Genomic DNA, 57,104 nt, shown 5'->3' on the forward strand with positions numbered 1-57,104 from the left:
TTGCGTGCCGTTCTCGGTCAGACCGTTTCGGCGTACGCGACTGATGTCGATCCGGGCGACTCGCCGGTCCCTGACGGTGATGTCGATGACGGCGAGCAGGTGGCCGCCGGGGGCGATGACATGGACCGGGCGCCCGCCGATGAGCATCGGCGAGCTGGCTCGGATTCGGTCGGCGAACAGCGTCGTCTCCTCGGCGACGGCGCGGGCGCCGGTGACGACGGCCGGCGTGCCGGGAGGGAGGAGGGCTGGGTCGGCGACACGTACGCAGTCGTCGGTCATGAGGGCGACCATCCGGTTGATGTCGCCGCCGGCGGCAGCGGCGAGGAACGCGTCCACGACGGCACTGTCGATAGTGGTCGCCCTCGGCGCCGGTTCGGTCGCTTCGATTCGGCTGCGGGCCCGGCTGGCGTGCTTCTTCGCGTTATCCGGGCTGGTGCCGAGAGCGTCCGCCACCTCGCGGAATGGGATATCGAACAGGTCGTGCAGAACGTACGCGACGCGTTGGGCGGGCGTCAGCAGGTCGAGGACCACCATCAATGCGCGGGAGACGTTCTCCCGCTGCAGATAGTGCTCGTCCGCTGCCGGCGCCTCGGTGGGGAGCGCGTCGGCGAGCAAGGGCTCCTCCCGACGGCGGTTCCGCATTCGTAGCTGGTCGAGGCACACGCGGGTCAGGACGGTCGTCAACCACGCGGCCGGGTTGCGGAGGGCGCCGGCGTCCGTGGTCGATGCCTTGATCCAGGTGCTCTGCACGGCGTCCTCCGCGTCCTGGAGGGATCCGAGGAATCGGAACGCCATTGCCGTCAGCTGCGGCCGGGCCGCTTCGAACTCCACGATTGGTACCACCGGATGTCACCTTTCCGAGGCGGGAAACGTCGGGACGGATGAGACCACCAACCACGTCCGACGGTCCACCCCCGAGGAGACACTTGCCGATGAGCGTACAGACGGTCCGATTCCGCACCGATCCCGCACCGATCCCCGCAGTGACCCTGCAGATCGCAGCGCTGTTCGCACGGGCCGACGACCCAGCGCTGCGCTCCCGCACAGTCATGGGCGGGTGCAGCGCATGATTACGACCCTGTTCGCCGCCACGATCGTGTGCATCGTCGCGAACGCTCTCATCGCTGTCGCCGACTACGCCAAGGCGCCGTTCGTGTTGAAGAACTCTGCCGAGGTGCACGTTCCCGCCGGCGTTCTGCCCTACCTCGCGACGTTGAAACTGGCCGGGACCCTCGGGCTCGTCCTCGGTCCGACGGTGGCGCCCTGGCTCGGCGTCGCCGCCGGCATCGGGCTGATCCTGTTCTACCTGGGCGCCGTCGTTGCCCACGTCCGAGCCCGCGTCTTCTACAACATCGCCTTCCCGGGCCTGTACCTGCTTCTCGCGATAGCGTCGGCCGTCTACATGGTCCACCTGGCGGCCGGGTCGTAGCCGGTGCTCCCGCAAGCCCGCTCAGCTCGGCCACCACGGCACCTCGCTGCTCCATCCTGCTGCGAGCTCGGTGCCGGGGTGAGTCCGATTGGGGGCGTGAGAGTTTGGTTGCCGCCCGGATCAATCCTGCGTGGCCCGGAGGATATGCCGCTCCAGTAGATCGTTGAACGGCGCGCCCAGCGACTGCACCGCGTGCTGGGCGCCGGGGAGCACCGCGTGCTCGCCGCCGATGTGCTCCGCCACGGTGGCGGCGACGGCGGTCAGGACGGGGGAGTGGTCGCCGGAGCACACCAGGGACGGGATGGATTGCTGGGCAATGGTTTCCAGGGGGAGGCGGGTGTCCCAGGGCGGGCGGCAGGTGCGGAGGCGGGCGATGGCGCGCCATTGTTCGGTGGTGAACTCGGTGTCGGCGGGCAGGCCCGCGAGGCGGCCGTAGACGCCGGCGAACTCGAGTAGGTCCACGGGGCGGTCCCAGCGCCAGCGTTGGCGCATGCTCACGACGGCGGGATGGGACAGCACGCCCAGGCAGGTCGGCTCGATCAGGGTCAGGGAGGCGACGCGGTCGGGCATCGCGGCCGCGGCCACGAGGCAGCCGACGGCGCCGTAGCCGTGCCCGACCAGATGGGCCGGTTCGGATTCGAGGAGGGAGAGCAGATCGCCGGCGTCGTGCAGGTAGTCCCCACCGGGGAACAGTGCGCCGTCCCGGACGCCGCGGTGCAGGATGTCCAGGCGCATCCGTTGCGCGAGCGGTAGCTGGGCTGCCCAGCTGGCCCGCGCGGCCCGCATGCCGTGGACCAGGATCACCCGTGGCCCGGCCGTGCCCCTGCGCTCCACCACCAGCCAGCCCGCGTCGGTCGGTTGTGGCCAGGATGCCGAGCGGCTGTGGCACACCGATCGAATCGGATTCGGCGTCACCCGTCCCCGGAAGCGGTACGGGCAGTCTCGATCCATCTCACATACTCCTATGGATTGCTCAGGACATCTGTCCCGCAACGAGATCGGACATGGTGGCCGGGTGCACAAAGGTCTCGGCGAAGGCCGCGGCGACTGCGGGATTCTGCCCGGCGGTGAGCAGCAGCTCCTGCATCCGCGGCGACGGATCGAGCATGGATATGGTCCACTCGGCCGCCGGATGGGCGATCTCGGTCAGCCACGGCTGGGCCGTGGCCCGCATCCATTCGCGGTCGAACGGTCCCTCGGGCGTGGCCAGGATCGCCTCGGCGTAGCGGAAGCCGCAGTACACCGCGTTGTTGGCGCCCTGTGCGCCGCCGGGATCCATCCGGCACACGACATCGGCGCCACCCAGGACCGCGGCGCCCGATGGCAGAACGCCGACCGGCTCCCGGACGGCCGGTGTCACGCCGCCGGCGAGCGTGGCGCCGGCATCGGTCAGTTCCACGTCGCGGAAGCGGTCGGCCAGCTCCGGCGGCAGGTACTTCACGATCAGCGCCCGGATCAGGTCCAGTCGAGCGGCCGGGGTGCGCGCCTCGTCGAACACATCCAGCTCGCCGCCCGGGAGCGCGGCGAACATGATGTTGTCGGCGCGGCGCTCTTGTCCGGGCGCGCCGACGAGACAGGGGGTGGTGACGGCCTCGCCCAGACCCGGCAGCGCCACATAGGCGCCCATGCCGTCCGGGTCGGGCGCGACGCCGTCGAGGTATACCGCCAGCATCCGCCGCATCGGCCGGTCGGGCATCGGGTGCGCGGCATCGGCCGGGAAGCAGGCGGCCAGATCTTTCGACGCCCGGGTGACCACGGTCAGGTCGTAGTCGCCGGCGTGCCGGTCGGCCTCGGCCGCCGACAGCTCGGTGATCCGCAGATCCCCTCCGGCGGAAACGAATTCGGTCATCCGATGGCTCAGCGCGGTGCGCTGGTCGACGCTCTGCGCGGGCCGGCTGAACGGCGCGGTCCACGTCGTCACCAGTGCGGCGTCGACGGCCAGATGGAATCGGATGCCCAGGATCTGCGGCGCGGTCTCGCGCCAGGTCCCCATGCCCGCCGCGGTCTCCAGATCGAGCGTGCGGGGGAATTTGACCTGCGTGCTGGTGACCGAGCCGTTCAGCACCTGCTCGGCGGTGCGGTCGGCCACCAGGGTGACGGGCACTCCACCGTCCAGCAGCCGCCGCGCCAGCGGCAGACCGCATTCACCCGCACCGAACACCCGCACCCGAGCCATGCTCCGCCCTTCCGGTTACCGCGCCCGACCCGTCCAGGCCCTGTCTCCAAGTCTGGGCAGATAGGTAGTCCCGGCACATCCGCACATCGCATCGGTGACCTGCCGATGTCGTACCGAGCTGCGGGTTTGCCGGTCGGGCGGACGCCGTGCGAACCAGCCGTTATGCTTTCCACTCATGTCAGCGGGACATGCGGCGCTGGGGGTCGGTATACCTACGGACAGCGACGGTTTCGTCGGCCGGGACCGCGAGCTGGACCGCATCGCCTCGCTACTGTCCGACTCCGCGCGCCTGATCACGCTGGTCGGCTCGGGCGGAATCGGCAAGACCAGGCTCGCGATGGCCGTCGCGCGCAGAATGCGCAGGGCGCAACTACTTCCGGTGCACTGGGTGTATCTGGCCCGCCTGCCCAAGGGGGCGAGCGTCGGCGCGATCGAGGACGAGATCGTCGGCGCCGTGGTCGACGGCGACTACTCCGCGCGGCCGGGCAGGCAGACCCTGATCGACACCCTCGGCCGGACCGACGCGGTCGGCCGGGTCCTGCCGACCGTGCTGGTGCTGGACAACTGCGAACACGTGCTCGACGAGGTCGGCGAGGTCGTCGCGGAGCTGCTCGACGCGGTCCCGGGCCTGACGGTGCTGGCGACCAGCCGCACCGCGATCGGCTGGGTGGACGAGCACGTCGTGCCGATCCCGCCCCTGACGCGCGCGCAGGCCGTGGCCCTGTTCCGGCAGCGCGCGGACCTGGCCGGCCGGCCCGTCGCCGATGCCGATCTGCCCGTGGTGGAGTCGATCTGCCGTCATCTGCACTGCTATCCGTTGCACATCCGCCTGGCCGCGGCGCGACTGCGGTATCAATCCCTGCCGATGATCCTGCGCGATTTGGATGGCGCCGGGACCGACCGCCGGTTGCGCTGGTCACCGGGGTTCCGGGTGGGTGCGGACGAGCGCCATCGCGATCTGAGCGCGGTGATCGGCTGGTCCTTCGAGCTGTGCGACCCGGCCGAGCAGCTGCTGTTCCAGCGGATGTCGGTCTTCGCCATCGGCCACGACAACAACCCCGACGACATCGACCTCGACGCCGAGGGCGGCTACTGCCCGGACGTCGGCGCCGATCTGGCCGCGATCGAGGCGGTCTGCGCCGACACCGACCACGGCGGGCTGGCCCGGGACCGGATCGAGGGCCTGCTGGAACGACTGGTCGATCGATCCATGGTGTCGATTCATGTCGGCGCGGACACCGTTCGATACTCCCTGCTCGAGAGCTTCCGAGTGTTCGCCCAGCAGCGCCTGCGGGAGGGCGGCGACGGCGAATGGCTCCGGCTGGCCGCGCGGCACCGCCGCTACTACCGCGACCGCATCGCCGAGTACTGCATTCAGTGGCTCAGTCCGCGGGAGCAGGAACTGCTGGCCCGGGCCCGCGCCGATTCGGACAACCAGCAGTGCGCCGTCGACGGCAGCCTGTCCGATCCCGACGAAGCCGTGGTCGGCCTGGAGATCGCGACCGGCCTGATCGCGCTGCGAATCCCGTTCCTGCGCGGCCATCTACGGGAATCGCGGGCCCTGGCCGAGCGCAGCCTTGCGGCCGCCCGGGCGCTGGGACAGTGCCCGGCCGAGCTCGAGGTCTCGGCGCTCGCGCTGATCGGCTGGCTCAGCCTGTGCCAAGGGGTGCGCGACGACGCCCTGCGCATGCTGGACGATGCGGTCGCGATCTGCCTGGAACCGCAGGGCCTTTCGCAATGGCCCGCCGATCCGGCGACCGACCTGGGATTGCCCGCGTCGGTCGAATATCTGTGGGGCAGTACGCTGATGCTCGTCGACTGCGATGCGCGGGCAACGATGGTGCTGGCGCGCGCGCGATCCAAGTTCGCCGCGGCGGGCGATCTCGGTGGCGTCGCGATGGCCGAGCTGTTCGAGGCACTGGCGGCGGCCCTGCTCGGCTCCGCGGAGCAGGCGATGGAAGTCACCGGCCGCCACCTGGTTACCTTCGTATCCTCCGGTGCCGCATGGGCGACCTCGTGGGCCCGGCTGGCGCGCGCGATCGCCGAGGCGGCGCACGGGGACCCGAATGCGGCTATGGCGCTGTGCGATACGGCGCTGGCCTGGCAGATTCCGATGCGGGACCGCTGGGGCGGGGTCTGGGCGGTGCATATCCGGGCGTGGATCCTCGCGGCCATGATCGATGCCACGGCGGCGGAGCCGGACGGATCGCGGGATCGAATTCGGCAGTGGGCCAGGGAGATCGCCTGGATATCCGGCGGAACATCAACCCTGCGACGGCAACTGGGCATCGACCTGAACAACCTGCGACCCTTCGGGAGGAAGACCGTCGAAGCGGACGCACTGGCTCGTAAAGTGTTGGGCGACAGGGAATTCGAGATAGCTGCCCGGCGTGGTCTGGGGCAGCCGGAGGCCGTCCTGGCGGCCGGAGATCCGGGCCCGGGGGTGCCGCCCTCGGATGGTTCGGCCGATTCGGGCGCGCATCCGACGCGGTGGGACGAGCTGACCGGTGCCGAGCAGGAGGTGGCCGTGCTGGCCGCAGCGGGCATGACCAATACCGCGATCGCCGCGCGGCGCGGCACGTCCCGCCGGACGGTGGACGCGCAGATCGCGGCCATTCTGCCCAAGCTGATGATCAGCACCCGCAAGGACATCCGTACCCTGCTGCCCCCCGAACATCGCGCGGCGGCCGATCGCGAATCTGAACGCCGTGCCGCGCGCCCGCGGTGACGCCGCTGCCCGTATCGCCCGTTTTCGTTCGGAAGATGCCCAGCTCGAACCCGTATACCGATGACCGCGACCTACCTGCGCCGAGCCGCGGAACGTGGCCCGCTGCGGGCGCCCGGGTAGGGAACCGGTCGGTCGGATGAATTCGAAGGTCTCGACAGTCCGAAAAGCGCCAGCTAACATAGGGTTTCGACGATAACGCGTTGTCGCCCTAGGCGTCGGGGCATGTAATTTCCGCGCTCTGTGATTCGTGACGTTCGCCCGCATCAGGGATATACATCCGCGAGGTAATTGAAACAGTGTGATGTCGAAAAGGGGCCGTCGATGCAGCCGTTCACTCTGCCCGATTTCTATCTTCCCCATCCGGCTCGGCTCAATCCGCATCTGGAATACGCCCGAGAGCATTCGATGGCATGGGCGCGGCGCATGGGAATTCTCGACGAGCCCGGTCCGGACGGGAGTCTGGTGTGGGATGCCGACCGGCTCACGCGCATGCAGATGCCGCTGCTGTGTGCCTATACCCATCCCGATTGTGATGCCGACGCGCTGGCGCTCATCACCGAGTGGTACATCTGGGTCTTCTTTTTCGACGACGATTTCCTCGCCAAATTCAAGAACACCCGCGACCGTGCCGCCGCCGTGCGATATTTGAATCGGCTCGAGCTGTTCATGGCCGAGTCCGGCGCCGCCGCAGCCGAACCCGGCAATCCCGCCGAGGCCGGCCTGTCGGATTGCTGGGCACGCACCGTCGGGTCCATGTCGCCGGACTGGCGGCGGCGCATGGCCCTGAGCACGCACAACCTGATGGTCGAATCGCTCTGGGAGCTGGACAATATCGCGAGCGACCGGGTGGCCAACCCAATCGAGTACGTCGAGATGCGCCGGCGCGTGGGCGGCGCACCCTGGTCGGCCAATCTCGTCGAATACGCCACCGCCGAGGTGCCCGGCCGCTTCGCGGGTGAGCGTGCGCTGCGCACCCTGTGCGACACCTTCTCCGATGCGGTGCACCTGCGCAACGACCTGTTCTCCTACGAGCGGGAGGTGCGGGTCGAGGGCGAGAACGCCAATGCCGTTCTGGTGCTGGAACAATTCCTGGGGCTACCGACCCAGGCCGCGGCGAATCTGGTCAACGATCTGATCACCAGCCGGCTCACGCAGTTCGAGGACACCGCGCAAGTCGATGTGCCGCAGCTGTTCCTGGACCGGGCCGCCGCGCCCGCCGAACAGCATGCCGTCGCCCGCTACACGCTGGGGCTGCAGGACTGGCAGGCCGGCGGGCACGAATGGCACCTGCGGTCGAGCCGCTACATGAACTCCGGAATCGATCCCAAGCCAACGGGTCTGGGTACGGCGGCGGCCCGGCTGCTGCCGGGGCTCCGCGTCCGGGTGAACCAGCACACCCCGCCGGCCCGGACCTCCGGGCCGCTGCCGGTCACCGGTCTGTCGATGCCGTACGGCGCGGACACGAACCCGCATCTGGGCGCGGTCCGCGCCGGGCTCGCGGACTGGGTGGCGGAGATGGGGATGCTGGATCCTCTCCTCGGGTGGACCCCGCAGTCGCTGGCGGACGCCGACTTCGCCCGCCTGGCCGCCCTGGTCTACCCGGAGGCCGATGCCGCCGCGCTGGCCGTCCGGGCGCGCTGGTGCGCGTGGGGATTTCACGTCGGCGACCTGACGACCCGGGTGTGGCGCGCGGATCCGGCGGCCGGGCGGGCGCAGTTGCGCCGCCTGGCCGCGATCGCCGTCGCCATCATTCCGGCGCCGGCGACACCGGTCGAACGTGCCCTGTGCGACCTGTGGCGGACCACGGCGCGGGCGCGCACCCGCACGCACCTGCGGGTCGCGGTGCTCCGGTTGCTCGAGGCGTGGCAGTGGCGGCTGGACAACGAAACCCGTGGGCGCATCCCGGATCCCATCGATTACCTGGAGATGCGCCGCAGCGCGTTCGGCGGGCCGCTGGTCGCCGTGCTCGCCGGGGCCGGACCGCTCGGCGGCGCCCTCGACGACGCGAGTGTGCTTCGGCAGCTGGAGAATTCGGCATTCGATCACGCCGCACTCGTCAACGATCTGTACTCCTACGGTAAGGAGATCCAGGCCGACGGTGAGCGGCACAATCTCGTCTATCTCACCGAGTCGTTCCTGAACTGCCCGCGCGAGGCCGCTCGCGACATCGTCATCGATCTCGCGCAGCAGCGTTTACGCCAGTTCGAGCAGCTCGAGCGGGAGCAACTGCCCGCATTCTGCGCCGGTGGCGACCTGTCCGGCGAGCAGCGACGCGCGCTGCTGACCCGGGCGCGCCGGTTGCGCGACTACATCGCGGGAAATCTGGCCTGGCACCAGATCGGCGGCCGGTACGTCGACGCCGCGGTGCGACGGCACCGGCCGCGGCCCCGGATCGCGGGTCCGACCGGGCCGTTCGCGGGTACGTACGCCCGCATCACGACTCCGACCAGTTCTGCGGCAATCGAAGGGAGTCCGTGATGGGTACGGCCACAGCAGGTTTCGGTGGTCTCGAGCGAAGTAGCGCGGGAGGGGCGACCGCGGTCGCCCGGATCCTGGCCCGGGCCAAACTGGCCACGGATCCGCTGCTACGAGCGGCGGTGGAGACCTTACCCGGCGAGCTACGGATGATGGGCGGCTATCACTTCGGCTGGTGGGACGAGCGCGGCACGCCGACACGGGCCGAATCCGGGAAGGGCCTGCGGCCCGCGCTGGTGCTGGCCGCGGCGAGGGCCGCCGGCGCCTCCGCCGAGGCCGCGCTACCGGCCGCGGTCGCGGTCGAACTCGTGCACAACTTCACGCTGATCCACGACGATGTGATGGACCACGACGAGATGCGCCACGGCCGCCCCACCATCTGGAAGCTGTGGGGCGCCACCGACGCCATCCTCGCCGGTGATGCCCTGCAGGGCTTGGCCATTCGCCTGCTGGCCTCCGAGCCGGGCGTGGGGGTGGGTGCGATCGCCCGTCTGGAGCAGGCCGTCATCGAGCTGTGCCTGGGGCAGTTCCACGACTGTGCCTTCGAGACGCGTCAGGACGTCACCCTCGACGAATGCCTGGAGGTCGTGCGGCACAAGTGCGGTTCGCTGCTCGGCTGCGCGTGCGTGCTGGGCGCCCTGGCCGCCGAGGCCCCGCCCGGGGTGATCGACACGATGGACACCTTCGGCCGCGAGCTGGGCATCGCCTTCCAGCTGGTCGATGATCTGCTCGGCATCTGGGGCGATCCGGCCCGCACCGGAAAGCCGGTCGGTGCGGATCTCGTGCGGCGCAAGCATTCGCTGCCGGTGGTCGCGGCGTTGTCGTCGGGTACGCCCGCCGGTCGCGAGCTGGCCGAGCTGTATCGCGACGGGCGCCCCATGGATCCCGTGACGATCGCGCGCGCGACGGACCTGGTCACCCTGGCGGGCGGAAAGCGGTGGGTGCAGGCGGAGTCCCGGCGCTATCTGGACAGTGCGGTGTCCCAGCTGGCCAACTTTCCCGCCTCGGGGGATCTGCATCACCTGGCGCACGCCGTCGTCCACCGCGACCGGTAGGCCCACCTCGAGCCGTCCCGGGCGCGGGATGCCGCCCGCGTCCGGGGACGGCGCGCGAGTGCACCGGTATCCCGGTCGAAAGTACCTAAGCGTGACGGATTCCAGGCCGCGCGATTCTCAATACCTTTGTGTACAGCGACAACGAGCACAAAGGAGCATGAAATGTTCTTCACCACCCCCACCGACGGCACCACCCTGGCGTACGAGGAGTACGGGACCGGCGAGCCGATCGTCTTCCTGGCCGGGGCGATGCTGAACGCGGACATGTGGGAGTGCCAGATTCCCTTCTTCGTCGAGCGCGGATACCGGTGCATCGCGCTGGACCGCCGCGGACACGGCCGCTCGGACCGGCCGGTGTCCGGATACGACATCGCGACCACCTCCGCCGATATGGAGGCGCTGCTGGATCACCTGGATCTGCGCGACGCCACCCTGGTCGGGCATTCGACGGGCGGCGCGGAGATCGCCCACTACCTGGCCCGCCGGGGCACCGAGCGGGTGGCGCGGGTGGCCTATGTCGCGGCGATCCTGCCGTATCTGCTGCAGGCGCAGGACAATCCGATCGGGGTGCCCGAGGCGGCGCTGGAGGCCATGCTGCACGACATTCGCACGGACCGCTCGAACTGGCTTGCGCGGCAGGCCCAGGCGTACTTCGCCACCCAGCTGGCCACCGGGGTCTCCCCGAGCCAGGTTGAGCTGACCTACCAGCAGTGCCTGTCCTGCTCGCCGTGGGCGATGCTGAAGATCCAGGAGGCCATCGCCCGCTGCGACAGCCGGGAGGCGTTGCGCTCCTTCGATATCGACACTCTGATCGTGCACGGTGCGGCGGACTTCTCCGCGCCGGTCGAGGTGACGGGGCGGCAGCTGGCCGCCGCGCTGCCCGAGGCCGTCTACAAGGAGTACCCGACCGGCGGACACGGCCTCTACGCGAGCCACGCGGATCAGCTGAACGCCGATCTGCTCGAGTTCATCAAGGCATGAGCGGCGCGGATTCCCGATATGAGGAAGATCCGGGAGCGGGCAGCCCGCTCCCGGATCGCCGGTGGTTCAGTCCGCGACCAGATCCGCCACGGCGGCGTCGGCGGCGATGACCTCATCCGACGCGGCGACCTCCGTGAGCGGGGTGCTCGCCCGATTGGGCAGCAGGATTGCCGCGACGATGACCAGCACGGACAGCGCCGCCGAGACGCCGAACGCCAGCTGCATGCCGCTCAGGGCGGCGTGAATCGGGTTGGCGCCGTGCGAGACCAGCGAGGTGCTGCGGGCCGAGAGCACCGTGATGACCAGCGCGGTACCGAATGCCGCGGCCACCTGCTGCAGGGTGGCCAGCATCGAGCTGCCGTGCGAGTACAGATGCTGTGGCAGCGCGCCGAGGCTGAGGGTGAACACCGGCGTGAACGCCGCGGCCAGCGACAGCATCAGCAGGATGTGCAGGCCAACCAGCAGCCAGTACGGCGTGGTCAGGGAGATCTGCGTAAATCCGGCCAGGGCGGCGGTGATGCCGATCGAGGCCGGAATGACCAGCACGCGGCCGCCGAACCGGTCGAACACGCGCCCGACCGTCGGGCCGAGCAGGCCCATCGCCAGACCGCCGGGCATGACCAGCAGACCCGTCTGCAGCGGGCTCAGTTGCCGCAGGTTCTGCAGATACAGCGGCAGCAGGATCATCGAGCCCATCATCGCCAGGAACGCGATCGACATCAGGACCAGGCCCTTGGCGTACGCGCCCGACAGCAGGGTGCGCAGGTCCAGCAGCGGAGTTCCGTTGCGCTGCAACATCACCTGACGACCCGCGAACGCGCCGATCAGGATGAGCCCGGCGGTGACGATCAGGGCGGGGGTCAGCACGCTGCCCTCGCCGAACCGGCTCAGGCCGAACACCAGCCCACCGAAGCCCAGGGCCGCGAGCACGACGCTGAGCCAGTCGATCGTGCCGGCCTCCGGCTCGCCGATGTTCTCCAGCTGACGCAGGCCCAGCCAGGTGACCGCGGCCGCGATGGGCAGCACGAACAGGAACAGGTAGCGCCACGAGCCGAGCTGCAGGACCAGGCCGGAGATGACCGGACCCATGGCGGGGGCCACCGAGATGGCCAGGGTGACGTTGCCCATGACCCGGCCGCGGTCGTGCTCGGGCACCACCGTCATCAGCGTGGTCATCAGCAGCGGCATCATGACCGCGGTGCCGCCGGCCTGCACGACGCGCCCGAGGAGCAGCACCCCGAAGTCGGGGGCGATGGCCGCGATCGTGGTGCCGGTCAGGAACACGCCCATCGCGAGCCCGTAGGCGCGCCGGGTGGTGACCCGCTGCAGGAACCATCCGGTGATCGGGATGAGTGCGGCCATCGCGAGCATGAACGCGGTGGAAACCCATTGCGCCGTACGGTCGCTGACCTTCATGTCCACCATGAGGCGCGGGATCGCATTGATCATGATGGTCTCGTTCAGGATCACGACGAAGGTCGCGAGCACCAGGAGCCGGATGACGGTCGGCGTCCGACGCCCTGTTGGACGAGCGTCTAGGTCGGCGGACATGGGGTACCTCCGGGAGCGTTGAACGGGGTCGGGATGAGCGCCACCCGTTGTTGGGTTCGGCGCCATACGAGTGAGGACGGAATCTATCGGGTCAACTCATCGCATCCGCGAGAGTATTCCAGCGGCTGTCGGCAATCGCACCTGATTTTCCGGGTCGCCGCTCCTTGCGGAGGCCGGAAAATTCCTGCTCACGGACCGGAGGTGGCCGAAAGTGAGCTGCACCACGTCGGCGAGATCGCCGCTGAGAAGGAATCGGTTCACCGATTTCGTACCGGCCGTGTGTCGGTCGGCGCCGTACGGCCGGTGCCTGCGCGCGGTCGATGCGTCAGCGTCCTGTCGCCCGGCCCGGGAGCTCGAACTCGCCGAGGGTCGCACACCGCTTCCCAGGGGTGGACGGATCGCCGAGCACCCCACCGGATTTGGAAGGCTTCTCGCCCGGTGCGGCGGCGGGCTCGGCCAGCGTTGCGGCGCGCATATTGCCAGCTAATACCTACTGGATGGTCGCTCGAGAAGGGTTCGAAACCGACCGATTTCGCCGCAAATTACTACCGCAAAATCGACGAAGGGTTCGACGACCGGGCGTTCGGGGCGATACCATGGCTTCTGGCGAGGTGATGTACGGGGCGAATACCATTGCATCCCCGCCGCTGCCAGCCTTTCGACTATCGGAGCTGACCTCATGACCGCAGAGTTCTACCGGATCTCGGGCGTCGACTCGATCGTCCCCGAACGAGGTCCGACGGCGCTGCGGATGCTGGTGGGCGGGCAGCTGCGCAAACTTCGCAACCAAGCAGGTATCACGCCGGAGCAGGCCGCCGATCATATTCGCGGCTCGACCGCCAAGATCAGCCGACTCGAGTTGGGCCGCACGGGTTTCAAGGAGCGCGACGTCCGCGATCTGCTGGAGCTCTACCACGTCGACCCCGACGATATAGGCGAGTTCCTGGAGCTGGTGCGCAGGGCGAACGAGCCCGGCTGGTGGCACCGCTACAACGATCTGATGCCCTCCTGGTTCGAGACCTATATCGGGCTCGAGCAGGCGGCGTATTCGATCAGAACCTTCGAGGCGCAACTGGTTCCGGGGCTGCTACAGACCGAGGACTATGCCCGCGCGGTGGTCGCGCTCGGCCACGGAAACTCCGACGCCGCGCGCCGGGTGCAGCTGCGCAAGCGTCGTCAGGAGATGCTGGACTGGCCCTCCGGGCCGACGCTGTGGGCGGTGCTGGACGAGGCGGTGCTGCATCGTCCGCTCGGCGGCGTCGCCGTGCTGCGCGGGCAGCTCGAGCATCTGGCGCAGATGAGCGAGCATCTGCGGGTGACCATCCAGGTGCTGTCGTACGCCGCGGGCGGCCATGCGGCACTGGGTAGTTCGTTCACGATGCTGCGCTTCGCCGAGAAGGACCTGCCCGACGTGGTCTACACCGAGCAGCTGAGCAGCTCGACCTACATGGACAAGCAGGCTGATCTGGAAAACTACCGCCGCGTCATGGACCGCATCAGCGTGCAGGCCGAGACCCCCGACCGTTCGCGCCGGATGATTCTCGACGCGGCCGCCGCGCTGTGAGTTTCCCGATCGAATCATTGATGCCGGATTCTGTTGAGAGCGTGGGTGGCCCGGAGAGGGACCTGCGCGGCCGGGAGACCGAGATCGCCGTTCTCGCCGCACTGGTGAACACCGCGCGCGAGGGCGGTAGTGCGGCAGTGGTATTGCGTGGCGAGCCGGGAATCGGCAAGTCCGCGTTGCTCGATCATGCCGCCGCGCGGGCGGGTGGGCTGCGGGTGCTGCGGGGGGCGGGCATCGAGGTGGAGGCCGAATTACCGTTCGCCGGTCTGCAATTGCTGCTGCGCCCGGTGCTCGGCGGGGTGCGCCGGCAGGCGTCACGGCCGGCGGCGGATACTCTCGCCGGCCTGCCCGAATCCCAGCGCAGTGCACTGGAATCGGCGCTGGGAATCGGTGCGGGCGCGGGCGCGGATCCGATGCTCGTCGGACTCGCCGTGCTATCGCTGCTGGCCGATCACGGGGGTGAGTCCGGCGCGCTAGTGCTGGTCGACGACGCGCAGTGGCTCGACCGTGCCTCGCGCGACGCGCTGCTGTTCGCCGCCCGCCGGCTCTACGCCGAGGGCGTGGCGATGGTCTTCGCGTCCCGAGACGGCGAGGGCGCGTTCCCCGCCGACGGACTGCCCGAACATCGCGTGACCGGCCTGTCGCCGGATGCGGCCGCCGCGCTGCTCGACGGGCTCGAGCTCGCACCGGCCGTGCGCTACCGGCTGCTGGCCGAGGCGCAGGGCAATCCACTTGCCTTGCGGGAGTTGCCGATCGCACTGGCCGCTGAGCCCTCCTCGGATCTGCGCGCGGGCGCGCTGCCGCTCACCGACCGGCTGCGGCTGGCCTTCCACGGTCAGGTCAGCCGCCTGCCCGCCGCCACCCAGGGCCTGCTGCTCGTCGTCGCCGCGCACGAGTCCGGGGATCCGGCCGTGGTGCTGCGGGCAGCGGCAACGCTGGGCGCCGACATCGACGACCTGGCCCCCGCCGAGGAGGCGGGCCTGCTGCGGTGGACCGGCGGACGTCCCGGTGCGGACGGCTGGGGCCGCGGCGGTGCCGAGGGCGATACCGCCGGTGCGGCAATCGTTTTCAGGCATCCGCTGATTCGTGCGGCGGTCTACGAGCGCGCACCGCTCGGGCAGCGGATCGCGGTGCATCGAGCCCTGGCCGACGCGCTCACGGACACCGAGGACGCGGACCATCGCGCCTGGCACCTGGCCGCGGCGGCCGCGGGACCCGATGCCGAGGTGGCGGACGCGCTGGAACGCACCGCGGTGCGGGCCCGGGAGCGGGGCGGTCAGCAGGCCGCCGCAGCGGCCTACGAGCGTTCGGCCCGGCTCAGCACCGAGCCCGGTCCGCGGGCGCGGCGCGAGGCGCTGGCCGCCCAATCCGCCCTGGAGGCAGGGGATCTGGACCACGCACGCAGGCTCGCGCGGCGCGCGATCGGGCGCACGGACGACAATGCCCTGCGCGCCGGCCTGTTTCAGGTGCAGGCCCTCGCGACCTTCTGGCAGCGGGACTATCCCGCCGGGCACCGGCTGCTGCTGGACGGCGCGGCGCTGATTGCCGAGACGGATCCCGGGCAGTCCGCGGCGCAGCTGCTGCAGGCCATCCACACCGGCTGGTACCTGGGTGAGGGCGCGCTGGCCGAGGTGCTGGAACGCCTCGGCGCGCTGGAACTGCCACGGGCGCACCCGATCACGCCCGCGGCGGCGTTCGTCGCGCGGCTGCTGGACTCCGGGCCCGGTGCGCCGCCGCCGTCGCTGACCGACACCCTGGCGGAAATCCGCGCCCGGGGCGAGGTTTCGGACCAGGTGCTGATCATGCTGTGCGGGGTGGCGATGGCGCGCGGTCAGGACCGCGCGGCATACGACCTCGCGACCGGCCTGGCCGCGCGATACCGGACCACCGGCGCGGCCGGAAGGCTGCCCACGGTGCTGTTCTTCGTCGCCGAGGTGGACGGCTTCACCGGTCGTCCCGGCGCCGCGCTCGCCACCGCCACCGAGGGCCTGGAGCTGGCCCGCGTCACCGGCCAGCAGCAGTGGATCAGCCAGCTCAGCAGCGTGCTCGCCTTCGTGCACGCGGTGAGCGGGCGCGAGGAGGAATGCCGGGCCGCCGCGTCGGCGGGCCTGGGCGGGGACAGTGCGGGATCCCTTGCCCCGGGGGCGGGTTGGGCGCAGTGGTCCCTGGGCCTGCTCGAACTCGGGCTCGGCCGCGCCGAGGCCGCGCTGTCGCGGTTCGAGCGCCTGACCCGGGAACCGTGGAGCCACCACATCTGTGCCACCCGGTCGATTCCCGATCTGGTCGAATCGGCCGTCCGGGTGGGCGAGCCCGAGCGGGCCGCAGCCCCGTTCGCGCGATTCGAGGGCTGGGCCGCGTCGGTGCGGCAGCCCTGGGCCGACGCCCTGGTCCTGCGCTGTCGCGCACTGCTCGACGACGCAGCCGCCGAAGACCTGTACACCCGGGCCCTGGCGGCCCACGATGCCGACGGCCGCCCTGTCGAATATGCCCGTACCGCACTGCTTTTCGGCGAATGGCTGCGCCGGGAGCGGCGCAAGGCCCCGGCGCGAACCCATCTCACCGAGGCGCTGACGATCTTCTCTCGGCTCGGCATGGAACCGTGGGCACGGCGGGCACGCAACGAACTTGCCGCTGCCGGCGCTCCGGAGGCCGGTGAGCGCCCCCGCGACCGCGCGGTGGCCGGGCTGACCCCACAGGAACTGCAGATCGTCCGCCTGGCCGCCCAGGGCCTGTCCAACCGGGACATTGCCGCCCAGCTGTTCCTGAGCCACCGCACCGTCGGCTACCACCTCTACAAGGCGTACCCGAAACTCGGCGTGACCTCGCGCGGAGAACTCAAAGATATTGCCGCACAGCTCGACTGACCGGAGTCAGGCCTCGCGATACTCCGTTATCCACAGGGAAGCATCGGAGCGACGAACTCGCAGCCCGGCAGCCGGCGTCAGGCTGAGACGGCACGGGCCGGTTGACGTCAAGGGTGCACCCACCCATCGTGCCGAGCTCAGCCCTTGCGGGCGACGGCGCCCCAGCAGTTGACCTGCTCGTCGGGGGTTCTCGGGGTGTGCAGCGTCGGCCGCCACCGGTTGACGACGACGACCCCCGGATCCAGCAGCTCCAGGCCGTCGAAGAAGCGGGCGAATTCCTCCCGGCTGCGTTCCTGGGCGTACACCCCGCCCTGCCGGTACATGTCCAGGGCCTTGGTCATGCCGACCGGATCGAGGTCGGCGGTGATGTGCGATGCCACCAGGACCGAGCCGGGTACCAGGGCGTCCAGCAGCGTGTCGACGATGCCGTAGGGGTCCTGCTCGTCGGAGAGGAAATGCAGGACCGCGACCAGGCTCAACGCGACCGGGCGGTCCAGATCCAGGGTCTCGTGCAGCTCGCGGGAGTTCAGGATCGCCGCCGGGTCGTTCAGGTCCGCATCGAGGTAGACGGTGCGCCCCTCGGGTTTGCCGTGCAGCAGCGCACGGGCGTGGGCCAGCACGATCGGATCGTTGTCGACGTAGACCACCCGGGCCTCGGGGACCACCTCCTGGGCGAGCTGATGCAGGTTCGGCACGGTGGGAATGCCGGTGCCGATGTCGAGGAACTGCACGATCCCCATGTCGGTGAGCGCAGTGACCGCTCGGTTCATGAAGTGCCGATTGTGGCTTGCGGCCTCACGAACCGTCGGAAACGCCGCGATGACCTTCTCGGCCGCGTCCCGATCCGCCTGGTAGTTGTCCTTCCCACCGAGAACGTAGTCGTAGATCCGGGCGCTGCTCGGCGTGTTCAGGTCCGCTTTCGGCTTCGCGGCGTCCTCGAACTCGGTCATCATCCTCCGTCGGTCCCGGCCGCCTGCGTGGCGATGCCTCGGCAACGTATCAACCGGATTGTGCGGCAACAAGAGTGAACGATACGCCGGACCCCGTCCGAGCTGCACCGGAACCGGTACCGCGGCGGCCTCCTCAGGCCTTGGAGCGCAACGGGCGCAGCGAATTCGGCAGCAGCGGTTCGGCGTTCGCCGGGCGCGGCGTGCTGATCACGTACAGGATCACCAGCAGCACGCTCAACCACACGTAGGTGTCGCCGACGATGTGCTGCCAAGGGGTCCAGGACAATTCGCGGTTGTTGTCGCCGGGCAGGCGGTTCTGCGGGCCGTCCACGAAGATCCAGGCCGTGGCCAGCAGGAACAGGTACCAGATCAGCGCGCGGCGCCGCGGCAGCCGGGTGGCCGCGCCGACCGCCGCCAGCAGCGCGGGGGCGATCCACACCCAGTGGTGCGACCACGAGATCGGCGAGACCAGCAGCGTGAATACCGCGTTGAACGACATCGCCAGCGGCGGATTGTCCGCCGCGCGCCGCATGGCGGCCACGGCCAGCACCAGCAGCGCCAGGCCCAGCACCGCCCACAGCGCGGTGAACGCCGGCTCGGGCACCCGCAGGCGCGAGAGCACGCCCTGGATGGACTGGTTGGTGCGGAACGACGAACCGCTGAGCCCGGACACGTTGCCCATCCCGCCGAACCAGTACTTCGTGGATTCGTGCGGCATCAGCGCGAAGCCCAGCGCGGTCGCCGCGGCCCCGGTGACGGCGGCGGTGATCGCCGCCTTGTAGTCGCGGCGGATCAGGAAGTACAGCACGAACGCGGCCGGGGTCAGCTTGATCGCGGCGGCGATGCCGACCCCGATGCCGCGCCGCCACTTCGGCTTCTCGGTCAGGCAGTCGGCGGCGACCAGCACCATCAGGATCAGGTTGACCTGGCCGAAGTCCAGCGTCGAATGCACCGGCTCGAGCAGCACCCCGAGCGGGATCGCGCACGCGGTCGCCCACAGCACCAGCTCGGTGCCGCGCTCACCCCACACCCGGCGCGCGGTGAGATAGATCGTGATCGACAGCGCCAGCACCGACACGACGAAGAAGGCCCACTGCGTCACGCCCCACGGAATCAGCGCGAACGGGCCCAGCGCGATCGCCGCGAATGGGGGATAGATGAACGGCAGCCCTATCCCCATGGTGGTCTTGGGCAGCGTGCCGTACATGTCGACGCCGTGGATGGCGGCCTGCACCCCGAGCCGATACACCTGCAGATCGATGAACACCCGGCTGATGGGCAAAATCGGCCAGCTCGGATGCGCCATCCACAGCACCGCGGCGGTGACGAGGGTCGGCGGTACCAGCCATCGGACGCGTCGCATCGGACGGGTCGCGGGCTGCTGACGTGCGGAGTCCGTGACACTAACCATCCGGGATGAGGTTACCTGCTACCCCCGTATACCACCGAACCGCCTGTGTCCTGCGCCGATGCACTCCCGGCGCGCGATCGAGGACTCGGCCCGCGCACCGAGCTGCGCTCCGCCCGCCCAAGACGGCTCGAACCCGGCGGCCGGTCACCGCAGGGTCGACCACGACAGGCGTCGGGGGTGAATCGGCGGATCAGGACATTTGCGGCTTTCGAGACGCCCCGTAGCATCGGATCCGCTATGACGACAACCCGACCGATACGCGCCGATGAAGCGCCCCTGGTGCTGACCACCGATCCGCCGCGCAGCCTGTCCCTCGCCGATCAGACCGCGTTCTGGGCCAACCTGGGTGTGAGCCTCATCGGCTTCACCGGCGCGATCTTCGTGCTGCAACCGGCGGGGCATCCGCAGCTGCCACTGGTCGGAGCGCTGCTGGCGACGATCCTGGGCACCGTGCTCGGCACGGCCATGGTGGCCGCGGCGGGCGCGGTCGGGGCGCGCACGGGCGCCCCGGCGATGGCCAACTTCCGCGGACTGTTCGGCACCAGGCTGTCGTACCTGCCGACGGTGGCCAATATCGTGCAGTGCATCGGCTGGGGCGTCTACGAGCTGACGGTGATCGCGGGCGGTGTGCTGGCCCTGACCCACGGCCATGCCCCACACGCGCCGGTGATCATCGCGGCGGGCGTGCTGTGCACCGCGATGTCGATCTGGCCGCTGCGGGTGCTGCACATCCTGCGCCGGTATGTGACCGTGGCCGTGGCGATTTCGATGCTGTACTTCACGGTGCAACTGCTGCGCCATCCGCTGCCGCACGTGCCCGGGACCTCGTGGAGCGGATTCTTTCCGGGCGTGGACACCGCGCTGGCGGTGGCGGTGTCGTTCGTGCCGCTGGCCGCGGACTACACCCGGCACGCCCGGTCGGCGCGCGCGGCGTCGGGCGCCGCGATGGTCGGCTATTCGGTCGCCCAGACCTGGTGTTATCTGCTGGGTGTCATCGCGCTGATCCAGGTCGGCGGGAATCCGGACAAGATCTTCGACACCTTCCTGGGTGTCGCGGCGGGCTGGGTGTTCTTCGCGGTGCTGGTGCTGCGCGAATCGGATCAATCCTTCGCGAACGTCTACTCGACGGCGATGTCGCTGCAGAATCTGCTGCCGCGGGTGGACCGGCGCATCCTCGCGGGTGCGGTCGGCGCGCTGGCGACGGTGCTGGCGCTGGGCGTCCACGATTTCACCGGGTTCTCGAATTTCCTGCTGCTGATCGGCTCGGTCTTCGTGCCGCTGTGCGCGGTGCTCGTGGTCGACTACTTCCTGGGGCGCGGCCGGCAGGGCTGGGACCTGGACGAACGGGCCCCGGCCCGGCCGCTGATGCTGCTGCCGTGGGCGCTGGGCTTCGCGGTCTATCAGCTGCTCAACCCCGGATCGGTCGGCTGGTGGGCGCGCCTGTGGGGGCACGCCCAGGATGCGCTGCACGTGCATCCGGGCTGGTGGTCCTCGGCGTCGCTGTTCTCGTTCGTGGTCGCCGGTGTGGCGACCGGTGTGCTGGTGCTCGTCGAGCGTCGGCCCGCGCGTGAGTGAAAGCGGCCGTGAGCCTGCTCCGCCGGGATCGGCCGGGCATCCGTGACCGCGCGCGACCGGGCCGATGCGGGCCTGGTGTTCGGGATGGGGGAGGCCCGGATGGCCGCGCCCGACTGGCCGCCGTTGACGCTCGACGAGATCAATAGTGTTCTGGCCGACTGTGATTCGGCGTCGGGAGGTCTCGCTGCTGAGATCGAGTGGCGCAGTCCTCGGCCTTTGTCGTCGACCGTGCGGGTGCGCCTGGACGACGGTGCACGGCTGGTGGTGAAGCGGTTGCCGGTGGCACTGCGCGATGCCGTTGCGCTCGCCGAGGAGCACGCATTCATGAATCACCTTCGGGCACGCGGGATTCCGATTCCCGAGGTGTGGTCGCGCACGCACGGGGAATTCAGCTACGAATTCCAGGCACCGGGGTCGGGCGACGACGCGTATCGCGGCGATTTCTCGTGGTCGCCGTATCGTTCCACGGGGCACGCTGCCGCAGCCGGTGCCATGCTCGCTCGAATACATTGTGCGGCACGTGGTTTCGATGCGCCCTCCCGGCCGCCGCGGCCCTTGCTGTCGGCGCAGTGCACGGATCTCGTCACGGATGTCGAGCGGCATGCGGCCGCTCGCCCAGCGCTGGGGGCGTTTCTCTCCGAACGGGATTGGCAGGCGGAACTCGGGCCGGGGGTACCGCCCGCGGTCGACCTCGCCGGTCTGGAACCACTCTGGACACATAACGACTGGCATGCCACAAACCTGCTGTGGCGCAGCGATAGCGCCAGGGGAAGCGCCGGTGGCGGAGAGCTCGCGGCAGACAGTGCCGACGCGATCACGGCGGTGTTCGATTTCGGATTGGCCAATCGCACGACCGCCGTCTTCGACCTGGCGGTCGCGATCGAGCGGTTCGCCGTCGACTGGATCGGACTGCGCGATACCGGTGTGGCCCGGATCCACACCGATCAGCTGGCCGCCTTCCTGCGCGGATACGCCGAGATCCGCCCGCTCGCCCTCCGCGAACGCGCCATCCTGCCGGAGATCTTCCCGCTGGCGCATGTGCACTACCAGCTCTCCGAGATCGACTACTTCCTGTCGGTGCTGCCGCGTCCCAGTGCTGGCAATGCCGACATCGCCTATCGCCACTACTTTCTGGGACATTTGCGATGGGCGGAGTCGGAGCGCGGAAGGGAGTTTCTCGATCTGCTCCGTCACATACCATGCTGAACCGGCATTGTCTGAGCAACCCGGAGATCTGGGTCACAGATCGCGGCTGCTAGATTCTTCCGGCACGTTCACGCAGTTCGTGGCGTCGATAGATCGCGCCACAGATCAAGGAGAGACGGTTGGCTACCCCGGAGCCAGGTCAGCGGGAAACCGGCAATTCATCGGCTAGCCGGCGCAACGCGTTGTTCGCGACCAAGTCGGTCGAACAGTCCATGCGCGACACCGACGAGCCGGATTCCAAGCTTCGCAAGGACCTGACGGCCTGGGATCTGACCGTCTTCGGCGTCGCCGTGGTGGTCGGCGCGGGCATCTTCACCCTCACCGCGCAGACCGCGGGCACCGTGGCGGGGCCCTCGGTCTCGCTGGCCTTCGTCTTCGCCGCGATCGCCTGCGGGCTGACCGCCCTGTGCTACGCCGAGTTCGCCTCGACGGTTCCGGTGGCGGGCAGCGCCTACACCTTCTCCTATGCCACGTTCGGCGAGCTGGCCGCGTGGATCATCGGCTGGGACCTGATCCTGGAACTGGCCCTGGCCGTCTCGGTGGTCGCCAAGGGCTGGTCGCAGTATCTGGGCAACGTGATGGGCTCGCACTCGCCGGTCGTGCACCTCGGGTCGGTGTCCTTCGACTGGGGTGCGGTGCTGCTGATCGCGGTGCTCACCGTGCTGCTGGCCCTCGGCACCAAGGTGTCCTCGCGGGTGTCGGCCGTGGCCGTCGCGATCAAGCTCGCCGTGATCGCCGTGGTGGTGGTCGTCGGCCTGGGCTATTTCAAGACCTCGAATCTGAAGCCTTTCATCCCGCCCGCGCAGCACACCACCGGCGGTTCGGGCGTGCATCAGACGCTGTTCTCCTGGCTGACCGGCGCGGGCAACAGCAACTTCGGCTGGTACGGGCTGCTGGCCGCGGCAAGCCTGGTGTTCTTCGCGTTCATCGGCTTCGACGTCGTCGCGACCGCCGCGGAGGAGACCAAGAATCCGCAGCGCAACGTGCCGCGCGGCATCCTGGGCTCGCTCGCGATCGTCACCGTGCTGTATGTGGTGGTCTCGCTGGTGCTCACCGGCATGGTGCCCTACACCGACCTGGCCGGTAAGAACGCGACGCTGGCCACCGCGTTCGCGGTGCACGGGGTGACCTGGGCCAAGAACCTCATCTCCGTCGGCGCGCTGGCCGGCCTGACCACCGTGGTGATGGTGTTGTTCCTGGGCCAGACCCGGGTGCTGTACGCGATGGCGCGCGACGGACTGCTGCCGCGCAGGCTCGCGCACACCGGATCCAAGGGCACCCCGGTGCGGATCACCCTGATCGTCGGCGTGGTGTGTTCGGTGCTCGCGGGTTTCGTGCAGTTCGGCACCCTGGAGGAGATGGTCAACATCGGCACGCTGTTCGCCTTCGTGCTGGTGTCCCTCGGTGTGCTGATCCTGCGTCGCACCCGCCCGGATCTGCAGCGCGGCTTCCGTGTCCCGCTGGTCCCGCTCATCCCGATCCTCGCGGTGATCGCGTGCGCCTGGCTGATGCTGAACCTCTCGGTGGAGACCTGGCTGCGCTTCCTGATCTGGATGGTCGTCGGCTTTGCGCTGTACTTCACCTACGGTGTCCGGCATTCGCTGTTGCGCAAGAGTTCTCGATAGCGCGGGAGTTCTCGATAGCCTGGATGGTTATTCGGCCGGCGTTCGGATGATGCCGCGCTGCGGGACGGTTTCGGCCTCCGCATGCGCGGCGCGGGCCAGGGCGCGGGCGCGGTCGAGCTGGCCCAGCACGGACTCCCATCCTGCGTGCGCCGCGTCGGGGCGGGCGCTGTGCAAGGTCTCGCGATGGATGCGCAGCAGGGTGCGCGAGGCCTCGGCGGTATACGCCGCCGCGGCCAGCTGCGGCGGTACCGAATCGAGGCTGCCGTAGAGCTCGGCGATGCGGTCGGTCAGCCAGTAGGCCTCGAAATGTGCCTGGCCGTATTCGTCCTCGCCGCGCACCGCGACGCCGCTGGGACCCGCGGCCCGCGCGCGATTCTCGAGGCTGGCGACATCCGGCGCGTTGGCGAGCGACTGCCGCAGCTGCGCGCCGACCACCCGGTAGAGCAGGCCCGCCAGCATGGCCTGCTCGATCCCGGCGGTGTCGTCGCCGGCCGTCGTCCGGCCCCACACCTGCTCGGCGACGGCGTCGACATCGGTGCACAGGATCGCCAGCGCCGCCCTGAGCTGTCCGTTCGTAGCCATCGTGAAACCCGCTTCCCTGCCGTCGACCAGACACCCCGTGGGCCGGGGTGATCGGGACGGACCCCCGCCCCTGTCGATCGGAAAGGCTACCTTTTGGCAAACCGTTTGACTATACGGGCCTACCTGCTGTTTTCGGGTCGGTGTCCGAAATGTGCTGAATGGTATGGCTACTTCGGTGCACAATGAGGGCGGCGGCCAGCAGCCGCGAGCCGTCGGGTTCGCCCGGGTCGGTTCCGGTCAGCTCCGCGATCCGGCGCAGCCGGTAGCTGAAGGTGTTGGGGTGGACGTGCATTTCGGCGGCGGCCGCCTTGCGGTCCGAGCCGTGCCGCAGGTGCGCGTCCAGGGTCTCGAGCAGGTGCGGGCTGCGCAGCAGCGGGGCGATGCGCCCGGCCAGCCGCTCGCGCGCCGGTCCCGGGCGGGTGAGCTGGTACTCCAGCAGCAGATCGTCCAGGCGGTAGGCGCCGGTAGGGCGGTTCAGCAACCGGGCCAGCTCGGCGAGTTCGGCGGCCAGGCGCGCGGCGTCGGGCACGGATTCGCGTGGCGCCGAGGGAATCTCGGCCAGAATCACGCTCGTGCCGAACTGATCGGCGAGTTCGGTTGCCAGCCAGCCGGATTCGTCGGTGCCGGGCTCGGAATCGGCGGGCAGCAACGCGATTCCGTGCGACCCGTCGAAGGTGTGCAGGACCGCCGTGCCCGCCAGCTGATCGACGCTCTGCTGCAGCAGCCGGATGCGCCGCCGGGTGAGCAGCGTGGCCACCGCCGCGCGATGCTCGCCGGGCGGCAGTCCGATCGCCAGCACGGTGTAGCGCCCGGCCAGTGCAATGCCCGCCCGGGCGGCGAGTTCGGTCGCGGGGTGCCCGCGCAGCAGCGCCGCGCACAATGCCCGGCGGGCCTCGCGCTCGGCGTGGTAGATCGACCGCTCGACCTCGGCATACGACTCGACAGTGATCGTATTGATGTGCATGAGCAGCTCCAGCATGCGATCGCCGAAGTCGACGAGCTGATCGAGGTCCTCCGGATCGCTCAGCGCCACCGCCTCGCTCAGCACCTGCCGCGCCGAGGCGTGCACCGCCTCTACGAGCAGCCGCAGCGGAAGCCGGTCCTGCGCATGGCGTTCCACCGCCGGAACGATGAACTCCGCCACCTCCTCGTGGGTGAACGCGCGGCCCTGATCCACCGCATGCAGGAACGCGTGCGCGCAGCCGTGAATGACCGGGAGCACCTCGAGGAAATGCCCGTCGGGCAGGTCCGCGGCCGGCGGGGTCGAACCCAGCCCGGAGGCCAGGATGCGCTCGGCGATCTGTGGCAGGCGATCGAGCATGCGCACGGCGAGGGTGGGTGGCGGGGGCATGGGCCGATTGTTACCGGCGACAGTGCAGGCGGCAAGGGGAGCGCTCAGGGCGCCTGAACTTTGTTCCGCACGACAATGTCACCGCGGATACCTGCTCGCCCGAGTGCAGTGACACCGGCCGTTCCCCCGGATTAGCGTCGATTCGGGTCGATTCGGCGGGAATCGCGGTGTGGCACCGGAATTGGCGGTTCATTCACTGCGGCAACGAATTTTGTGTACGGAGCGGCCGGGGTCGACGAAAGGTTGCAATGACGCACACAATGGGGCGCAGGGTATTCGGCGCGGCCGTGCTGGCCTGTGCCGCCGCACTGGGAATCACCGCGGGCGCGGGGGCCGGATACGCCGCGCCGCCGCCCCCGCCCACCGAACAGCAGTTCGCCGACTACCTGGCCGCGGGAACGCATGCGGACGCGGGGCGGCGGATTCGGCCGATCGTGGACACCGGTAGCGCGGGCCCGAGGCCCAGCTGGGCCTCGGACACGCTCGGCGCCGGCCCCGAAATGTCCTCCTACCTGGCCGCATTCGCCTACAGCCTGAGTCATCCCGACGCGGCGCCGCCGGGAGCGAACAACTGGGGATGCACGCCGGGCGCCGCACATCCGGATCCGATCGTGCTGGTGCACGGCACCTGGCTCGATGCCTACGACAGCTTCTCGGCCATGTCGCCGAGGCTGGCCCGCGCCGGATTCTGTGTCTTCGCCTTCAACTACGGGCGAAGCGGACTGCTGGACGGCGGTGGTGTCGCCTCGGTGCTGCCCGGGCGTTACGGGGTCGGCCCCATCGAGAATTCCGCGCGCCAGCTCGGTGATTTCGTCGACCGGGTGCGCGCGGCGACCCACGCCGATCGGGTCGACATCGTCGCGCATTCGCAGGGCGCGCCGGTCACCGATCAATATCTGAAATTCGACGGCGGTACAGGCAGGGTGGCGCGGGTGATCAGCCTCGGCGGCACCCATCACGGCACCACTCTGCTGGGCATGGCGACGCTGGGACGGCTGCTGGATCGGCTCGGCGTGCCCATCTTCGGCTTCTACCGCCCGATCATCGGCCCGGCGAATGTGGAGCAGGCGGTCGGCTCGGACTTCCTGACCAGGCTCGGGGCGGGCGGCGACACCGTTGCGGGGGTCGCCTACACGGTCGTGGAATCGCGCTACGACGAGGTGATGAACCCGGTCGCCCTGGGCTACCTGCGCGCGGGCCCCGGCGCGACCGTGGACGACATCACGCTGCAGGACGGGTGCGGGCAGGATCTGTCCGACCATCTCACGATGATGTATTCGCCTCGCGCACTGTCGATCGTGCTGCACGCACTGGATCCGATAGGGCATCCCGCGCTGGTGTGCACATTCAATCCGTGGTTGGTCGGCGGCGGAGGTGGGTTGTGAGAAGCAACGAATACCGCGGCAGCACTTGGTTTTCCGTCAACTCGATGTGCTCGGACCGGGGCGGGCACTACGGCGACGGCGCATTCCGCCCGGTGACGCGCGTGGACGAGCGGGATCGTGGCGGCGGTGGCCCGTATGCGCTGCGAGGGCGGGTGTGAGTTGTGACGAGACGAACGGTGGTTGCCGGTGAGCGGAGAGACGCGAATGGCCGAGGGAGACAGAGTGCGCGGCGCTCGGCGTGGTGACCGTGTGTGGCCGCTGCGTCCGGACCGGGACCCGTTCTATCGCACGCCCGGTGGGTTCGAGCGGCTCGAGCCCGGCGCGCTGCTGCGCAGTCGTGAGGTGGAGCTGGCGGTGTTCGGTGTTGTCCCACTGCGGGTCTCGGCGTGGCAGCTGCTGTACCGCAGCGTGGATCTGCACGGCGCTCCCGAGGTCGCGGTGACCACGGTGCTGCTGCCCCGGGGCGCGAATCGCGCCCGGCCGCGGCCGCTGGTGTCGTATCAGTGCGCGATCGATGCCATCGCACCGCAATGCTTTCCGTCCTATGCGCTGCGCCGCGGTGCCAGGGCGCTGGGGGCCGTGCCGCAGCTGGAGGTGCCGCTGATCATCGCCGCGCTGGCCCGCGGCTGGGCGGTGTCGGTGCCGGATCACGGCGGCCTGGGCGGGCACTTCGGGGTGCCGCGTGAGCCCGGTTATCGCGCGCTGGACGGGATCCGGGCCGCTCTGGGGTTCGGGCCGCTCGGCTTGAATTCGCGGACACCCGTTGCGCTGTGGGGGTATTCGGGCGGTGGGCTGGCCACGGCCTGGGCGGCGGAGCTTGCCGCGGGGTACGCGCCGGAGCTCCGGATCGTCGGCGCCGTGGCCGGGTCTCCGGTGGGCGATCCGGGTGCGGCCTTCGTCCGCCTGAACGGCACCCCGTTCGCCGGATTCGCCATGGTCTTCCTCGCGGGTCTGCGGCGGGCCTATCCGCGGTTGGACGCGATCCTGCTCGCGCATCTGCGCCCGTCGTATCTGGAGCTGCTCGCGAAAGCCGAAGTGACGCCGACCCTTCCGCTGCTCGCCCGGCTGGCCGGGCGCGATGTCGACCGGCACTGCGAACCCGGTCTGGCCGCGCTGCTGGACCTGCCGGACATGCGGGAGGTGATCGCGGACATCCGGCCCGGCGGCCTGGCCCCGGCGATGCCGATGCTGGTGTTGCAGGGCGTGAACGACGAGGTGATCGCCGTCGCCGACGTGGACGAGCTGGTGCGTCGCTACCTACGCGCCGGGGCACGGGTGCGGTACGTGCGGGACCGTCTCAGCACCCATCTTCCCTTGCAGTTCATCGGAATTCGAACGATGGCGGACTGGATCGGCGACCGTTTCGCGGGCATTCCCGCGCCGGAGGGAACTGACACCGTCTGGTCGGTGGTGGCCTCGCGTAGGTAGGCCTCGGACCGAATCCGCGGCGGCTACGTCGATCGCCATGTGGCTACTCGGCTCGCCGCAATGAGTGTCGCTCCGGCGCGCTGCTAGTTGCCGCGGTGTGCGACGGGTGCCGGCGAGCCGGCCTCGCGCGCATCGAATTCGGCACGGGCGGTGAGCATTTCGTCGCGATGGTCGACGGTCCACATGCCCATGGCGTGGGTGATGTTGCCCAGGTCGAGGCCGAGCGCGGTGAGGGAATACTCCACGCGCGGCGGGACGGTCGGGTATACGGTGCGCTGGACCAGGCCCTCGCGCTCGAGGCCGCGCAGCGTCTGGGTGAGCATTTTCTGGGTGATTCCGTCCAGGCGGCGGCGCAGCACGTTGAATCTGACGGGCTCCTCGCTCAGGCGCAGCACGCCGATCACCAGCAGCACCCACTTGTCGGCGAGCAGGCCGAGCAGTTCGCGGGCCGGGCAGCGGTGCAGGTAGCTGTCGACGAGGTCGTTCTCGTCGATCCAGTGCGGGGCGCTGGCGGTATCCATCGGGTACCTCGGTATCTAATTAGTGCCTACTTTCCAATGGTTACCAAGCATCGCAGAATCGCTGTCATGCGAGCAATCAGTCAGAACACATTCGGTGGTCCGGACGTCCTCGAGACCGTGGAGATCCCCCGCCCGCAGCCCGGCCCCGGGGAGGTGCTCGTCCGGGTCGCGGCGACCTCGGTGAATCCGGCCGACTGGAAGATCCGGGCCGGATACCTGCGGGACCGGCTGGGGGAGCCGCCGCTCACGCTCGGGCTCGACGTGGCGGGCACCGTGATCGAACGCGGCGAGGAGGTGACCGGGCTCGAGCGCGGCGACGAGGTCTTCGGCGTCTTCATGAGCCGCTTCGGAGCCTATGCGGAATACGCTGTGGTACCGGCGAATACGCTCGCAATCAGGCCCGCAGGGCTGGATGCCGTGCAGGCCGCGGCCCTGCCGACCGCCGCCCTGACCGCCTGGCAGGCGCTGGCAAATCTGCGTGCCGGGCAGCGGATCCTGATCCACGCGGCCGCCGGTGGCGTCGGCCATGTCGCGGTTCAGATCGCCAAGGCCCGGGGCGCCTCTGTGATCGGCACCGCCCGCGCGGTCAATCACGACTTCCTGCGCTCGCTCGGCGCCGACGAGCTGATCGATTACACCACGGTCGATTTCGCGGAGGTGGTGCGCGAGGTGGACGTCGTACTGGACTTGATCGGCGGCGATTACGGGCAGCGGTCGTTGCGCACGTTGCGCGCGGACGGCGTCTACTTCGACACCCAGGGCTCGGACGCGGAGGGCGATCCGCGGTACGTCCGCGTCTACATGGATCCCAACAGTTCGGACGCCGGCGAGGTCGGAACCCTTGCCGCGCAGGGAAAACTGCGGATCGAGATCGAGCGCGTGATGTCGCTGGCCGACGTCGCCGAGGCGCACAAGCTCAGCGAATCCGGCCGGGTGCGCGGCAAGATCGTGCTCGTGCCGTGGGAGGACGGCGGCCCGTCAGCGTGAGACGGTGAATCCGGATCCGTTCGCGGAGATGGGCCCGGGCGTGTGGTCGCCGTGGACCCTGCTCCCGGCTACGCGGAGGATGAAGACCTGTCCCGAGACGCCGGTGCCAGCGGCAGGTGCTCGAAGGAGTAGTAGAACGAGAGCAGGCCGAACACGATCAGGGCGGCCAGCGGCTCCCACAGCGCCAGCGCGGTGGCCAGGATGTAGACGACCGCGCCGACGCAGAAGCGAAACGTGGCGACGCGCAACGCATGCCGGTCGATTCGTGCCTTGAGGATGCCCGGCCGCAGCACCGCATAGAACCACACGCCGCTGAATCCGGCCGCCATGGCGATCATCACCAGGCCGTAGACGAATGCGCCCGTCGCGGTGTCCCCGCCGTGCAATTCGTGGCTCAGCATCTGGCCGAGCATGTCGGTGGGGAACGGCACCAGCACCACGGCCATGAGCAGCAGCAGATTCAACAGCTGCAGCGGCCGATCGGCCCGCGCCACGTGCCGGAACATGGCGTGGTGGTTCATCCACATGATCCCTACGTTCAGGAAGCTGACCGCGTAGGCGAGCAGGGACGGCCACATGTGCAGCAGTCCCGAGCGCAGATTGCCCTCGGGCGTGTGGAAGTTCAGTACGAGCAGAGTGATGGCGACGGCGAACACCCCATCGCTGAACGCCTCGGTACGGCCAGTATCCATGCGCAAATTCTGGCCCATGATCCCCCGGCGTGTTACCGGTACTCCGCCAGGCGAGGCCGCACGCCCAGGAAGATCGCCACCGTGACGAGGGCGAACAGCACGTAGGGCAGCCAGGTCGCCCAGCCGCTCAGCGCGTCGATGCCCGCGGGGATCGCCGTGTCGAAGGCGTGCTGGTTGATCCCGATCAGGATGTCGAGCTGGGAGTTGAAGGCGTCGAAGTCGCCGTCCGAGGAGCCGGGCTGCGGGTTGGTGTCGAACGAGATCGCCTGCCGCAGGTCGGTGGCCGCGTCCGCGCGCAGGGTGTGGTCGTCCGCCTGGTAGGCCCGGTAAGCGTCCACCGTGGCCTTGGCCGCGTCGCCCTCGCCCGCGAAGGTGATGTTGTGCAGTTCGTCGCCGAACAGGCCGCCGAACGCCGCGCCGTGCCCGCCGTCGACCGCGTCCACGCCGGTTACCAGCGCCGGATAGTACTGCGGCAGTGCGTAATACTGGGTTTGCGTGGGCATGCCCAGCTGCACCAGCCGCTGCGACTTGCTCAGGAACGCGTTCTGATAGTCCTGGGCCCGGGCGGGATCGGCCAGGTACCGGCTCTCGTCGGCGTTGGCGTCGTAGCCGATGGCGCGGGCCTGCTCGAGCGACAGCAGCGAATCGAAGGCGTCCTGTTTGGCCGTCCGCAGCTGACTCTCGGCCTGCGCGGTCGCGATCGCCCCGCCGATCACCATGGCCAGCGCCAGCGCGGTGGCCACCAGCAGTGCCGGGTTGAGCCATCGGCGCATCATCAGCCGCAGCATGATCTGCAGCCCGATCAGCGCCACGAACAACACCAGGGCGAAGATCGCCAGCCACATGCCCGAGACCGCCGCACTGTGCCGGGTCGAGGCGTAGGCGGTCTGCAGCACGGTGCTGTTCTGATCAGTGAGAATCTGTGTCTCCCTGAGCATCCCGGCGTTCATGTCGGTAGCCTGCTGGTACTGGCTCAGGATGTCGGCCGAGGGGTGTCCGGCGGGGTTGTGCCCGGAGCTCTCCAGGAGTTCGATATTCGCGACCAGCGCCTGATACTGGCCGAATTGGTCGAGCAGATTGTTGACGGTGTCCTTGGCGCCGGCGTCGTTACCGGCGATGGCGGTGGCCTGCTGCAGGTCCCGGTCGGCCTGTGTGCGGCGCTGTTCGTAGGTGGTCAGCGCGTAGGTGCGGGTATCGGACAGGGCCGAATCGTCGCCCACCAGAAGCAGATTCGTGGTCTGGGCGTCCATGTCCGCGAGCGCGGAGGCAAGATCCTGGCTCGCGGCGACGCCCGGCGCGGTCTTGTGGCCCAGTGAGTCGATGCCGTTGCGCAGCGCGCTCGCGCCCAGGGCGACGGTCAGGGCCGTGGCGAACGCCGCGATCACCGCCACCACGGCGAGCAGCCGGATCCAGGCCGGGCGGTCCGAACGTTCGGGGAGTCGGTCCCTGGCCGTGGAGAGCACTCCGCGCCGGGCGCTCGGGGCATCGGGGCGGACCTGGGTCGCGGTCGCAGCTCCGCTTCGCTCCGCTGCGACCGTAGGTGCTGTGCCCGTGGTTCCCTCGCTTCGCTCGGTCACAGCTCCGCTTCGCTCCGCTGCGACCGTTGGTGCTGTGCCCGTGGTGCCCTCGCTTCGCTCGGTCACGGTCGCGCTCCTGTCGATGTGCTCGTATTGACCTGTGCTCCACTGGTATCGGGCAGATGCTCGGGGACTGCCTGCATAACGCTTCCCTCGTGGTGATTGCCGGCGCGGGCGTCAGATCCAGCTCAGTGGCCGGATGTCGTTGGCGCGGTTGACCAGATCCCGGCGGCTGCGCTCGTCGGTGGAGAGCCGGGCCAGCGTCCGGTACTGCGATTCCAGGGCACGGCGCAGGGCCCGGTCGTTCAGCGGGCAGTCCAGAATCTGCACGGCGCTCGCGGCTCCGCGCTGCTGCGATGCCAGCGTGCGGGCGGCGTCCAGCACCTGGATTCCGAAGTGCGCCTTGCGCTCCGGATCCAGGTCGAGTTCGCCCAGCCGCTGCCCGGCCACCACCAGATACTGCTCGGTCGCGGCCTGCACCCGGATGCGGACCGCCGCCAGGCGGGCCGGGACGAAATAGCTCGAGGTCTCCGGCACCGACTCCACCGCCGCGATCGCCCCCTCGAAATCGCGCTGCGCCAGCAGGGTTCGCGCCAGCCCGAAGGCGGCGCTGGGATAGCTCTGGTCGGTACCCCACACCAGCCGGTACAGCCGCGCGGCGGCGGCCGCGTCGCCCGCGCACTCGATCGCCGCGGCCAGGGCCAGCTTCGGCGCCGCCTCGCCGGGCAGCAGATCGTAGGACTCGTCGAAATGCGTCCGCGCGGTGCTGAAGTCACCGCTGTTGAGCGCGGCCAGGCCGCGATGCCAGCCGATCCGCCAGTCCGCCGCCTCGGTCTCCTCGAGGCCGTCCAATTCGGCGACGGCGGTGGCGGTGTCGCCCGCCTCCAAGCGGGCCCGCACCAGGGCCAAGCCCACCTCGTAGGTCTGGATCGGGGCGGCGGTCAGCATCGCGACCACCCGGGCCGGGTCACCGCCGCCGGCCGTGGCCAGCCAGCGCGCGGCCGGGTCGGCCGAATCCACCAGCGGCACCGGCAGAGTCCGCGTCACCGCGGCCGGGGCCAGCGGCGCGGGCCAGTTCCGGGGTTCGGCCCCGAATACTCCGCGCTCGGCGCTGAACACTGTGGACAATGCCGGATGGGCCACGCCCTCCTGCGCCGCCACCACCTCGCGCAGCACGCCGGTGAGCTGTTCGGCCATCTCCGTCGCGGAGCCGAAGCGATCGTCCGGATCGGGCGCTGTGGCGCGGCGCAGCAGCCGCTCGAGCGAGGGATGCTGTTGCAGCACAGGCACATCCACCGCCGGCGGAATATCGTGCACGTACCGCTTGCGGTAGTCGAAATTGAAGGTCAGCACCGCCAGGGTGCGCCCGATGGTGTACAGATCGGATTCGATCGAGGCGCCCTCGTCCTCGAGTTCCGGCGCGCAGTAGCCGTCGGTCTTGAAGCCCACGCTGTCGTCGTCGTCCACCCTGCGCACCGCGCCCAGGTCGATCAGCTCCAGCCGTTCCTCGCACTGAATGACGTTGTCCGGCTTGAAGTCGCAGTACAGCAGGCCCAACGAGTGCAGGTACCCTATGGCGGGCAGGATCTCGAGCATGTAGGCCAGACCCTGTGCGGGCGGCAGGGGTTCGAGCTGCCCGGAGCCGTTTCGCTTGGAGCGCAGCTCCTTCAGGGAGGCGCCGCCGACGTACTCCATGACGATGTAGCCGACCAGCTCCCCGGTGCGCGGATCGGGGTGCTGCACGAAGTTGTAGATCTTGACGATGTTCGGATGTTCGACGGTGGCCAGGAACTGCCGCTCGGCCACCGCGGCCGCCATCGCATCGCTGTCGCCGCTGTCCAGCAGGCCCTTGAGCACCACCCAGCGGTCGCTGACATTGCGGTCGCGCGCCAGATAGATCCAGCCCAGGCCACCGTGGGCCAGGCAGCCCAGTACCTCGTACTGCCCCGAGACCAGATCGCCCGGGGACAGCTTGGGCGTGAAGGAGAATCCGGCCCCGCAGTGCGCGCAGAAACCCTCGCTGCGGCCCGCGCGGCCATCGTGCCCGCGGCCGACCTCGTTGCCGCACCGGCTGCAGAACCGGTCGCGCTCGGGTACCTGCGGATCGGTCATGATCGCGGTCGAGGGATCCCGATACGGCACCGGGGCGATCGTGACGAGTCCGGCGCCGAGGTGGCCGCGGCTCGATCGCGAGGTCCGGTTCGAGCGGGAGCGGCTGGATCCGCGCCGGGTCGAGCGGCGCGAGATGCCGGACGAGGCGCCCGCGACGGTGGCGGAGCGGGGGGTGGAGGCTGATCGGGCCGCGGCGTCCTCGGGAGCCAGGCCGCAGACCGTGCAGTAGCCGTCCTCGATGACGCCGGAACAGCCCGGCTGTTCGCACCGCGCGACCGCGGCGGGGGAGGCGCCGGCGCCGGGCGCCACCGGTTGTTCGGGAGCGAGCCCGCAGACGTCGCAATACCCCTCCCGGATCGTGCCCGTGCACTCCGGTTGCTCACACCGCGTCATCGCCGCCCACCCGAAACTGTTCGCTGCTGCCGCCGTGTGGAACTCGTCCCCACCCGGTACCGCTCATGCTGCCAGAGGCCGCCGTAAACAATCCATAAATATTTCGCGAAGGGAATTCCCACCGTCGGAGGGCGTTTCGGCCGTTCCGTTACCGGCCGATCTTGTGTGTCTGCCTGCGCGATGGGGGGCAAATGCGGTTCAATGATCGTGATCGACGAGTTCTTCCTGCTTGCTCCCGCCGTTTGCACAGTTCGCCCGGGCGGGTGGTCACGCCAGCATCACCTCAGCATCCGAGAGGACAACGAACGTGAGCATGGTTCTCGCCGCACATGAGATGTACACGACGGTGCTGGCCCAGGTCGGCAACCCCACCCCGGAGACCCCGCCGGCGGCCGACAAGCTGCTCAAGCTGGTCCGGTACTTCACCTGGTTCGTGCTGCTGTCCGGCGTCACCGCCGTGACCTACGGCGGCGGCCGCTTCGCCTGGGAGAAGTGGAGCGGCGGCAACCTGGAGTCGCCGAAGATGGTGGCGGGCGCGATGATCGGCGGCGGCGTCGCCACCAGTGCGGGCACCATCATGAACGCCGTCATCGGCAGCTGATCCGCTCGAATGGGGTCCCCCGCCGGCCGGGGGACCCCATTCGCATGCGTCAGTGCTGGTTCAACATGCCCTGCATCTGCTGGATCTCGGCCTGCTGCGCGGTGATGATGTTGTGCGCCAACGTCTTTGCGTCGGGATTCACCCCGCCCGCCAGCTCCGTGTTCGACATGGTGACCGCGCCCTGATGGTGCTCGATCATCATCTTCAGCCACATGGTGTCGAAGGCCGTGCCGGTCGACTTCTCGAGCGCGGTCATCTGATCCTGTGACATCACCCCGTCCATGGGGTGATCCATGGTGGCCGTCGGCGCGGGCTTGCCGAAGCTCTTCAGCAGGCCCGCGAACTGCATCATCTCCGGTGACTGCGCCTTCTCGATATTCGCCGCCAGGGTGATCAGCTGCTGATTCTGTGACCGGCTCGGCACCAGCTTCGCCATCTCGACCGCCTGCGCGTGATGTGGGTACATCATGTCGAGGAAGGTGACGTCGGCGGCGTTGAAATCGGTACGGGCCGGCGCCGTCGAGCTCGCGCTCGGCTGGCTCATGCCGGGCATGTCGGCCATCGGCGTCATCGTGCCGCTGCCGGACCCGCCGGAGCTGCTGCTGCAGCCCGCGATGAGCAGTGCGGCGGCGATTCCGGTGCCGGCGAGGGTGATTCGGGTGCGCGAACTGAACATGGTTGTACTCCTTGGTGATTGCGGATTCCGTGTGTGCGGGGACCCGCATCCGCGTGCGTGCACACGCCGATGCGGCGGTCCATCAGATCCGCAGAATCGACAATTCGGCCAGGGAGGGCATCGTCCACGGCGGCGGACGGGCGCGCCTGGACAGCCAGCGGGGAGCGGGGCGCGCGGAATCGGCTGTGCGTCCGGAGATCCGGCCCAGCAGCGCCAGGCCCAGGAGCAGGGTGAGCGCGGTCAGGATGAACACGCAAGCATGCATCTCGGCCATCGTCATCCCGCAGCCGCCGCAGTCGCAACCGTGCGTGGCACCCATTCCCGCCATCGCGCGCATCGGCACAGCCGGGGCTGCGCTCGGCGTCGTCGCGTCCGAATCCGGTATCGCCCGTGGCGCTTTCGCCATCGCCCGGGAGGAGATCGGTGGGGAGGGGTGCGTGCCCGCGAGCGCTGTTGCGGTAACGGGTTGTGCGCGTGACCCGCCCAGTCGGGCGGGGCCGAGAAGCGAGGTACCGGGTTGTGTGTCGGATATCACTCGGGCGGCCACTGCGGACGCCATCGCCGAGCCGGGCCTGCCGGCCATCGGCATCGCGGGATCCTCGGCGGTGGCCGAACCGGCCACGGCCGATGTGGTAATCGACTGTCCCGCAACGTGTCCAGCGTGCATCATGCGCGCGGGTATGAGGGCGACGATGTGCATGACCAGCACGCCCGCGAGCAGTGCCCAAAGACCCAGCGCCCGGACGTATCCGGGTGCGGAGGTCTGGCGCCGATCGATCACGGGGACAGTGTAGCGATCTTTTAATACCCCCTCCAGGTATACCCCGGAATAGCCGCGTCGGCGGCGCGTTGAACTTCCATGTTGAAGTAAATGCGAGCCAGAGGGACTGCGTGAGCACCGCCACAAATAAATCCGCCCCATCCGCGACCGCCGCCGTCGGCTTCCGCTCCGAACGCGGCCCGATCCTGATCTCCCTGATGCTGGCCAGCGCACTGGTGGCCCTGGACTCCACGATCATCGCCACCGCGGTGCTGACCATCACCAAGAGCCTCGGCGGTTTCGCGCAATTCCCCTGGCTGTTCTCGATCTACCTGCTGGCGCAGGCGGTGACGGTCCCGATCTACGGCAAGCTCGCCGACACCTTCGGGCGCAAGCCGGTGATGCTGTTCGGCATCGCGGTGTTCGCGCTCGGCTCGCTGCTGTGCGGGCTGGCGACAAGTATGGTGGCGCTCATCGTCTTTCGGGCGATACAGGGTGTCGGCGCCGGGGCGGTGCAGCCGATGTCGATGACGATCGCGGGCGATATCTACACCCTCGAGGAGCGCGCCAAGACGCAGGGCTACCTGGCGAGTGTGTGGGCGCTGTCGTCGGTGCTGGGGCCGCTGCTGGGCGGCGTCTTCTCCGAGTACCTGAGCTGGCGCTGGATCTTCTTCGTGAACCTGCCGCTGGCCGCGCTGGCGGCCTGGATGCTGCTGCGTAGCTTCCGCGAGACCGCGCCGCGCACCCGCCATCGCATCGACTATCCGGGCGCCGCGCTGCTCACCGTCGGCGTCGGGGCTGTCATCCTCGCCGTGCTCGAGGGCGGGCAGGCGTGGGCGTGGTCCTCGCCGATCAGCGTCGTGCTGTTCGTCGGGGGTGCGGCGGCACTGGTGCTGTTCGCGCTGGTGGAGCGGCGCGCGGAGAATCCGGTGCTGCCGCTGTGGACGTTCAGTCGCAGAATTATCGTGGCCAGCAGCCTGATCTCGGTGCTGGTGGGCGCGATCATGCTCGGCCTGACCTCCTACGTGCCGACCTATGCCCAGGGCGTGCTGGGCGTGGACGCGCTGATCGCGGGCCTGACCGTGGGCGCGCTGACCCTCGGCTGGCCGCTGGCCGCGTGGCAGTCGGGCCGGGTGTACCTGCGGTTCGGCTTCCGGACCTCCGCGCTGCTCGGCGGCGGCCTGGCGACCCTCGGCGCGGCGTCGTTGCTGCTGCTCGGCGCGCACTCGTCGCTGGTCGAGGTGGCCGCGAGCTGTTTCGCGATCGGTATCGGCATGGGCCTGACCGCCAGCCCGACTCTCATCGCCGCGCAGAGCAGCGTCGAGTGGACCGAGCGCGGCGTGGTCACCTCGAACAACATGTTCGCCCGGTCGATCGGCAGCGCGGTGGGCGTCGCGATCTTCGGCGCGCTGGTGAACGCGCGGGTCGGCCACGCCGCCCATCCCGCGCCCGCGGCACTGGCCTCGGCGGTGCACTGGGTGTTCCTGGGCGTGGCCGCGATGGCGCTGGTCATGGCGATCGCGGCCGTCGGCATGCCGAAGGGCCGGGCGACGACCACCCCCGAACCCACCCCGATCACGGATTGACCCAGCCACGGGTGCGGCGGCTCCGAATACCGTGTGGTGCTCGGTGGATGCCACAGCCTGCCGGGCACTGCTCGGATACGACCGACGCCGATGCCGACAGGGCATTGAGCCGCCAGGGGTGCATCGGCGTCGGCCCGGGAGCTACCCCGCGCGCTGCTGCAGGCTCACGACGCGGCTCACCGCCGCCGCGTCGTTCGTCGCGGCGTCGTACAGCTGGGCCAGATCCTGCTTGAGCGCCGTGCGCGAGGCGCCGTCCAGGTAGACCATGTGCCCGGACGGATAGAAGCGAACGGTCAGGTTCTTGCGGATCGTCGCATCCGCGAGCGGCATCTGCTGCAGGTCGGTCACCGTGCGGTAGGCCGGAGTGACAAAGTCGTAGTAACCGTTGGCGGACAAGACCTTCAGATCGACATTGATCGCCATCAGCGCGGCCAGATCGCCCGCGGTATACAGCGCGCCGTTGGTCTGCTTGGCGCCGGTCGGGTCGACGTGGGTGAAATCCCAGTTCGCGAACACCGCATTGTTCAGGTCGACGAACTCCGAGGTCGAGGTGTATTTCAGCTGCTCGTTGAGGTACGAGTTCCACATCGCGGTGTAGACCCCGGAGACCGCCGCCATCGTCGGATCGTTGCCGCCGGCATTGGGATCGACGGTGCCCGCGATGCCGGAGTCGATGCCCGTCACCCGGCCGTCGTACGCGCCCAGCGCCAGGTTCCGATCCTGCAGCAGCGCGGTCAGGAAGCGGTTGTCGATGACCAGGCTCCAGGAGTCCAGCGTGGTCTTGTCGATGCCGGTGTAGGCGGCGAGCTTGTCGATCGTGGCCGGGTCGGACTTCGGAAAGGCCTGCAGCGCAGCGGCATACGCGCCGCTGGCGAACTGCTCGACCTCGGTGATGAAGGCGGCCAGATCGGCGGGCGCCGGGGTGATGCCCAGGCGCTTGTGGAACCACGCGTCGGCCGCGGCGGTGGGCAGGGCGGTGGCCGGGTCGTTCACCCTGCGGTAGTCCAGGATCGAGGACTGCAGGGTGATGCCGTTCAGATCGACCCCGTCCTCGTGCAGCTTGTAGGCGAGCACGCAACTGCGTGCGGTGCCGTAGGACTCGCCGAACAGGAACTTGGGGGAGTTCCAGCGGTTGTTCTTCGTCAGATACCGCTTGATGAACTCCTTCAGCGAATCGGCGTCGGTGTCGGTGCCCCAGAACTCGCGATTCTTGTGGGGTGCAACGGCACTGGAGTACCCCGTGCCGACGGGGTTGATGAAGACCAGATCGCTCTTGTCGAGCAGGCTGTCGGGATTGTCCTCCATCGTGTACGGGGCCGGCGGGGTGAAATCGGGCATATTGGTCCTGATCCGCCGTGGCGCAAAGGATCCCAGCAGCACGAACACCGACGACGAGCCGGGGCCGCCGTTGTAGAAGAAGGTCACCGGCCGCGCGGCCTCGGGCTGATCGTCCTGGGTGAAGGCCACATAGAACATCTTCGCGTTGGGCTGGGACGTGCCCGGGTCGATGGTGACCAGGTGGCCCGCCGTTGCGGTATAGGCGATTTCGTGGCCGCCGAGGGTGATCGTGTGATGGGTGACCGCGGCGGTCTCGGCGGTATCGGTGGTGCTGTCGTCCGGGCCGCTGCCGTAGGCGACGGTATCGGCGAACGGCTGATCGGTACTCATTGTGAACCACCCCGTAATTCGATTGTTCGGGCATATCGCTTGGGGCAGTGCCTGTTTCGAAGAACCGAATACCCCCCGGCCGAGATGCCGCCCGTATGGGTCACAGCGTACAAGCCGTGCCGGGGCCGCGCCAGGACGAACTGTCCGGGTCTGGCGAGCAACCCGTCAGCAGCGCATGCGTTCCGGCGCTGGTCAGCGGCACGTCGTTATGCGTGGGGTGGATGGGGGAAGGGATAACTACCGGGGTGCGCGCGACGTTTCGGCAACGATCTAGCACACTGTAGGTGTGCACGAGGTCGACGACATACTGGGCCGTTTGCGGCGCCACCCCGACGTGGAAGCGGTGAATCTCTACGCGGTCGACGCCGCGGACCGGTTGATTCTCGATGTCGCCGCCGATGCCCTCGCCGCGGCGGGGGACGGCCGGGTCGCGGTCGTCGACGACGGGTACGGCGCGCTCACCCTCGGCGCCGTTGCCGCCCACGACCTGCACGGGGTGCGGGTGCACCAGGACCTGCTCACCGGTGAACTGGCCCTGGCCAACAACGCCCGCACGGTCGGACTCGCCGATCGCTACACCCCCGGCGCGCTCGATCGCGAATTGTTCACGGGCGTAAGGGTGGTGCTGCTGCGGCTGCCGCGGGCGCTGTCCGGATTGGCCGAAATCGCCGACGCCATCGCTCGATACGCTGATCCCGACGTACAGGTATTCGCCGGCGCCAGGGACAAATATCTCACCCCGGCGATGAACGACGTACTGGCCGAATCCTTTTCATCGGTGCAGGCCAGCCGCGGGCGGCAGAAGTCGCGGATCCTGACCGCGCGCGAGCCCAAATCTCTGGGCGACCCGCCGTTTCCGATTCGCAAGCGACTGGACGAACTGGATCTCGAGGTGGTTGCGCACGGCGCCGCCTTCTCCGGTCCGCGCCTGGACATCGGCACCCGTTTCCTGATCGAACACCTGCGGCGCATGAAGCCCGACGCGCGTGAGGCGATCGATCTCGGTTGCGGCACCGGCATTCTGGCCGTCGCCCTCGCCAGGGCCCGCCCGCACGTGAGCGTGGTCGGCACCGATCAGTCCGCGGCCGCGGTCGCCTCGGCCCGGGCCACCGCGGCTGCCAACGGCGTCGCCGATCGGGTCCGGATCCTGCGGGACGACGCGATGTCCGCGCTCGCTGACAACAGCGCCGATCTGGTCCTGTGCAACCCGCCCTTCCATGTCGGTGCGGCGGTGCACACCGGCTCGGCGATCAAGATGTTCAGCGAGACCGGGCGGGTGCTGCGCCCGGGCGGCGAGCTGTGGACGGTTTACAACTCGCACTTGAACTATCGCGGCGTGGTGGAACGAGTCGTCGGCACGACCGACGTGGTCGGGCGTAATCGAAAGTTCACCGTTACCAGGTCGGTTCGGGGTTTGCGCGGGCCCGGTACGCAATAGCGTCCGACGTGGGCGCGAATTCCGGACGGTAGAGTCGGATTTGTCCGCTTTCTGTCCGGTTGGGAACTTGTGTTCCAGGCCGGACGTTGGATACTCAGAACGGCCCACGATCGCCGTGGGTTGCGACTTCCGGAAAGGCCAAGAACGGTGCGCACTTCCAGCAACCCGATCTTCAGAAATCTGCCGCAGCAGCAGCGCGGCGGCTACGCGGGGTTCGGTACGCCGCCCGCCGGCGCCGGACAGTTCGACCAGTACGGCCAGCCGTATCCGCAGCAGCCCTATCAGCCCTACCAGCAGGTCCCGGCCACCCGGCCGATGACCATCGACGACGTGGTGACCAAGACCGGCATCACGCTCGGCGTGGTCACCGTCATGGCGATCATCTCCTACGCCCTGACCGCCATGAACAGCGCGCTGGCCGGGCCCCTCGCGGGCATCGGCGCCCTGGTCGCGTTCGTACTGGTCATGGTCGCGAGCTTCGGCGGCAAGCAGGACAACCCGGCCCTCGTGCTGAGCTACGCCGCCTTCGAGGGCCTGTTCCTCGGCGCGATCTCGTTCGTGTTCACCAACGTTCAATTCCGGGGTGTCGGCGGCGGCGGGCTCATCGCCCAGGCGGTGCTGGGGACATTCGGTGTGTTCTTCGGCATGCTCGTCGTCTACAAGACGGGTGCGATCCGCGTCACGCCGCGCTTCACCCGGATGGTGGTCGCGGCCATCATCGGTGTGGTCGTGCTGATGCTCGGCAATCTGGTCGCAAGCTTCTTCCATGCGGGCGGCCTCGGCCTGCGCGACGGTGGCCCGATGTCGATCGTGTTCAGCCTGATCGTCATCGGCATCGCGGCGTTCAGCTTCCTGCTCGACTTCGACGCGGCCGACCAGTTGATCCGCGCCGGCGCCCCGGAGCGCGCGGCCTGGCGGGTCGCCCTGGGCCTGACTGTCACCCTGGTGTGGCTGTACCTCGAGATCCTGCGCCTGCTGAGCTACCTGCAGCGCAACTAGCCGACTGCTTCCGACTCGAACGGGTGGTCGCCGGAAATCCGGTGACCACCCGTTTTGTCTGTCCGCCCCGCCCGCTACGCGATGTCCCGGGTCACTGCGCCGGTCGCGGACTCTTCGATGGCGGCGAGCAGCCGGTGGTGGCGCAGGGCGGCCTCGAAGCTGGGATTCGGTTGCCGGCCTTCGGCAATGGCCCGGGCGACCTCCCGGTAGAGGGCTGCGATATTGGCCGGTGGCCCGGATCGGACGCCGACGGGGACGGTGCGGTATGCGTCGGGCACGGCCAGGGTTTCCTCGCCGATCCGGATGTCCCAGTCGCCCCAGTGGATGAATGTCCCGGGCTGGGCCGGGGTGGCCGTCAGTGCTCCGTCGCTGCCGACGATCTCGAGGCGGAACCCGTACCGGGCGGGTCCGTTGCCGCCGTGCACCGCGACCGACGCGGTGGCGCCGCCGGCCAGCCGTCCGTGCAACAGCACGTGGCTCGCGGTGGCATTCGGCACGGTTCGCTCCGTCCCGGTGACGAGCACGCGATCGTGCGTGCGGGGCAGCCGCGCGGAGACCTGCGTCAATGGGCCGGCGACCCGTTCGAGCGTGGCGAGGAAATGGCCGGCCATGATGGTTAGGATGTTGGTTCCCTCCGCGGGATCGAGGCCGAACGCCAGGTCGGACGGTATCCGGCTGCCGCCCCAGGGAGAGCCCTCCGCCACCAGCGCGACGGATTCGAGCATGCCGATCCGGCCGTCGGCCAGGAGGTCCGCGGCGAAGCGGGCGCTCGGGGAATGGTGGCCCTGCAGGACGATCGCGTGAACGACGCCGGCGGCGGTGGCGGCCTCGGTCAGCTCGGCCGCCTCGCCGGCGTCGATGCCCAGCGGCCACTCGGACACGACGTGCTTGCCGGCGTCGAGCGCCGCCCTGATCACGGCGGCATGCCCGGAGGCCTTCACCGAGACGACGACCAGGTCGACCTCGGGGTGCGTGACGAGTTCGGCGGCTCCGGCGAAGGCGTGCCGCGCGCCGTGGGCGGCGGCCGCCCGCTCTGCGCTGGCTCGGTTGGTGGTCGCGACCGCGGTCACGTCGAACTCCTCGAGCGCCGCGAGCGCGGGTAGGTGCGAGCCGTCCGCCCAGCCGCTGGCCCCGACAACTCCGACTCGGATCATGCGCACTCCTTAGTTGTGTACCTCTCGGTATGAAACTAGGGGGCGGGAACGCCTCCGCGCAAGGGGTAATGTACCGATAGGTAAGAAACTATGGAGACAGCCCGGAGGACGACATGCCCGGCGGACGCCCACGCTCATTCGACGCAGACGCCGCACTCGACAGCGCGCTGGAGGTGTTCTGGCGGTACGGCTACGAGGGCACGTCGCTGACCGACCTGACCGCCGCGATGGGCATCAACAAGCCCAGCCTCTACGCCGCCTTCGGCAACAAGGAGGAACTGTTCGGCAGGGTCCTGGCCCGCTACCTCGACGGCCCCGGCGGATACGCCGCCGAGGCGCTGGAGGCGCCCACCGCCCGCGAGGTCGTCGAGCGGCTGATCCACGGGGCGGTCGACCTGACCGCGGGGGAGAATACGCCCCACGGTTGCTTGTGCGTCAAGACCGTTCAAGCGGGTGGTCCCGATGCGCGCGCTGTCCGTCGGGACGCCGTCGCGGTCCGCAAGGCCGGCGAGGCGGCGCTGCGCCGGCGTCTCGAGCAAGCCACCGACCTGCCGTCCCGCCAGGAACCGGCCGCGCTGGCCGCCCTCATCCACACGATCTCCGACGGCATCGCCGTCCAGGCCGCGGCCGGGCGCAGTCATGCCGAGCTGCGGCAACTCGGCGACTCCGCGCTACGCGCCCTGCTGGGCGAGGGCGCGTAGCCCCGTCGCGCCTACATCTGCGGACCTGTATCCGTTCGTTCACGGGTAATTTCTCAGGCATGCCCGGAATTCAGCCCAGTGTCCAGCCGCCGGCCCGCAGCGCGGATCATGCGTCGCCCACCGGTGCGCTCCGATCATGGGCGCGGGCTCGGGACGGCGTTCGCATCGCGTACCAGGTTGCGGGCGAGGGCTTCCCGCTGCTGCTGATCGCCGGGCAGTCCAATAATCACCACTGGTGGGACGGCATTCGCGACGACTTCCACGACACCCATCGCACGATCACCCTCGACTACCGCGGCACCGGCGACAGCGACAAGCCCGACATCGTCTACAGCACACCGGGATTCGCCGACGATGCCATCGCGGCCCTGGACGATCTGGGCATCGACCGAGCCGACGTATACGGCACCTCGATGGGCGGGCGGGTCGCGCAGTGGGTCGCGGCTCGCCACCCCGATCGAGTGCGTGCACTGGTACTCGGCTGCACGTCCGCCGGCGGTAAGCACAGCATCGAGCGCGGCAGCGACATCCGCCACCTGCTCGCCGACCCGGCCACCTCTCACCAGACGCTGCTGGACCTGATGTACACCCCCGACTACCTGGCCCGCACCACCGGTCCGTACCAGACCCTCGGCGATCCCGACATGCCGTCCTATGCCCAGCGCCGCCATTTGATCGCGAGCCATCGCCACGATGCCTGGGACGCGCTGCCCGACATTGCCGCCCCCACCCTCGTCATCCATGGCGCCGACGACCGCTTCAACCCCGCCGCCAATGCCCCGCTCATCGCCGAGCGCATCCCGGGCGCGCAAGTCCGGTTGATTCCGGGCGCGCGGCATGCCTACTTCGAGGAATTCCGTTCCATCGCAAGCCCTTTGGTGAAGAAGTTCCTGGCCCGAGTCGATCGGCAGCAGCCCTGAAGCCGCCGCGCCATCGCGTCCCGGCTCGGCCGCGACATCAGAGTTCTTCTGCGGCGAACTGTCTCAAATGCTCCGCAGTGGTTGTTACGTCGTGCATTCCCTGGCATACACCCAGGACGAATTGCTCTGCTGTGTCCACGTTGAAGTCGGCATCCAACGGGTGGCCGTTGAGATGTAGGAAGACCCAGGTCGCATACCAGGCAATACGCTTGTTTCCGTCGACGAGCGCGTGATTGCGGGCCAATGATTCCATCAACGCCGCAGCCTTGGTCCACACGTCGGGATAGGCATCCTGGCCGAAGACGCTCGATTGTGGCCGCGCCAAGGCGGAGTCGAGGAGCCCGTAGTCTCGGACTTCGTCCATACCAAGCCGTTTCGCCAGATTCAGCAGTTCCTGCAGTGTCAGGTACTGCATCAGGCGAGTCTCCGGTTCAGCTCCTCACTGACCCGTAGGACATGTTCGGCCGCCTCGTTGAACACGCGCGCCCGCTCATTGATCGCGGTGATCACCGCATTGTGCACGAATACCTGCATGCTGACCCCCTCCGCTTCGGCACGCTCACGCAAGGAGGTCAGTTCCTCCTCGCTGAACCTCACATTGAGACCTGCCATCACTCGATGGTACCGAATGGTACCGCGTAGTGCTGACTGGTTTCACGCCTCAGCCCCGGCGATGCGGCCCCCGGCTGCCGTGGCTACACCGAGGGCCGGACCGACTGTCGGGACGATCAGCTGAGGCGCTCGATCACCATCGCCATGCCCTGGCCACCGCCGACACACATGGTCTCCAGACCGAACTGCTTGTCGTGGGTCTGGAGGTTGTTGATCAGGGTGGCGGTGATGCGGGCGCCGGTCATGCCGAACGGGTGGCCCAGGGCGATCGCGCCGCCGGAGACGTTCAGCCTGTCCAGGTCCATCTTCAGCTCGCGGGCCGAGCCCAGCACCTGCACCGCGAACGCCTCGTTGATCTCGTAGAGGTCGATGTCGTCGATGGTCTTTCCGGCCAGCTTCAGCGCCTTGCGGACCGCCTCGATCGGGCCCAGGCCCATGATCTCGGGCGACAGGCCGGACACGCCGGTGGACACGATGCGCGCGAGCGGGGTCAGGCCCAGCTCCTTGGCCTTGGTGTCGCTCATGACGACCAGCGCGGCGGCGCCGTCGTTGAGCGGGCAGGCGTTACCGGCGGTGATGGTGCCGTCGGGGCGGAACACCGGCTTGAGCTGCGAGATCTTCTCGTAGGTGGTGCCCGCGCGGGGGCCGTCGTCGGTGGTGACGACGGTGCCGTCCGGCAGCGTCACCGGGGTGATCTCGCGCTCGAAGAAGCCCGCCTTGATGGCCTCCTCGGCGCGGTTCTGCGACCGCACGCCCCAGTGGTCCTGGTCCTCGCGGGAGATGCCGGTGTACTGGGCGACGTTCTCGGCGGTCTGGCCCATCGCGATGTAGATGTCGGGCAGCTCGCCGCTCTCACGCGGGTCGGCCCAGCGGTCCGAGCCGGCCTCGCTGCGCTTGGCGGTGCGGGCCTCGGCCTCGCCGAACTTGCCGTTGTGGGTGTCGGGCCAGCCGTCGGAGGTGCCCTTCGGGAAGCGCGAGACGGTCTCGACGCCGGCGGAGATGAACACGTCGCCCTCGCCCGCCTTGATCGCGTGGAATGCCATGCGGGTGGTCTGCAGCGAGGAGGAGCAGTAGCGGTTCAGGGTCACGCCGGGCAGGTAGTCGTAGCCCAGCTGGGTGGCGACGACCTTGGCCATGTTGAATCCGGCCTCGCCACCGGGCTGGCCGCAGCCGAGCATCAGGTCGTCGATCTGATGCGGGTCCAGTGCGGGAACCTTGTCCAGGGCGGCTCGGACCATCTGGGTCGCGAGATCGTCCGGACGCATGCTGACCAGGGAACCCTTGCCTGCGCGGCCGATGGGGGAGCGGGCGAACGAAACGATGACGGCCTCGGGCATGAGGACTCCTTTATCGGACGGTGAACGACCAAGCGGCCGTTCGGTACACACGAGCGGAATTCTCCTCCGAATTTACGTCGCCTCTGTCGGCCGAGGAACACCCGGTATGCCTCCGATGTCCGAACCGGCCGTGAGGTGTGACACTCGGCCGACGCTTCAGGCCCGGACAGGCCGCGGGTCCGCGGGCCGGGATTCGTGGTCGGTGAGTTCGCGCAGGACCGCGGGGAGCAGGTGCCCGGCCGCGAGTTCGTATCCGGCGGCCGAGGGATGGAAGCCGTCGGCGGAGAACAGGGCCTCGGGGGCGCTGCGGAAGTCGCGGCCGAGCAGATCCCCGATGCGGACGGGATATCCGCCAGCACTCCGGGTCGCAGCCGCCTGCGCCCGTGCCAGGCGCGTACTCCACCCGTGCACCAGGGTGCGCAGCGGCTGCGGAATGGCCATGACCGTGCCGAGATCCGGGCAGGTGCCGACCACGATGACGCTGCCCGCCTCGTGCAGCCGGTGCACCGCCTGCCGCAGCCGGTGCGCCGAGCGCGATACCGAATGCTTCTTGGTGACGTCGTTGGCGCCGACGAGGATCACCGCGACATCCGGCGGCGGGCCCGCGACGAACATCGCATCCACCTGTCCGGCAAGGCCTTTGGAGGTAGCCCCGGAGATCGCCTTGGTGCTCAACCGGATTCGCCGGCCCGTCGTGTCGGCCAGGCCGCGCGCGATCCGGACCCCCGGAACCTCATCGGGGGTGCCGCAGCCGACGCCGGCCGCGGTGGAATCGCCGAAGATCATCAGGTGGACGTCGAACCGCACACCGATGCGCCATGATTCGGGCTTTCCGCAGCCGGCCGTGTACACCCCGTCGGCCTCCGGCGGCTTGGCGGTGTCGCGGCCGATGGCGGTGCGCGCCGAGCGGGCCTGCGCCATCAGCAGGCGATAGGTCGCCCACCACGCGGTGCCCGCGCTGGACCCCGCCGCCACCGTCGCGACACCGGTGACCGCGAGCGTGCGCCATGTGCGCGTCATCGTCAACGACCTCCTGGGTATCGCTGGATCTGTGTTCGCACCGGACGCCACGAGGAACGTTCACCTCCGCACATCGGTTCCCGGTGACGGTGTGCGGCAGCCGCCGGAGCGGTGGCGGATGCGGGCGGCGAGTGCGGGATCCGGTGCGGCGGTCGCGATCCCTGATCTCGTCTGCATATATAGTGCCGCATTCCGCGCCGCGCACAAGCGCCGGATTTCCCAAAAAACGCACCCCTGACCCGGCTTTCGGGTATGGGGTGCGTTTGTCCGTGACGACCTCGGCTCAGTGGCCCGGGGGCGGCGGTGGACCCGGGACGACGAAGGTGGCGTGCGTGGGCACGCTCAGGTTGTTGGTGCTGACGGTGACATCGATGGTGCCCGGTCCGGTGTTCTGGTAGAGGGCATACAGGATGCTGCCGTAGATGCCCGCGACGACGTTCACCCCCCACTGGCCGACCGCGCCGGTGTTCAGATTGCGCCACGCGACCGTGGTCTGCACGTTGCACAGCGGTGCGAGCGGATAGGAACCGGAGCCCAGGCCCGCGATAGGCTGGGCCTGGATGTTGATCACCGCCCGGCCGCCGTAGTCGGGGCTGGTGTCGGCCCAGGTCCGGATGTTCCCGCCACACAGTCCGCCGTAGAACAGGCTGGTGGTCTGGGGGAATTCGGTGGTCTGTGCGCCCGCCACGGCGGACGACGCGATCGCCGTCGCGGCCCCGACGGTTCCGAGCACGGCTGCGATACTGCGGGCACTCTTCGGCATCCTCACGCCGCAGATGATAGGGCAATCGCGATGCCATCGGTGAGAACTGATTTCGCGAGTACATGGGTAACTTGCCGGGGACGGGGGAACTTGCGGATCTATCGGCCGCCGGCCGCCAACGGTACTTGTGTGGCACTCGAGTCTGGCCTGAAAACGCGGGGAGGCGGACAGCCGTTCAGCTACTTCTGGAACTATGGGCGGCATGCGCATCGCGAATCACGTCGTCGAGCTGATCGGCAATACTCCGCTCGTCCGGCTGAACTCCGTGGTGGGTCCGGAGTCCGGCCTGGTGGCGGCCAAGGTCGAGTACCTGAACCCCGGCGGCAGCTCCAAGGACCGCATCGCGGTCAAGATGATCGAGGCCGCCGAGGAGCAGGGACTGCTGAAGCCGGGGGGCACGATCGTCGAGCCGACCTCCGGCAACACGGGCGTGGGCCTGGCATTGGTCGCCCAGCAGCGCGGGTACAAATGCGTCTTCGTCTGCCCGGACAAGGTCAGCGAGGACAAGCGAAACGTGTTGCGCGCCTACGGCGCCGAGGTCGTGGTGTGCCCGACCGCGGTCGCGCCCGAGCACCCGGACAGCTACTACCAGGTCTCCGATCGCCTCGTCCGCGAGATCCCGGGCGCGTGGAAGCCGGACCAGTACTCCAACCCGGGCGGCCCGGCCAGCCACTACGAGACGACCGGCCCCGAGATCTGGCGCGACACCGAGGGCAAGGTCACCCACTTCGTCGCGGGTGTGGGCACCGGCGGCACCATCACCGGCACCGGCCGCTACCTCAAGGAGGTCTCGGGCGGCAAGGTCAAGGTCGTCGGCGCCGATCCCGAGGGCTCGGTGTATTCCGGCGGCACCGGGCGGCCGTATCTGGTCGAGGGCGTCGGTGAGGACTTCTGGCCCAGCGCCTACGATCCGGCGATCCCGGACGAGATCATCGCGGTCTCCGATGCCGATTCCTTCGAGATGACCCGACGCCTGGCCCGCGAGGAGGGCCTGCTGGTCGGCGGCTCCTGCGGCATGGCCGTGGTGGCGGCGCTGCGGGTGGCTGAGCGCGACCCGGAAGCGGTCGTCGTGGTGCTGCTGCCCGACGGTGGTCGCGGCTACCTGTCCAAGATCTTCAACGACCAGTGGATGAGCTCCTACGGCTTCCTGCAGTCCCGCCTGGACGGCAGCGTCGCCGAGGCCACCGTCGGCGACGTGCTGCGCGGCAAGTCCGGCGCGCTGCCCGATCTGGTGCACACCCATCCCCAGGAGACGCTGCGCGACGCCATCGAGATCCTGCGCGAGTACGGCGTCTCGCAGATGCCGGTGGTCGGGGCGGAACCGCCGGTGATGGCGGGCGAGGTGGCCGGCAGCGTCACCGAGCGCGATCTGCTGTCCGCGGTGTTCGAGGGCCGCGCCCATCTCACCGATCCGGTGTCCAAGCACATGAGTCCGTCCTTCCCGCTCATCGGCTCCGGCGAGCCGATCTCCGCGGTCACCAAGGAGCTCGAGGCCACCGACGCGCTGATGGTGGTCGAGGACGGCAAGCCGATCGGGGTCATCACCCGGCACGACCTGCTCGGGTTCCTGAGCGCGTCGGGGATCCCGTCCGCACACTGAGCATCGTTCGCTGCATGATTGCTAATCTCCCGGCCGAGGCGTGATGCTTTCGGCCGGGATGAGCGGCAGCTGCCGCCATGTAGCTAATCAGCTGGGAAAACTGCGCTGAGCAGGCTGCCAGGCCGCACGGCTGCGGCGATAACTGGTATGTAACCCGTTGTTACATATGTCTTGCGCATCATAGGTAGGCATGGACCGGTGGCAGGCGATCTCCTGGATGGCGTTGCCGGCGGCTGTGCTCGGCGCGTCGGAATTGCTGAACCGGATCCGGTTCCCGGCATTGTCGATGATCGCGGCCCCGGCCCTGGGGCCGCCCTCGCGCTGAGCGAGCGCCCGCCCGCGCCGCTGTCGTGCGGAGTGTCGACCGCCGTGCGCGCGATGCTCGGGGGCTCGGATCGCTTTGCCGCTCGATTGCCTCGAGCGTCGTACCATGTGGCGTCGAGCACATTTCTGGTGGATACGATAGGTCTCGACGCTGTTACCAAACGGTGTCCAAGGTCCCCGAAAACCGGGTCGAATCGGCCTCGTCCAGCTCGACACACCGACTTTTTCTGTGATGTAGGTCACCGATAGGTAACGATTAAATCGCCCGCTCACGGCGTTATAGCGACCTCGGATCGTCCACTCCGAAGGGTCGCAACACCAGTTGTTCACCTTTGATTAGGTTTACGTTAACCTACCGCAACCATCCTGTGACCTCGTTGGTTCTCAGACCCCGAGTCTGGATTACACGAGGAGTTGGTGACGCTCATGCGGAACACGATCGCTGCCGCCGTGCCGGGAGGCACCGCAGTTGCAGCGTGTGCCGCCACGGCAGCAGACGCCTCCCGCGTCGTTGCCGGACCGCCCGGCCGCCGCTGAGTCGAGCCGAATCCCACGGGGAGCGCACAGCCTCCCTCTCGAGTCCACCAGCATGTCGCACCGGGGACGAGCCCGCCGAGAGCGGTGCCCGCCCCTGATCGGTGCTGCCTGCTGCAGGCCGGTAACGGCCGAAAACAAGAGTAGGAAACGTCGATGTCGAGTACGTCCAACAAGAGCAGTAGAGCCAAGGCGGTCGCGCGGACCGCCGGTGCGGCAACCCTGGCCGTGGCCGCCCTCGCCGCCATCACCTCCGCGGGCGGGGAGCACACGACCCAGGTCAAGCCGGTCGCCCTGGCCCACACGATCGCCGAGGCCACCGCTCATCCGGCCGCCGCGCCGATCGCTGCGCCGATCGCCGCGCCGATCGCCGCCGCCCCTGCTCCCGCGCTGCCGCTGCCGCCGGCCCCGGCGCCGATGCCGCAGGTGCTGCCGCCGCCCCCGCCCCCGCCGGCGCCGGTCTACGCGGACAACCTCGACGGCTGGATCCACCAGGCGATGGACATCCTGGCCGCGAACCACATCCCGGGTAGCTACTCGGGCATCTACCGCAACATCATCCGCGAGTCGAGCGGTAACCCGCAGGCCATCAACCTGTACGACTCCAACGCCGCGGCGGGTATCCCGTCCAAGGGGCTGCTGCAGGTCATCGACCCGACCTTCCGGGCGTACCACGTCGACGGCACCTCCTGGAACATCTGGGACCCGGTCGCCAACATCGCCGCGGCCTGCAATTACGCCGCCGACCGCTATGGCTCCATGGATAACGTCAATTCGGCCTACTGACCGGTCTTCTCTCTCGCAATACTTGAACCGGCAATATCCACGCAAATAGTGGATAGTTGGATTTTTGCGAGGTATAACCGAATTGGAGTTCCGGTATCCGGCCGGGGCCGCCTGGGTGCGAGGGGATGATTCGTGAACACGGTCGGCTCGCTGTTGCGAGATATCGCGTCGTGGGTACCGGATATCGCGGTGGCACTGGTCATCGGTGCGATTACCGCCATGCTCGGCCGCATGGTCATGGGCTGGGTCACGAATCGAATCGGTGATTCCGGGTGGGGTCGCATGCTGGGCCGCTTCGCGGCCGTGGTCCTCTGGGGCGCGGGGGGCGCCACGGCGCTGGGCCGCGTCGGGGTGCCGTCCGAGGTCACCGTGCCGATCCTCCTGACGGTGCTGCTCATCGTCGGCGGCGTGCTCGCGGTGCTGCTCATCGGCGGTGCGGGCGGTTCGACGCCCGCCCGGCGGCCCCGGCTGTACCTGGTCGACAGCGAGCCCCACGCGGGCTGATCGCCGGCGGTCGGGCCCTGTCGCCCCCGAGTGCCCTTCCGGCGCGAACCTCTCTCGCTGCTGTACCGATCTTCGGGGCGGGCTGCGTCGTGACGTGTTCGAGTCGTGACGTATTGGCGTCGTGGCTCGTTCGGGCCAAAGGACTTTCGGGTGCGCGGCGGTCAGGCCATGCTGGTGGACAACATGCACACACCGGCCAATCTCAACTGGATCCATTCGGCGCGTACCCAGCCGGCGGTATCGCGCGGCGCGCGCAGCACCGCCCGCTCCGAATGTTCCACCAGTCCGCGGGCGTATCCGGCCAGCAGTACCGACACCGGCACGACCGCCGAATTCTCGATGCCGAGCTCGAGGATGTCGCGGATCGCGGCCGCGTGCTGATCCAGTGCCGCACACACCGCCGGTGATTCCCGCGCCGCGGTCAGCGCGGGAACTCCGTGCGATTTATGCAGACGCTTCAAAGTCTTACGCGCCGACACTTCGAGCAACGCGGAGCCGAACAAAAACACCCCGACAGCCTAGCAACCTCCGGGCATTTGCAGAGAGTGGGAATCCCATTCGGCTCGCCGCTCAAATTGCCTGTCAGCGAAATGCTCTGGATCCGGTCAGGGCCTCACCCAGCACCAGCTGATGCACCTCCGCGGTGCCCTCGTAGGTGAGCACCGACTCCAGGTTGTTCGCGTGGCGCAGCACCGGATAGTCCAGGGTGATTCCGTTGGCGCCCAGGATGGTCCGGCACTCTCGCGCGATCGCGATGGCCTCCCGGGTGCTGTTCAGCTTGCCCGCGCTGACCTGTTCGGGCCGCAGTTCGCCGCGATCCTTGAGCCGGCCCAGATGCAGCGCCAACAGCTCGCCCTTGCCCAGCTCTACCGCCATATCGGCCAGCTTGGCCTGGGTGAGCTGATACGCGGCCAGCGGCTTGTCGAACACCTCGCGGGTGCGCGCGTAGTCGATGGCCGCGGCCAGGCTGTCGCGGGCGGCGCCGAGCGCGCCGAAGACGATGCCGAACCGCGCCTCCGACAGGCACGCCAGCGGCGCCGCGAGGCCCTTACCGCCCGGCAGCATCGCCTCGCCGGGCAGCCGCACCCCCTCCAGATCCAGCTCCGCGGTGATCGAGGCGCGCAGTGAGAGCTTGCGGTGCATCTCCCGGGCGGTGAAGCCCGGGGTGCCCGCGGGCACCAGGAAGCCGCGAATCCCCTCCTCGGTACGCGCCCACACCACCGCGACGTCGGCGACCGAGCCGTTGGTGATCCACATCTTCGAGCCGTCGAGCACCCAGTCCGCGCCGTCGCGGACCGCACGGGTGCGCATCCCGCCCGGATTGGAGCCGAAATCGGGTTCGGTGAGCCCGAAGCAGCCGATCGCCTGACCGGACGCCATGTCCGGCAGCCAGCGCTGCTTCTGTTCCTCGGAGCCGAACCGGTGGATCGCCGTCATGGCGAGCGAGCCCTGCACCGACACCATGCTGCGCACGCCGGAATCGACCGCCTCGAGTTCCATGCAGGCCAGGCCGTACTCGGTCGCCGACGTGCCCGCGCAGCCGTACCCCTCGAGATGCATCCCCAGCAGGCCCAGCTTGCCCAGCTCGGGCGCCAGCTCGCGGACCGGGAACGTGCCCCGCTCGAACCAGTCCGCGATATGCGGTCGCAGCCGCTGCTCGGCGAACACCCGCACGGTGTCGCGGATCTGAATTTCCTGGTCGCTGAGCAGCGAATCGATTGCGAACAGCTCGTCTACGGTCACCATGCGATCCACCCTAGGCCGCGCTCACCCGGCCGATCGACCGAACGCCGCGGTCGGCGGCGCCACCCGGCGGGCCGGGCGAGGGGGAGCGCTCCTAGGCTGTGAGCCATGACCGATGACCAGCTGGGGTTCTCCACACGGGCCGTGCACGCCGGATACGAGCCCGATCCGCAGACCGGTGCGGTGAATGTGCCGATCTACGCCAGCTCCACCTTTGCCCAGGACGGCGTGGGCGGGCTGCGCGGCGGCTTCGAGTACGCCCGCACCGGCAACCCGACGCGCACCGCGCTCGAGGCCAACCTGGCCGCCCTGGAGTCCGGGCGCCACGGCCGGGCCTTCTCCTCCGGCATGGCGGCCACGGACTGTGCGCTGCGCGCGACGCTGCGGCCCGGTGATCATCTGGTGATCCCGGACGACGCCTACGGCGGCACCTTCCGGCTGATCGACAAGGTCTTCACGCAGTGGGGCATCGAATACTCGGTCGCGCGGGTGTCGGATCCGGACGCGGTGCGTAATGCGTTGCGCCCCAACACGAAACTGGTCTGGGTGGAGACGCCGACCAATCCGCTGCTCAACATCGGCGATATCGGCGCGCTGGCCGAGATCGCGCACGCCGGCGGCGCGAAGCTGGTGGTGGACAACACCTTCGCCTCCCCGTACCTGCAGCAGCCGCTGCTGCTGGGCGCCGACATCGTGATCCACTCGACCACCAAATACCTCGGCGGACACTCGGATGTCGTCGGCGGCGCGCTGATCACCGACGATCCCGAACTCGATGCCGCCTTCGCCTTCCTGCAGAACGGCGCCGGCGCGGTGCCCGGCCCCACGGATGCCTTCCTGACCATGCGCGGCATCAAAACCCTTGCGGTGCGCATGGATCGGCACTGCGACAATGCCGAGACGATCGCGGAGTTCCTGTCCGGGCATCCGGCCATCGCCCAGGTCATCTACCCGGGCCTGCCGAACCATCCGGGATATGCGGTGGCACAGAAGCAGATGCGGCGCTTCGGCGGCATGATCTCGGTGCGGCTGGCCGGTGGTCGGCAGGCCGCGCTCGACTTCTGCTCGCGCACCACGCTTTTCACCCTCGCCGAATCCCTGGGCGGGGTGGAGTCGCTGATCGAGCACCCGGGCGCGATGACGCACGCCTCGACCGCCGGGTCCGAGCTGGAGGTGCCCGAGGATCTGGTTCGCCTGTCCGTGGGCATCGAGGACGTCAGCGACCTGCTCGCCGATATCGAGCGCGCGCTGGGGTAATCGCCTCGCGACAAGACAACAGCGGCCGCACCGGAAACGGTGCGGCCGCTGTGTTGTTTTCGGAGGTTCGCAGCGGCGCTCGACCGGCTGCTGCCGACCGGCCGGGCGCGTCAGCTGTGGTAGGGCTCCGCGCTGACCAGCGTCACCTTCATGATGTTGCCGTTGGGGAGCGTGTACTCCCGCGTCTCGCCGACCTTGGCGTTGATGAGCGCCCCGCCCAGCGGGGAGTTCGGCGAGTAGGTCTCGAGGTTCGAGCCGCCCAGGCCCTCCTCGCGCGTGGCGATCAGGAACGTCTCGGTGTCGGTCTCGTCGCCGTCGTAGTAGACCTTGACGACCGAACCCGGCAGCGCGATGCCCGACTTGGTGGGCGCGACGCCGACCTTGGCGTTGTTCAGCAGCTCCTGCAGCTGGCGGATGCGGGCCTCCTGCTGACCCTGCTCCTCGCGCGCCGCGTGATAGCCGCCGTTCTCCTTCAGGTCGCCTTCTTCGCGGCGCTCGTTGATTTCGGCCGCGATGACCGGACGATTGGCAATGAGCGCGTCGAGTTCGCCCTTGAGCCTCTCATGCGACTCCGGTGTCAGCCAGGTCACTTGCGTCTCAGTCATCTCGATCACTCCCTCGTAGTTGTTCCCGGCTAACCGGGATTCCCAAATACCTGCAGCCACATGCGCCCCACCCTGGGGCGCGCGCGGCCGCAGTGGACGGCTAGAGCCATCCCTGGGGGAATCCGTCGAACCCCGACAGGCCCTGTTCCCGTGTGGCATTGTGTGCCGGGAACCGACAGCGCTGGCCGCCAATGCAGCAAACACGGCTCCGAGCGTTCGGAACCGTGTATCGCATCATTTTACCACGTTTTGCAAAGGTGCAGGTCGGGGCGGTGATTGCCAGGCGATTCGCCGGATGCGTCTGGATGGGCCGGTTCAGCCCGCCCGCAGGTAGGCGGGTACGTGGCTGCCGCAGCCGTACACATCGCTGGCCGCCGGTTTGGCGAGGCTCCGCACCGTGACCTTCATTTCCACGGTACCGCTGTTCGAGGGCGCGATCAGCACCTCGCGGCGGCCGACCTCGTTGCCGTCCTTGTCCATCGCGCGGACGAAACAGAACGCCGGCTGTTCGGGATGGGTGCGGGTGACCTTGAAATGCGCCTCGACGGTGGAGTCATTGACGACGGAGTAGCCCAGCTGTTCGGGGTCGACGTCCTTGGGGCCGAACTGCTTGAAGCCGAGATAGGCGATGACCAGGCCCAGCGCCACGACCACGCCGCCCAGGGCGAGCGGCATCCAGCGCGGGGTCCGGCGCCGGCGGGTGGTCCCGTAGCGATCCCCGAGCGAGCGCGACGGGGCCGCGGTGTCGGACCGTCCGGTCTCGGGTGCGGCCTCGGTCATGATCTGCTCGCTCCTCTATCTCAGTGCGCCGTGCGCTACCAGTCGATGGTGCCCCATGCGGGTATCGCCCGGTTGCGCGGCCCCGCGTGGCCGAGAGCCGCGACATCGTGACGTACCC

At 69.0% G+C, this 57,104-nt stretch carries 51 protein-coding genes (1 of these 51 only partly in view); 26 read left to right on the forward strand and 25 right to left on the reverse strand.

Going from position 1 to position 57,104, the window contains the following annotated elements:
- Positions 1-843, reverse strand: partial view of a sigma-70 family RNA polymerase sigma factor gene (locus KO481_RS39015; protein WP_215923581.1) — the 5' portion only. It extends 36 nt beyond the left edge of the window; 843 of the gene's 879 nt are visible here — the first part of the coding sequence; it begins with the start codon at positions 841-843; its stop codon lies off the left edge, out of view.
- An 89-nt stretch (positions 844-932) separates the two neighbouring features.
- Here KO481_RS39015 and KO481_RS39020 point away from each other — a divergent pair, with 89 nt between their 5' ends.
- Together KO481_RS39020 and KO481_RS39025 are read left to right on the forward strand one after the other, a co-directional pair.
- The gene (locus tag KO481_RS39020; protein ID WP_215923582.1) at positions 933-1,070 is read left to right on the forward strand and encodes a hypothetical protein; all 138 of its coding nucleotides are present in this window, start codon (positions 933-935) and stop codon (positions 1,068-1,070) included.
- Entirely contained in the window at positions 1,067-1,429 is a 363-nt protein-coding gene (locus tag KO481_RS39025; protein ID WP_215923583.1) for a DoxX family protein, read from the forward strand. Before KO481_RS39020 ends, KO481_RS39025 begins: the two co-directional genes overlap by 4 nt.
- Before the next feature lie 120 nt (positions 1,430-1,549).
- Here the strand turns inward: KO481_RS39025 and KO481_RS39030 are convergent, their stop codons facing one another.
- Together KO481_RS39030 and KO481_RS39035 are read right to left on the reverse strand one after the other, a co-directional pair.
- Positions 1,550-2,380 (reverse strand): alpha/beta fold hydrolase, encoded by an 831-nt coding sequence (locus KO481_RS39030; RefSeq protein ID WP_215923584.1) that lies wholly within the window; start codon positions 2,378-2,380, stop codon positions 1,550-1,552.
- A 22-nt stretch (positions 2,381-2,402) separates the two neighbouring features.
- The gene (locus tag KO481_RS39035) at positions 2,403-3,605 is read right to left on the reverse strand and encodes a styrene monooxygenase/indole monooxygenase family protein (protein WP_215923585.1); all 1,203 of its coding nucleotides are present in this window, start codon (positions 3,603-3,605) and stop codon (positions 2,403-2,405) included.
- Positions 3,606-3,780: 175 nt separating this feature from the next.
- Between KO481_RS39035 and KO481_RS39040 the strand changes: the two genes are divergently transcribed.
- From KO481_RS39040 to KO481_RS39055, 4 genes are all read left to right on the forward strand, one after another.
- Positions 3,781-6,333 (forward strand): ATP-binding protein, encoded by a 2,553-nt coding sequence (locus KO481_RS39040; RefSeq protein ID WP_215923586.1) that lies wholly within the window; start codon positions 3,781-3,783, stop codon positions 6,331-6,333.
- A gap of 321 nt (positions 6,334-6,654) precedes the next feature.
- Positions 6,655-8,811: a terpene synthase family protein gene (locus KO481_RS39045; protein ID WP_215923587.1), complete on the forward strand. Its 2,157-nt coding sequence runs from the start codon at positions 6,655-6,657 to the stop codon at positions 8,809-8,811.
- On the forward strand, positions 8,811-9,863 hold the full coding sequence (locus tag KO481_RS39050; RefSeq protein ID WP_215923588.1) for a polyprenyl synthetase family protein: 1,053 nt from the start codon (positions 8,811-8,813) through the stop codon (positions 9,861-9,863). The genes KO481_RS39045 and KO481_RS39050 overlap by 1 nt, the downstream gene beginning before the upstream one ends.
- Before the next feature lie 162 nt (positions 9,864-10,025).
- The gene (locus tag KO481_RS39055; RefSeq protein ID WP_215923589.1) at positions 10,026-10,844 is read left to right on the forward strand and encodes an alpha/beta fold hydrolase; all 819 of its coding nucleotides are present in this window, start codon (positions 10,026-10,028) and stop codon (positions 10,842-10,844) included.
- Between the two features lie 66 nt (positions 10,845-10,910).
- Here KO481_RS39055 and KO481_RS39060 read toward each other — a convergent pair whose 3' ends face one another.
- Positions 10,911-12,395 carry an MDR family MFS transporter gene (locus KO481_RS39060; RefSeq protein ID WP_215923590.1) on the reverse strand — a complete coding sequence of 495 codons (1,485 nt, stop codon included), beginning with the start codon at positions 12,393-12,395 and terminating at the stop codon, positions 10,911-10,913.
- A 679-nt stretch (positions 12,396-13,074) separates the two neighbouring features.
- Here KO481_RS39060 and KO481_RS39065 point away from each other — a divergent pair.
- Both KO481_RS39065 and KO481_RS39070 read left to right on the forward strand, forming a co-directional pair.
- On the forward strand, positions 13,075-13,959 hold the full coding sequence (locus KO481_RS39065) for a Sco1979 family transcriptional regulator (protein ID WP_215923591.1): 885 nt from the start codon (positions 13,075-13,077) through the stop codon (positions 13,957-13,959).
- A gap of 20 nt (positions 13,960-13,979) precedes the next feature.
- Positions 13,980-16,823: a helix-turn-helix transcriptional regulator gene (locus KO481_RS39070; RefSeq protein ID WP_215923592.1), complete on the forward strand. Its 2,844-nt coding sequence runs from the start codon at positions 13,980-13,982 to the stop codon at positions 16,821-16,823.
- A 137-nt stretch (positions 16,824-16,960) separates the two neighbouring features.
- On the opposite strand, the gene KO481_RS39075 is transcribed toward KO481_RS39070, so the two are convergent.
- Together KO481_RS39075 and KO481_RS39080 are read right to left on the reverse strand one after the other, a co-directional pair.
- A complete protein-coding gene (locus KO481_RS39075; RefSeq protein WP_215923593.1) occupies positions 16,961-17,773 on the reverse strand; it encodes an SAM-dependent methyltransferase in 813 nt (270 codons plus the stop codon).
- A 133-nt stretch (positions 17,774-17,906) separates the two neighbouring features.
- Positions 17,907-19,184 (reverse strand): glycosyltransferase 87 family protein, encoded by a 1,278-nt coding sequence (locus KO481_RS39080; RefSeq protein WP_215923594.1) that lies wholly within the window; start codon positions 19,182-19,184, stop codon positions 17,907-17,909.
- Between the two features lie 237 nt (positions 19,185-19,421).
- On the opposite strand from KO481_RS39080, the gene KO481_RS39085 reads away from it, so the two are divergent.
- The 3 genes from KO481_RS39085 (at position 19,422) to KO481_RS39095 (ending at position 23,590) form a co-directional block, all read left to right on the forward strand.
- Entirely contained in the window at positions 19,422-20,759 is a 1,338-nt protein-coding gene (locus KO481_RS39085; protein WP_215923595.1) for a purine-cytosine permease family protein, read from the forward strand.
- A gap of 42 nt (positions 20,760-20,801) precedes the next feature.
- Positions 20,802-21,965, forward strand: a complete 1,164-nt coding sequence (locus tag KO481_RS39090) for a phosphotransferase enzyme family protein (protein WP_215923596.1) — start codon at positions 20,802-20,804, stop codon at positions 21,963-21,965.
- Between the two features lie 212 nt (positions 21,966-22,177).
- Positions 22,178-23,590 (forward strand): APC family permease, encoded by a 1,413-nt coding sequence (locus KO481_RS39095; RefSeq protein WP_215923640.1) that lies wholly within the window; start codon positions 22,178-22,180, stop codon positions 23,588-23,590.
- 27 nt (positions 23,591-23,617) lie between these two features.
- Here the strand turns inward: KO481_RS39095 and KO481_RS39100 are convergent, their stop codons facing one another.
- On the reverse strand, positions 23,618-24,172 hold the full coding sequence (locus tag KO481_RS39100) for a hypothetical protein (protein ID WP_215923597.1): 555 nt from the start codon (positions 24,170-24,172) through the stop codon (positions 23,618-23,620).
- Between the two features lie 109 nt (positions 24,173-24,281).
- The gene (locus tag KO481_RS39105; RefSeq protein ID WP_215923598.1) at positions 24,282-25,523 is read right to left on the reverse strand and encodes a PucR family transcriptional regulator; all 1,242 of its coding nucleotides are present in this window, start codon (positions 25,521-25,523) and stop codon (positions 24,282-24,284) included.
- A 248-nt stretch (positions 25,524-25,771) separates the two neighbouring features.
- Here KO481_RS39105 and KO481_RS39110 point away from each other — a divergent pair, with 248 nt between their 5' ends.
- The 3 genes from KO481_RS39110 to KO481_RS39120 are packed head-to-tail and all read left to right on the forward strand — an operon-like array spanning position 25,772 to position 28,336.
- Positions 25,772-26,908: an esterase/lipase family protein gene (locus KO481_RS39110; RefSeq protein ID WP_215923599.1), complete on the forward strand. Its 1,137-nt coding sequence runs from the start codon at positions 25,772-25,774 to the stop codon at positions 26,906-26,908.
- Positions 26,905-27,066, forward strand: a complete 162-nt coding sequence (locus KO481_RS39115; protein ID WP_215923600.1) for a hypothetical protein — start codon at positions 26,905-26,907, stop codon at positions 27,064-27,066. The genes KO481_RS39110 and KO481_RS39115 overlap by 4 nt, the downstream gene beginning before the upstream one ends.
- 46 nt (positions 27,067-27,112) lie before the next feature.
- Positions 27,113-28,336 carry a lipase family protein gene (locus tag KO481_RS39120; protein WP_215923601.1) on the forward strand — a complete coding sequence of 408 codons (1,224 nt, stop codon included), beginning with the start codon at positions 27,113-27,115 and terminating at the stop codon, positions 28,334-28,336.
- 83 nt (positions 28,337-28,419) lie between these two features.
- On the opposite strand, the gene KO481_RS39125 is transcribed toward KO481_RS39120, so the two are convergent.
- On the reverse strand, positions 28,420-28,857 hold the full coding sequence (locus tag KO481_RS39125) for a winged helix-turn-helix transcriptional regulator (RefSeq protein WP_215923602.1): 438 nt from the start codon (positions 28,855-28,857) through the stop codon (positions 28,420-28,422).
- A 66-nt stretch (positions 28,858-28,923) separates the two neighbouring features.
- Between KO481_RS39125 and KO481_RS39130 the strand changes: the two genes are divergently transcribed.
- The gene (locus KO481_RS39130; RefSeq protein ID WP_215923603.1) at positions 28,924-29,844 is read left to right on the forward strand and encodes an NADP-dependent oxidoreductase; all 921 of its coding nucleotides are present in this window, start codon (positions 28,924-28,926) and stop codon (positions 29,842-29,844) included.
- A 68-nt stretch (positions 29,845-29,912) separates the two neighbouring features.
- On the opposite strand, the gene KO481_RS39135 is transcribed toward KO481_RS39130, so the two are convergent.
- The 3 genes from KO481_RS39135 to KO481_RS39145 all read right to left on the reverse strand — a co-directional run bounded on the left by KO481_RS39135 (position 29,913) and on the right by KO481_RS39145 (position 34,618).
- Entirely contained in the window at positions 29,913-30,536 is a 624-nt protein-coding gene (locus tag KO481_RS39135) for a TMEM175 family protein (RefSeq protein WP_215923604.1), read from the reverse strand.
- Between the two features lie 32 nt (positions 30,537-30,568).
- Positions 30,569-32,113, reverse strand: coding sequence for a GlnX family signal transduction membrane protein (locus KO481_RS39140; RefSeq protein WP_215923605.1), 1,545 nt, complete (start codon positions 32,111-32,113; stop codon positions 30,569-30,571).
- A 177-nt stretch (positions 32,114-32,290) separates the two neighbouring features.
- Positions 32,291-34,618, reverse strand: coding sequence for a serine/threonine-protein kinase (locus tag KO481_RS39145; RefSeq protein ID WP_215923606.1), 2,328 nt, complete (start codon positions 34,616-34,618; stop codon positions 32,291-32,293).
- A 313-nt stretch (positions 34,619-34,931) separates the two neighbouring features.
- On the opposite strand from KO481_RS39145, the gene KO481_RS39150 reads away from it, so the two are divergent.
- Positions 34,932-35,219, forward strand: a complete 288-nt coding sequence (locus KO481_RS39150; RefSeq protein WP_215923641.1) for a hypothetical protein — start codon at positions 34,932-34,934, stop codon at positions 35,217-35,219.
- 49 nt (positions 35,220-35,268) lie between these two features.
- Here the strand turns inward: KO481_RS39150 and KO481_RS39155 are convergent, their stop codons facing one another.
- Positions 35,269-35,895, reverse strand: coding sequence for a DUF305 domain-containing protein (locus KO481_RS39155; RefSeq protein WP_215923607.1), 627 nt, complete (start codon positions 35,893-35,895; stop codon positions 35,269-35,271).
- Positions 35,896-35,977: 82 nt separating this feature from the next.
- Positions 35,978-36,676, reverse strand: a complete 699-nt coding sequence (locus KO481_RS44560; RefSeq protein WP_215923608.1) for a DUF6153 family protein — start codon at positions 36,674-36,676, stop codon at positions 35,978-35,980.
- A 110-nt stretch (positions 36,677-36,786) separates the two neighbouring features.
- Here KO481_RS44560 and KO481_RS39165 point away from each other — a divergent pair, with 110 nt between their 5' ends.
- A complete protein-coding gene (locus KO481_RS39165) occupies positions 36,787-38,241 on the forward strand; it encodes an MFS transporter (RefSeq protein WP_308166953.1) in 1,455 nt (484 codons plus the stop codon).
- 141 nt (positions 38,242-38,382) lie between these two features.
- Here the strand turns inward: KO481_RS39165 and KO481_RS39170 are convergent, their stop codons facing one another.
- The gene (locus KO481_RS39170; RefSeq protein WP_215923609.1) at positions 38,383-39,909 is read right to left on the reverse strand and encodes a S10 family peptidase; all 1,527 of its coding nucleotides are present in this window, start codon (positions 39,907-39,909) and stop codon (positions 38,383-38,385) included.
- Between the two features lie 286 nt (positions 39,910-40,195).
- Between KO481_RS39170 and KO481_RS39175 the strand changes: the two genes are divergently transcribed.
- Entirely contained in the window at positions 40,196-41,347 is a 1,152-nt protein-coding gene (locus KO481_RS39175; protein ID WP_215923610.1) for a class I SAM-dependent methyltransferase, read from the forward strand.
- A 147-nt stretch (positions 41,348-41,494) separates the two neighbouring features.
- A complete protein-coding gene (locus KO481_RS39180) occupies positions 41,495-42,346 on the forward strand; it encodes a Bax inhibitor-1/YccA family protein (RefSeq protein ID WP_215923611.1) in 852 nt (283 codons plus the stop codon).
- Between the two features lie 74 nt (positions 42,347-42,420).
- Here the strand turns inward: KO481_RS39180 and KO481_RS39185 are convergent, their stop codons facing one another.
- Positions 42,421-43,500 (reverse strand): Gfo/Idh/MocA family protein, encoded by a 1,080-nt coding sequence (locus KO481_RS39185; protein WP_215923612.1) that lies wholly within the window; start codon positions 43,498-43,500, stop codon positions 42,421-42,423.
- A 113-nt stretch (positions 43,501-43,613) separates the two neighbouring features.
- Here KO481_RS39185 and KO481_RS39190 point away from each other — a divergent pair, with 113 nt between their 5' ends.
- Positions 43,614-44,201 (forward strand): TetR/AcrR family transcriptional regulator, encoded by a 588-nt coding sequence (locus KO481_RS39190; protein WP_215923613.1) that lies wholly within the window; start codon positions 43,614-43,616, stop codon positions 44,199-44,201.
- A gap of 59 nt (positions 44,202-44,260) precedes the next feature.
- Positions 44,261-45,121 carry an alpha/beta fold hydrolase gene (locus KO481_RS39195; protein ID WP_215923614.1) on the forward strand — a complete coding sequence of 287 codons (861 nt, stop codon included), beginning with the start codon at positions 44,261-44,263 and terminating at the stop codon, positions 45,119-45,121.
- Between the two features lie 37 nt (positions 45,122-45,158).
- On the opposite strand, the gene KO481_RS39200 is transcribed toward KO481_RS39195, so the two are convergent.
- From KO481_RS39200 to KO481_RS39220, 5 genes are all read right to left on the reverse strand, one after another.
- Positions 45,159-45,539 carry a type II toxin-antitoxin system death-on-curing family toxin gene (locus KO481_RS39200; RefSeq protein ID WP_372452184.1) on the reverse strand — a complete coding sequence of 127 codons (381 nt, stop codon included), beginning with the start codon at positions 45,537-45,539 and terminating at the stop codon, positions 45,159-45,161.
- Positions 45,536-45,733, reverse strand: a complete 198-nt coding sequence (locus KO481_RS39205) for an antitoxin Phd (protein ID WP_215923616.1) — start codon at positions 45,731-45,733, stop codon at positions 45,536-45,538. The genes KO481_RS39200 and KO481_RS39205 overlap by 4 nt, the downstream gene beginning before the upstream one ends.
- Positions 45,734-45,849: 116 nt before the next feature.
- Positions 45,850-47,070 carry an acetyl-CoA C-acetyltransferase gene (locus KO481_RS39210; protein ID WP_215923617.1) on the reverse strand — a complete coding sequence of 407 codons (1,221 nt, stop codon included), beginning with the start codon at positions 47,068-47,070 and terminating at the stop codon, positions 45,850-45,852.
- A gap of 156 nt (positions 47,071-47,226) precedes the next feature.
- Positions 47,227-48,090, reverse strand: coding sequence for an SGNH/GDSL hydrolase family protein (locus KO481_RS39215; protein ID WP_215923618.1), 864 nt, complete (start codon positions 48,088-48,090; stop codon positions 47,227-47,229).
- A 283-nt stretch (positions 48,091-48,373) separates the two neighbouring features.
- Complete coding sequence (locus KO481_RS39220) at positions 48,374-48,853, reverse strand: hypothetical protein (RefSeq protein ID WP_245402172.1); 480 nt, start codon at positions 48,851-48,853, stop codon at positions 48,374-48,376.
- Between the two features lie 202 nt (positions 48,854-49,055).
- On the opposite strand from KO481_RS39220, the gene KO481_RS39225 reads away from it, so the two are divergent.
- From KO481_RS39225 to KO481_RS39235, 4 genes are all read left to right on the forward strand, one after another.
- Complete coding sequence (locus tag KO481_RS39225; protein ID WP_215923620.1) at positions 49,056-50,453, forward strand: cystathionine beta-synthase; 1,398 nt, start codon at positions 49,056-49,058, stop codon at positions 50,451-50,453.
- Between the two features lie 190 nt (positions 50,454-50,643).
- Positions 50,644-50,778: a hypothetical protein gene (locus KO481_RS44170; RefSeq protein ID WP_281066285.1), complete on the forward strand. Its 135-nt coding sequence runs from the start codon at positions 50,644-50,646 to the stop codon at positions 50,776-50,778.
- 689 nt (positions 50,779-51,467) lie between these two features.
- The gene (locus tag KO481_RS39230) at positions 51,468-52,097 is read left to right on the forward strand and encodes a transglycosylase SLT domain-containing protein (RefSeq protein WP_215923621.1); all 630 of its coding nucleotides are present in this window, start codon (positions 51,468-51,470) and stop codon (positions 52,095-52,097) included.
- Between the two features lie 132 nt (positions 52,098-52,229).
- The gene (locus tag KO481_RS39235; RefSeq protein WP_215923622.1) at positions 52,230-52,601 is read left to right on the forward strand and encodes a hypothetical protein; all 372 of its coding nucleotides are present in this window, start codon (positions 52,230-52,232) and stop codon (positions 52,599-52,601) included.
- Between the two features lie 161 nt (positions 52,602-52,762).
- On the opposite strand, the gene KO481_RS39240 is transcribed toward KO481_RS39235, so the two are convergent.
- Both KO481_RS39240 and KO481_RS39245 read right to left on the reverse strand, forming a co-directional pair.
- A complete protein-coding gene (locus tag KO481_RS39240; protein WP_215923623.1) occupies positions 52,763-53,110 on the reverse strand; it encodes a DUF6401 family natural product biosynthesis protein in 348 nt (115 codons plus the stop codon).
- 73 nt (positions 53,111-53,183) lie between these two features.
- The gene (locus tag KO481_RS39245) at positions 53,184-54,347 is read right to left on the reverse strand and encodes an acyl-CoA dehydrogenase family protein (protein WP_215923624.1); all 1,164 of its coding nucleotides are present in this window, start codon (positions 54,345-54,347) and stop codon (positions 53,184-53,186) included.
- A 105-nt stretch (positions 54,348-54,452) separates the two neighbouring features.
- On the opposite strand from KO481_RS39245, the gene KO481_RS39250 reads away from it, so the two are divergent.
- On the forward strand, positions 54,453-55,601 hold the full coding sequence (locus KO481_RS39250) for a cystathionine gamma-synthase (protein ID WP_215923625.1): 1,149 nt from the start codon (positions 54,453-54,455) through the stop codon (positions 55,599-55,601).
- Positions 55,602-55,711: 110 nt separating this feature from the next.
- Here KO481_RS39250 and greA read toward each other — a convergent pair whose 3' ends face one another.
- Both greA and KO481_RS39260 read right to left on the reverse strand, forming a co-directional pair.
- Positions 55,712-56,206, reverse strand: a complete 495-nt coding sequence (gene greA, locus KO481_RS39255) for a transcription elongation factor GreA (protein WP_215923626.1) — start codon at positions 56,204-56,206, stop codon at positions 55,712-55,714.
- A 315-nt stretch (positions 56,207-56,521) separates the two neighbouring features.
- Positions 56,522-56,986: a DUF4307 domain-containing protein gene (locus KO481_RS39260; protein ID WP_215923627.1), complete on the reverse strand. Its 465-nt coding sequence runs from the start codon at positions 56,984-56,986 to the stop codon at positions 56,522-56,524.
- Positions 56,987-57,104: the final 118 nt, after the last annotated feature.

Source organism: Nocardia albiluteola (assembly GCF_018860155.1).
GTDB classification, from domain to species: Bacteria; Actinomycetota; Actinomycetes; order Mycobacteriales; family Mycobacteriaceae; genus Nocardia; species Nocardia albiluteola.

Coding starts and splice junctions, on each gene's coding strand:
- KO481_RS39020 (WP_215923582.1), top strand. CDS start 933: ATGAGCGTACAGACGGTCCGATTCCGCACCGATCCCGCACCGATCCCC.
- KO481_RS39025 (WP_215923583.1), top strand. CDS start 1,067: ATGATTACGACCCTGTTCGCCGCCACGATCGTGTGCATCGTCGCGAAC.
- KO481_RS39030 (WP_215923584.1), bottom strand. CDS start 2,380: ATGGATCGAGACTGCCCGTACCGCTTCCGGGGACGGGTGACGCCGAAT.
- KO481_RS39035 (WP_215923585.1), bottom strand. CDS start 3,605: ATGGCTCGGGTGCGGGTGTTCGGTGCGGGTGAATGCGGTCTGCCGCTG.
- KO481_RS39040 (WP_215923586.1), top strand. CDS start 3,781: ATGTCAGCGGGACATGCGGCGCTGGGGGTCGGTATACCTACGGACAGC.
- KO481_RS39045 (WP_215923587.1), top strand. CDS start 6,655: ATGCAGCCGTTCACTCTGCCCGATTTCTATCTTCCCCATCCGGCTCGG.
- KO481_RS39050 (WP_215923588.1), top strand. CDS start 8,811: ATGGGTACGGCCACAGCAGGTTTCGGTGGTCTCGAGCGAAGTAGCGCG.
- KO481_RS39055 (WP_215923589.1), top strand. CDS start 10,026: ATGTTCTTCACCACCCCCACCGACGGCACCACCCTGGCGTACGAGGAG.
- KO481_RS39060 (WP_215923590.1), bottom strand. CDS start 12,395: ATGTCCGCCGACCTAGACGCTCGTCCAACAGGGCGTCGGACGCCGACC.
- KO481_RS39065 (WP_215923591.1), top strand. CDS start 13,075: ATGACCGCAGAGTTCTACCGGATCTCGGGCGTCGACTCGATCGTCCCC.
- KO481_RS39070 (WP_215923592.1), top strand. CDS start 13,980: ATGCCGGATTCTGTTGAGAGCGTGGGTGGCCCGGAGAGGGACCTGCGC.
- KO481_RS39075 (WP_215923593.1), bottom strand. CDS start 17,773: ATGACCGAGTTCGAGGACGCCGCGAAGCCGAAAGCGGACCTGAACACG.
- KO481_RS39080 (WP_215923594.1), bottom strand. CDS start 19,184: ATGGTTAGTGTCACGGACTCCGCACGTCAGCAGCCCGCGACCCGTCCG.
- KO481_RS39085 (WP_215923595.1), top strand. CDS start 19,422: ATGACGACAACCCGACCGATACGCGCCGATGAAGCGCCCCTGGTGCTG.
- KO481_RS39095 (WP_215923640.1), top strand. CDS start 22,178: ATGCGCGACACCGACGAGCCGGATTCCAAGCTTCGCAAGGACCTGACG.
- KO481_RS39100 (WP_215923597.1), bottom strand. CDS start 24,172: ATGGCTACGAACGGACAGCTCAGGGCGGCGCTGGCGATCCTGTGCACC.
- KO481_RS39105 (WP_215923598.1), bottom strand. CDS start 25,523: ATGCCCCCGCCACCCACCCTCGCCGTGCGCATGCTCGATCGCCTGCCA.
- KO481_RS39110 (WP_215923599.1), top strand. CDS start 25,772: ATGACGCACACAATGGGGCGCAGGGTATTCGGCGCGGCCGTGCTGGCC.
- KO481_RS39120 (WP_215923601.1), top strand. CDS start 27,113: ATGGCCGAGGGAGACAGAGTGCGCGGCGCTCGGCGTGGTGACCGTGTG.
- KO481_RS39125 (WP_215923602.1), bottom strand. CDS start 28,857: ATGGATACCGCCAGCGCCCCGCACTGGATCGACGAGAACGACCTCGTC.
- KO481_RS39130 (WP_215923603.1), top strand. CDS start 28,924: ATGCGAGCAATCAGTCAGAACACATTCGGTGGTCCGGACGTCCTCGAG.
- KO481_RS39135 (WP_215923604.1), bottom strand. CDS start 30,536: ATGGATACTGGCCGTACCGAGGCGTTCAGCGATGGGGTGTTCGCCGTC.
- KO481_RS39145 (WP_215923606.1), bottom strand. CDS start 34,618: ATGACGCGGTGTGAGCAACCGGAGTGCACGGGCACGATCCGGGAGGGG.
- KO481_RS39150 (WP_215923641.1), top strand. CDS start 34,932: ATGGTTCTCGCCGCACATGAGATGTACACGACGGTGCTGGCCCAGGTC.
- KO481_RS39155 (WP_215923607.1), bottom strand. CDS start 35,895: ATGTTCAGTTCGCGCACCCGAATCACCCTCGCCGGCACCGGAATCGCC.
- KO481_RS39170 (WP_215923609.1), bottom strand. CDS start 39,909: ATGAGTACCGATCAGCCGTTCGCCGATACCGTCGCCTACGGCAGCGGC.
- KO481_RS39185 (WP_215923612.1), bottom strand. CDS start 43,500: ATGATCCGAGTCGGAGTTGTCGGGGCCAGCGGCTGGGCGGACGGCTCG.
- KO481_RS39190 (WP_215923613.1), top strand. CDS start 43,614: ATGCCCGGCGGACGCCCACGCTCATTCGACGCAGACGCCGCACTCGAC.
- KO481_RS39195 (WP_215923614.1), top strand. CDS start 44,261: ATGCCCGGAATTCAGCCCAGTGTCCAGCCGCCGGCCCGCAGCGCGGAT.
- KO481_RS39205 (WP_215923616.1), bottom strand. CDS start 45,733: ATGGCAGGTCTCAATGTGAGGTTCAGCGAGGAGGAACTGACCTCCTTG.
- KO481_RS39210 (WP_215923617.1), bottom strand. CDS start 47,070: ATGCCCGAGGCCGTCATCGTTTCGTTCGCCCGCTCCCCCATCGGCCGC.
- KO481_RS39215 (WP_215923618.1), bottom strand. CDS start 48,090: ATGACGCGCACATGGCGCACGCTCGCGGTCACCGGTGTCGCGACGGTG.
- KO481_RS39220 (WP_245402172.1), bottom strand. CDS start 48,853: ATGCCGAAGAGTGCCCGCAGTATCGCAGCCGTGCTCGGAACCGTCGGG.
- KO481_RS39225 (WP_215923620.1), top strand. CDS start 49,056: ATGCGCATCGCGAATCACGTCGTCGAGCTGATCGGCAATACTCCGCTC.
- KO481_RS44170 (WP_281066285.1), top strand. CDS start 50,644: ATGGACCGGTGGCAGGCGATCTCCTGGATGGCGTTGCCGGCGGCTGTG.
- KO481_RS39230 (WP_215923621.1), top strand. CDS start 51,468: ATGTCGAGTACGTCCAACAAGAGCAGTAGAGCCAAGGCGGTCGCGCGG.
- KO481_RS39245 (WP_215923624.1), bottom strand. CDS start 54,347: ATGGTGACCGTAGACGAGCTGTTCGCAATCGATTCGCTGCTCAGCGAC.
- KO481_RS39250 (WP_215923625.1), top strand. CDS start 54,453: ATGACCGATGACCAGCTGGGGTTCTCCACACGGGCCGTGCACGCCGGA.
- greA (WP_215923626.1), bottom strand. CDS start 56,206: ATGACTGAGACGCAAGTGACCTGGCTGACACCGGAGTCGCATGAGAGG.
- KO481_RS39260 (WP_215923627.1), bottom strand. CDS start 56,986: ATGACCGAGGCCGCACCCGAGACCGGACGGTCCGACACCGCGGCCCCG.